Origin of the sequence: Methylopila jiangsuensis (genome assembly GCF_027922305.1) — a bacterium.
GTDB lineage: Bacteria > Pseudomonadota > Alphaproteobacteria > Rhizobiales > Methylopilaceae > Methylopila > Methylopila jiangsuensis.
Genome location: NZ_BSFK01000005.1, coordinates 1 through 55,711, shown reverse-complemented (window position 1 = coordinate 55,711; position 55,711 = coordinate 1). Strand labels below are relative to the sequence as shown.

The following is a 55,711-nucleotide window of genomic DNA, read 5'->3' as shown; positions in this document are numbered from 1 at the left end:
GCGGTGGGCTTCGTGGTCGACGACGCCATCGTCATGATCGAGAACGCCGCCCGCAACATGGAGAAGGGCCATCCGCCGCATGAGGCGGCGCTGATCGGCGCAAAGGAGATCGCCTTCACGGTGATCTCGATCTCGCTGTCGCTGATCGCGGCCTTCGCGCCGCTGCTGTTCCTGCAGGGGCTGGCGGGCCGGCTGTTCTACGAGTTCTCCATGACGCTGATCTTCGCGATCGCCGTCTCCACGCTGGTGTCGCTCACCGTCACGCCCATGATCTGCGCCCGCCTGCTGAAGCCGGAAAAGCGGCAGGAGAAGCCGGGAATCATGGCGCGGATCGCCGCGGCCTACGGCCGTTCGCTCAGCCTCGCCATGACGGCGCCATGGGCGATGGCGCTGCTGGTGGCGGGCGCGGTGGCGTGGTCGGCGCATCTCTACATGGTCACGCCCAAGGGCTTCTTCCCCCAGGACGACGTCGGCATGCTGCAGGCCATGACCCAGGCCTCGCCGGACATCTCGTTCGAGGCTCTGTCGGCGCTGCAGCTGAGGGCGGCCGACATCATCGCAGCCGATCCGGCGGTGGAATCGGTCGCGCCCTCCGTCGGCGGCGGCCGCGGCTCCTCCAACAGCGGCCGCATCCAGATCGCCCTGAAGCCGCTCGGAGAGCGTCCGCCCGCAGCTCAGGTGATCGAGCGGCTGCGCCGGCCGCTGAGCCAGATCCCCGGTCTCCGGGTGTTCCTGATGGCGCAGCAGGAGATCCGCGCCGGCGCCCGCGAGGGCCGCTCCCAGTTCCAGTTCACGCTGTGGAGCGCGGACCTCGCGCTGCTGCAGGAGACCGCGCCGCGGGTGGCGCAGCGCCTGCAGGCGATTCCCTCGTTACGCGACGTGGCGACCGACCGTGAGGCGAACGGCGTGGAGCTGGTGGTGGAGATCGACCGCGACGCCGCTTCGCGCCTCGGCGTCAGCATGGGCGCCATCGACGCGGCGCTGAACACCGCCTTCTCCCAGCGGCAGATTTCGGTGATCTACGGCCGGCGCAACCAGTACCGGGTGGTGATCGAGGCGACGCCCGACGCCGCCCGCGACGCCGGCGACGTGATGAAGATCTTCGTGCCCGGAAGCGACGGCGCGCAGGTTCCGCTGTCGGCGGTCGCCACCCTGACGCGCCGCACCGCGCCCCTCGCGGTCAACCATCAGGGCCAGTATCCCTCGATCACCATCACCTACGACGTGGCGCCGGGAACCGCACCCGGCGAGGCGAACGCGGCGGTGGCGCAGGCGGTGGCGGACATGCGCCTGCCGGATGGGATCAACGCCCAGTTCGCGGGCGACGCCGCCGAACTCGCCTCCTCCGGCTCCAGCCAGACGGTGGTGATCCTGACCGCGCTGCTCGCGATCTACATCGTGCTGGGCGTGCTCTACGAGAGTTACGTCCACCCGATCACCATCCTCTCCACCCTGCCGCCGGCGGGGCTCGGCGCCCTGCTGGCGCTGCAGGCGACCGGGGGCGACCTGAACGTGATCGCGCTGATCGGCGTGATCCTGCTGATCGGACTGGTGAAGAAGAACGGCATCATGCTGGTGGATTTCGCGCTCGACGCCGAACGCCATCGCGGGCTGTCTCCGCGCGACGCCATCATCGAGGCGGCGACGGTGCGCTTCCGTCCCATCCTGATGACCACCTTCGCCGCCCTGCTGGGCGCGCTGCCGCTGGCCTTCGGCGAGGGACCGGGCTCCGAGCTGCGCCGTCCGCTCGGCGTCACCATCGTCGGCGGGCTGATCGTCAGCCAGGCGCTGACGCTCTACACCACGCCGGCGATCTACCTGCTGCTCGACAGGCTCAGGCGGCGACGCCGGGCGCCCGAGCCGCAACCCGTTCCGGCGGAGTGACCCCGGACGGGAGCGAAGTCCATCCGGGATCGGTCAGGCCACAGTCGTGGCGTCAGTAGCCGGAGCGGCGACGGTCGCGGGCGTCCTCGCGCCGGTCGCGCTGCTCGTCACGCCACTCCCGGCGCTGCTCGCGACGATCCTCGCGGACGCGCTCGCGGCGCTCCGCCTCGCGCCATTCGGAGCGCTGGCGCCGGCGGTCCCACTCGCGACGGTCGCGACGGTCGCTGTCGATGATCACGGTCGAGGATCGCTCGTAACCGCCATGGCCGTAACCGTAGCCGGGTCCGCCGCGCGTCTCCGTGCAGCCCGCGAGAGCGGCTGCGCCGAGCGCGACGGCGATCAGGGACGTGAACTTCATGAACTGGCCTCCAAAAACCGCCCGGGAGGCCATATCGGGCGAAGCCTCGGCTTGGAAAGCCGCGTTCGACCTTTTTCCGCCGCTTTCTTGCGTTTTCAGCCGCGTGAAAGTCCCTGGCGCGCCAGCGCGGCCTCGTAAGCCGAGAACATCTCGGCGCCCTCGTCCCCGAACCGGCGCAGGGCGGACCATGTGTAAATCCCCGTGTCGTGCCCGTCGCTGAACACGAGCCTCACCGCGTAGGAGCCGACCTGCTGCACGTCGCGGATGGTCACGTTCCGCTTGCCGGGCACGGTGGTCTTCTGCTCCGGCGAATGGCCCTGCACCTCGGCGCTCGGGCTCTCGACCCGCAGCAACTCGGCGGAAAGCTCGTGGCGGGCGCCGTCGGCCCAGCCCACGGCGAGGCGGCGACCGTCCCGCGACAGCGTGATCTCCACCGGCCAGCCCGCATCGTCCGTCATCATCGTACCTCTTCTGGCGTGCCAGCCCTTTACGAGCGGCCCCGCAACTCCTAGCTTCTGTCAACGCGCAGAACCAGCGCCCGCGGCTTAAACAACAACAACCCCGCCGCTCCAGGACGAAACCGCCCGATGCTCGCTCCGCATGCCTCGACGACCGCGCCGCTGGTGGACCCGTTTCAGCGGGCCATCAGCTACCTGCGCGTCTCGGTGACCGACCGCTGCGACTTCCGCTGCGTCTACTGCATGTCCGAGCACATGACCTTCCTGCCGAAGCGGGACCTGCTGAGCCTCGAGGAGCTGGACCGGCTGTGCTCCGCCTTCGTGCGCCTCGGCGTGCGGCGTCTGAGGCTGACCGGCGGCGAGCCGCTGGTGCGCCGGGACGTGATGACGCTGATCCGCTCGCTCGGCCGCCATCTGGAGTCCGGCGCGCTGGACGAGCTGACGCTCACCACCAACGGCAGCCAGCTCGCCCGCTACGCCGCCGATCTGACGGCGGCGGGGGTGCGCCGCGTCAACGTCTCGCTCGACACCCTCGATCCCGCGAAGTTCAAGGCCGTGACGCGCTGGGGCGACCTCGCCCAGGTGCAGGGCGGGATCGACGCCGCGCTTGCGGCGGGCCTCGACGTGAAGATCAACGCCGTGGCGCTGCGCGGGGTCAACGAGGACGAAATCCCGGCCATGATCGACTGGGCGCACGCCCGCGGCATGGACCTGTCGCTGATCGAGACCATGCCGCTCGGCGACATCGACGGCGACCGCACCGACCAGTACCTGCCGCTCAGCCTCGTGCGCGCCCGGCTGGCGCAGCGCTTCACGCTGAACGACATTCCGTATCGCACCGGAGGCCCGGCCCGCTACGTGTCGGTGGCGGAGACCGGCGGCCGGATCGGCTTCATCACGCCGATGACCCACAACTTCTGCGAGAGCTGCAACCGGGTGCGCGTCACCTGCACCGGCACGCTCTACATGTGCCTCGGCCAGGACGACGCCGCCGACCTGCGCGCGCCGCTTCGGGGAAGCGACAGCGACGACCGGCTGGAGGAGGCGATCCGCGACGCGATCGCCCGCAAGCCCAAGGGCCACGACTTCATCATCGATCGCCGCAACGCCAAACCCGCAGTGGCGCGCCACATGTCGACCACCGGCGGCTGACGCAAGCGGCGACGCTTTCCGACGCCGCCGCGACGCCCGTCACCGGACCAGCGCCATCCGCCCCGTCGAGGGCGGAGCCTCGTCGTCCTTCTCCAGCGCCTCGAGGAAGCTCTCCCGCCACCAGGTGACGTCGTACTCCTTGATGCGACGGAACATGGAGGACCAGCGCTCGCGCCGTTCCTCCACCGCCATATCGAGCGCGCGGGCGAGCGCGCCGGCGGTGCCGTCGACGTCGTAGGGGTTCGTCATCAGCGCGCCGTCCAGTTCGGCCGCCGCGCCCGCGAAGCGCGACAGCAGCAGCGCGCCGGGATTCTCCGGATCCTGCGCCGCCACATACTCCTTGGCCACCAGATTCATGCCGTCGCGCAAAGGCGTGACCACGCCGACCGCGGCCTGCCGGTAGAGCCCCGCCAGCGCGTTGCGGCCGACGGTGCGGTTGACGTAGCGCAGCGGCGTCCAGTCCAGCTCGGAATAGGCGCCGTTCACCCGACCGGCGAGTTCGGCCACCTCCCGTTCCATGGCGGCGTATTCCGGCACCTCTTCACGGGATTTGGGCGTGATCTGCAGATAGACGCAGCGGCCGCGCCATTCCGGGTCCAGCAGCAGGAAGGTCTCGTAGGCCTGGATGCGCTGGGCGATGCCCTTGGAGTAGTCCAGCCGGTCGACGCCGATGATCAGCTTGCGGTCGCTCAGACTCTCCCGCACCCGCCGCACAAGCGCGTTGCGGTTGGAGGCGGCGGCGACCGCGGCGAAGGCGTCGGTCTCGATGCCGACGGGGAAGGCCTCCACCGTCACCGCCCGGCCATGGGCGACGAAGCGGCCGTCCGGCAGCCGCCGCCCCACCCGCTCCCGGCGGACATAGGTCTCGAAGTTCTCCACGTCGATCGGGGTCTGGAACCCGGCCACGTCATAGGCCGCGAGCGAGCGCACCACGTCGGCGTGGTTCGGCAGCGCGGTGAGCACGTCCGGCGGCGGGAACGGGATGTGCAGGAAAAAGCCCATCCGGTTTCGGAACCCCATGGCCCGCAGCTCCGCCGCCAGCGGAATGAGGTGGTAGTCGTGGACCCAGATGACGTCGTCCGGCTTCAGCATCGGCGCGAGCCGCTGGGCGAACAGGCGGTTGACCCGGTGGTAGCCTGACAGCGACACGCGCGTGAACTCGGTCAGCTCCATCCGGTAATGGAACAGAGGCCACAGCATGCGGTTGGAGAACCCGGCGTAATATTCGTCGAGATCGCGCTCGGAGAGGTCGATCACGGCGTAGGTCACGCCGTCCGCGGTGGTCACCTGAGGCTCGGACGGTTCGGTCTCGCCGGGGGGCAGCTTGGCGCCGCTCCAGCCGAACCACAGCCCGCCCCGCGCCTGCATCGCGCCCGACAGCGCCACCGCCAGCCCGCCCGCCGGCGGAACGCCCGGCGTCGGGACGGGAACGCGGTTCGATACGACGACCAGCCGGCTCACGGCGCGGACCTCCTCTGTTCAGCGCCGCGCGAGGCCGCGCCGGTTCGGATCGAGAGTGGTGCTTGATGGGTCATGACGCCCTCCCGAACGCCGGCCGATGGTCGCAGGTTCCGTGCGCGCCGCCGGCTCAGAACGCTTCCTCCCAGGGACGGGACAGCCGCATCGCGGCCTTCACCAGCCCCACCATGGAGTAGGTCTGCGGAAAATTGCCCCACAGCTCGCCGGTTCCCACATGCAGCCCTTCGGACAGCAGGCCGAGCCTGGTGCGATGGTCGAGCACGTCCTGGAACACCGCGCGGGCCTCGTCCTCGCGGCCGACCGCGGCGAGCGCGTTGATCAGCCAGAACGTGCACGCCGTGAACGCCGTCTCCGGCTCGCCGAAATCGTCGGGCACGCGATAGCGGTAGAGGTGGTTGCCGAACCGCAACGAACGCTCCACCTCGGCCAGGGTGCCAAGAAAGCGCGGGTCCTTGGGCGACACCAGCCCGATCTCCGGCAGCAGCAGCAGGCTCGCGTCCACCACGTCGCCGCCGAAGGTGCTGACGAAGCTGTTCATCTCCGCGTTCCAGGCGTTTGCGAACACGCCCTCGGCGATTTCGCCGGCGCGCTCGGTCCAGAACGCGGCGCGGTCCGTCAGGCCGAGCCGGGTCGCGATGCGCGCCAGCCGGTCGCAGGCGGCCCAGCACATGGCGGCGGAATGGGTGTGCACCGCCTCGCGGGTGCGGAACTCCCAGATGCCGGCGTCCGGCGTGTTCCAGCGCTCCACCGCCTGATGGCCGAGCTTCTCCAGCCGCTCGAACAGCGCCTCGTCGCCGGGTTTCGGCAGGCGCGCGTCGAAGAAGGCCTGGGCCGCGGCGAGGATGATCGAACCGTAGCCGTCGTTCTGGACCTGGGAATAGGCCGCGTTGCCCACGCGCACCGGGCCGTAGCCGCGATAGCCTTCGAGCGCCGGCGCCTCGCTCTCGTCGATCCGCGTCTCGAAGGAGAGCCCGAACAGCGGCTGCAGATAGCCGCTCGCGGAGCCTGCGACCAGATTGGTCACGTAGGCGAGGTAGCCCTCCATGGTCTTGGTGACGCCCAGCCGGTTCAGCGCCTCGACCGTGAAATAGGCGTCCCGCAGCCAGCACAGCCTGTAGTCCCAGGTGCGGCCGGAATCGGCGTATTCGGGAATCGAGGTGGTCAGCGCCGCCACGATGGCGCCGGTCTCCTCATAAGAGCAGAGCTTCAGCGTGATCGCGGCGCGGATCACCACCTCCTGCCACTCGAACGGCAGCGACAGGAAGCGCACCCAGTCGATCCAGTACTCCTGCGTGCGCTCGTAGAACTCACGGGCGACGCGGCCCGGCGCCGCCGGCAGGGTCTCGTCCGGACCAAGCAGGAAAGCGTAAGGGCGGTCGATCAGGAACGGCGTCTCCTGCGCGACGAAGGCCACAGGCGCGTCCGTGGTCAGGCGCATCACCGTGCCGTCCACCAGATAGCGGATGTGGTTGGAGCCGCGCGTGGTGTCGGGCTCCACCTCGCCATACTCCAGCGACAGCCGCAGCCGCACGGAGAGCCGCGGTGAGCCGCAGATCGGCTCCAGCCGCCGCACCACCGACTGCGGCCGGAACATGCGGCCGTGGTCCCGGAAGCGCGGCGCGAAATCGGTGACGCGCACCGCGGAGCCGTCGGCGCAGTACAGCCGCGTCTCAAGAATCGCAGTGTTGCGGTGATACTCCTGCTCGCAGCGCTCCAGCCCCTCGAGCTCGAAGTCCCAGAAGCCGCGCTCCGGATCGTCGCCGCCCAGCAGGGCGTTGAACATGGGATCGCCGTCGAACCGCGGGACGCACATCCAGACGATGCGCCCCCTCGCGTCGATCAGCGCGGCGGAGGCGGCGTTGCCGATGACGCCGAGTTCGAGCGATGGACCGCTCACGCCGCGGCGCCGAGCGCCACAAGCCAGCGGCGCACCGAATCCGGGCTCTCGAAACCGTAAGTGGCGACCGAGGGGCGCGCGACCCGCCCCACCAGCGCCGAGGCGCCGCCGAGCGCGTTGGCGGCCTCGAACGCGAACTCGTCGGTGAGGTCGTCGCCGATCATCAGCGGCGTGCGCCCGGCGAACGGCTTCTCGCTCATCATGCGGCGCAGCGCCGCCCCCTTGTCGCAGCCTCGGGGGCGCACCTCCACCACCATCTTGCCGGGCTGAAGCTCATGGGCGGGGGCGAGCTGCGCCACCAGATCGCCGATGCGCGCCCTGACCTCGCCCTCGCGCTCGGGCGCGGCGCGGTAATGCACCGCCACGCTGACACCCTTGTTCTCGAGCGCCAGCCCCGGCCGCGCGTCCACGAAGGCGCCGAGCGCCGCGGTCAGCCGGTCCGGCGGGGCGACGCCCGCATCCGCCACCCGGCCTCCGCCGCAGCGGCGCAGCTCCGCGCCGTGCAGCGCCGCGGCGGGCAGCCGAAGCGGCGACAGGATGCGGTCCACATCGCCGAGCGCCCGGCCGGTGACGATGGCGAGCGCGCCGTCCAGCCGCTGGGCGACGACCCCGATCGCGGCGAGCGCCTCAGGCGCGATCACGACCGCGTCCGGCGTCGGCGCCAGGTCGAGCACCGTGCCGTCGAGATCGAGAAACAGCGCCAGATCGTCCGGGAACCCCGCAGGGATGGCCGGAAGCGCCGGACGGTCGCGCGCCACGCGCGTGCTCTCGGGCTCCCATGCGGCCGCCGCCGCGGCGTCGAGGCTCATGCCGGTCTCCGGTGCTGAGGGAAGGGTCGTCGTGGAGGGGGCTTATCCCATGTTCAGATAGGCGAAAGCCCCGCGCGGACAACCCCGCGCGAGGCTCCGGCCGTCAGCGCTCGATCACGATGCGCGGCGGCGTGCGGCCCGGCGCCCCCTGGCTCAACCGCTTCCAGATCGCCTCGGCGATGCGGCCGTAAGCCCGGGCGTGCTCGGAGTCCGGGGCGCTCGCCACGATCGGCGCGCCGCTGTCGGAGGTGGCGCGGATCTCGGTCGCGAGCGGGATTTCGCCGAGGAAGGGCGCCCCCATCTTCGCCGCCTCGGCGCGGGCGCCGCCATGGCCGAACAGGCTCTCGCGGTGGCCGCAGTTGGGGCAGCAGAAGTAGCTCATGTTCTCGACCACGCCGAGGATCGGCACGTCCACCTTCTGGAACATGGCGACGCCGCGCCGAGCGTCGGCGAGCGCAAGGTCCTGCGGCGTGGAGACGATGACCGCGCCGGAGAGCCGCACCCGCTGGGCCATGGTGAGCTGGGCGTCGCCGGTGCCGGGGGGCATGTCCACCACCAGCACGTCGAGCTCGCCCCAGGACACCTCGTTCAGCATCTGGGTCAGCGCCGACATGACCATGGGCCCGCGCCAGATCATGGCGGTGCCTTCCTCCACGAGGAAGCCGATCGACATGATCTTGAGGCCGTGGGCCTCCAGCGGCTTCATCATCTTGTTCTCGACCTCGGGCCGCTCATGCAGCCCGAACAGGGTCGGGACGGAAGGGCCGTAGACGTCGGCGTCCATCAACCCGACGCGCAGGCCCTGCGCCACCAGCGCCAGCGCCACGTTGGCCGCCGTGGTGGACTTGCCGACGCCGCCCTTGCCGGACGCCACCGCCACGATGTGGCGGACGCCCGGCACGCCGACGCCGTTCCCCTGCCCCTGCGGCCGGGGCGGGGCCGAGGCGCCGGCCGGCGCGGGCCGTGCGCCGCGCGCCGCCATGGGGCTCGACGCGGCGGGATGGGAATGGCCGTGCGCATGGGAGTGAGAATGGGCGGACGGCGCGGGCGCGGAGCCCGCGGGGCGGCTCGCGGTGAGCGCCACCAGCACGTCGGACACGCCGGGGATGGTGCGCACCGCCGCTTCCGCCGCCTTGCGGATCGGCTCCAGCGCGGCGGCGCGGTCGGGCGAGGTCTCGATGGCGAAGATCACCCGCCCGCCGTTGATGGTGATGGCGGACAGGGCGGACGACCGCGCGAGGCTCGGCGCGCCATCGGGCGCCGGCGCCGACTCCAGCGCCCGTCGCACGTCCTCTTCCGTCACCGCCATGTTTCGTCTCCTCGAAGTTTCTGTTTGTGCGCGGGCTATGGACCTTGGCGCCGGTCGCGGTCAAATGCAGGCGATTTCTTGCCGGACCGCGCCATGACCAACGTTCCCGTGCCTACCCGCATAGCCGGCCTCGTGCTGATGGGCGGCGAGGCGCGCCGCATGGGCGGCGGCGACAAGGCCCTGCTGCTGCTCCACGGCCGCCCGATTCTCGGACACGCTTTGGACCGCCTGCGGCCGCAGGCGTTCGCGCTGGCGCTGTCCGCCAACGGCGACCCCGCGCGGCTTGGCGCGTTCGGCCTGCCGGTGCTGCCGGACGCGGCCGGAAGTCCCGGCGGGCCGCTGTCGGGGGTGGTCGCCGGCCTAACCTGGGCGGCGGCGCAAGGGGCGAGCCATCTGCTCACCGTCCCCGGCGACGCGCCGTTCCCGCCGCGCGACCTCGGCGCCCGGCTGTGGGCGGCGGGCGGCGGCGGCCCGGCCTGCGCCGCGAGCCCCGACGGCCCGGAGCCGCTGCACGCGCTGTGGCCGCTCGATCGCCGGGCGGAGCTCGACCGGCTGATCGCGGAGGGCGTCTCGTCCCCCCGCAGGGCGCTGGCGGCGCTCGGCGCGGCGCATGCGCCCTACCCCAGCCGCGACGGCTTCCGCGACGCCGACACGCCGGACGATCTCGCCGCGCTGCGGGGCGCCTGACGTCACGTTTGCGTGCGCTTGCGAACAGTGGAATGCTCGCGCTCTTGGCCGGCTCCGCCGGACGACCGCGAGCATGGAGACCGCCGCATGAGCCTCATCGCGCACGGACGCCTGCGCGCCCTGTCGCTTGCGGTCGCGGCCGCCGTCGCGCTGCTCTGCGGCCCCGCTTCGGCGCGGGACTGGACCACGCTGCGCATCGGCTCGGAAGGCGCCTATCCGCCCTTCAACGCCATCGGGCCGGACGGCCAGCTTCAGGGTTTCGACATCGACATCGCCAAAGCCGTCTGCGACCGGATCAAGGCGCAGTGCGCCTTCGTCACGCAGGACTGGGACGGCCTGATCCCGGCGCTGAAAGCCGGCAAGATCGACGCCATCTTCGCCTCCCTGTCGATCACGGCGGAGCGCTCGAAGCAGATCGCCTTCTCGAAGAAGTACTACGAGACCCCCGCCCTGTTCGTGGCCGACAAGGCGAACGGCGGCTGGGGCTCGTCGCCCGAAGCGCTCGCCGGCAAGACGCTCGGCGCCCAGACCGGCACCGTCAGCGCCAACTACCTGGAAGAGGTCTACGCCAAGGCGGGGGCCGAGGTCCGGCTCTACCCCACCCAGACCGAGGCCAATCTGGACCTCGCCTCCGGCCGGCTCGACGCCGTGCTCGCGGACAAGACCGTGCTGCTGCCCTGGCTCGACGCCTCCGACGAGGGCAGGTGCTGCCAGATCATCGGACAGGACATCCGCAATCCCGAGTTCTTCGGCGCCGGCGTGGGCGCGGGCCTGCGCAAGGAAGACGCGGAGCTGAAGGCGCTGATCGACGGCGCCATCGACGCCATCCGCGCCGACGGGACCTACGACCGCATCAACGCCAAGTATTTCGCCTTTAGCCTGTACTGACCGGCAGCCGCGGCGTTGGAGAACCTGCTGCGCCTGCTGAGTTTCGGTCCCGGCGGCTGAGGCGACGAGCTGCTGGCCGGCCTTGGCGTCACCCTGGCGCTGGCGCTGGCCACCCTGCCCTTCGGGCTCGCGCTCGGTCTTGGCGCGGCTGTCATGCAGCGGTCGCGTCTCATGGCGCTGCGCGGGCTCGCCCAGGCCTATTCGAGCCTGTTCCGGGGCCTGCCGGAACTGCTCACGCTGTTCATCGTCTATTACGGCGGCCAGATGCTGCTGAACCGGCTGCTCGCCCTCGTCGCGCCCGGCGTGGCGGTGGAGATCGGCCCGTTCGCCGCCGGCGTCACGGCGCTGGCGCTGGTGTTCGGCGCCTACGCCGCCGAAGTCTTCGCCGGGGCGATGGGCGCCCTGCCCCGCGGCCAGCGGGAGGCGGCGCTGGCGCTCGGGCTTTCGCCCGGCCTCGCCTTCCGGCTGGTGGAGCTGCCGCAGCTCTGGCGGCTGGCGCTGCCCGGTCTCGCCAACGGCTGGGCCGTGCTGCTGAAGGACACCGCGCTGGTCTCCACCATCGCGCTCGCCGACCTGATGCGCGAGACCCAGATCGCGGTCGGCGCCACGCGGCAGCCCTTCACCTTCTACCTCGTCGCCTGCCTGATCTATGTGGCGCTGGCGCTCGTCTCCAGCGCCGTCGCCGACCGGCTGCAGGCCCGCGCCGAGCGCGGCGTCCGGTTCGCCGGCCGATGACGGCGGAGCTTGGCCACGGCGTCCTCGCGCTCTGGGGCGCGCTCGGCTTCGACGCGGAGCTGATGGCGCGCTACGGCCCTCGGGTGCTCGCCGGGCTCGGAGCCACGCTGGCGCTGACGGCGCTGTCGTTCCCGCTCGGGTTCCTGCTGGCGGTCCCGCTGGCCATGGCCCGGCGCGAGGGCGGACGCCTGGCGGCGGGGTTCGCGCGGGGCTTCTCCGCCTTCTTCAGCGGCGCGCCGCTGCTGGCGCAATTGTTCCTTGTCTATTACGGCGCCGGGCAGTTCCGGCATGAGCTGGAGGCGGCGGGGCTGTGGTGGCTGCTGCGCGATCCGTTCTGGTGCGCGGCGCTCGCCTTCACCCTCAACACCGCCGCCTACCAGTCGGAGATCGTCCACGGCGCGCTCGCCGCCTTGCCTCAAGGCCAGCGGGAGGCGGCGGAGGCGCTCGGGCTCGGCCGCTTCGCGCTCTACGCCCGCGTGCTGCTGCCGCAGGCGCTGGGCCTGTCCCTGCGCCCGCTCGGCAACGAGCTGATCCTGCTGATCAAGGGCAGCGCGGTGGCGGGCGTCGTCACCGTGTCGGAGATCTTCAGCGCCACCCGCTACGCCTTCGGCCGCTCAGCGGATTTCGAGGTCTATCTCTGGGCGGCGATCCTGTACCTGATCCTGGTGGAGATCGTGCGCCGCGCGGTGGACCTGGCCGACCGCCGCAGGCTGCGGAAACTCCGCCCGGCGGGGTGAGCCTCTCTCACGCCTCCGGCGCCGGCTCCCTGTCGGCGACCGCGGCCTCGGCGAAGGTCGCCATGCCGGTGTGGCAGGCGACCGCCGCCTTGAGCATGGACACCGCGAGCGCGCCGCCCGAGCCCTCGCCGAGCCGAAGACCCAGATCCAGCAGCGGCTTCATCTCGAGCTTGGCGAGCAGGCGAGCGTGGGCGGTCTCGGCGGAGAGATGGCCCGCGACGCAATGGTCGAGCGCGCTGGCGTCGAGCGCGTGCAGAACGCTGGCGGCGGCCGTCGCCACATAGCCGTCGAGCACCACCGGCACCCGCTGCAGCCGCGCCGCCAGAATGGCGCCGGCCATGGCCGCAAGCTCGCGCCCGCCGACCCGGCGCAGCGCCTCCAGCGGATCGTCCAGATGATCGCGATGCCGCTCCAGCGCCGCGCGCGCGGCCGACGCCTTGCGGGCGAGGCCCTCGTCGTCGACGCCGGTCCCGCGGCCGACCCAGTCCTCGGGCTGGCCGCCATACAGCGCGCAGGCGAGCGTCGCCGCGACCGTGGTGTTGCCGATGCCCATCTCGCCCACCACCAGCAGGTCGATCCCGCCGTGGATCGCCTCCATGCCGTAAGCCATGGTCGCGGCGCATTCGGCCTCGCTCATGGCGGCGTCCTCGGTGATGTCCGGCGTCGGCCGGTCGGCCGCCAGATCGAACACCTTCAGGCCGATGTCGAAGGCCGCGCAGATCTGGTTGATGGCGGCGTGGCCCTTGCCGAAGGCGTCGAGCATCTGCCGCGTCACCTCCGCCGGATAGGCCGAGACGCCCCGCGCCGCCACGCCGTGGGCGCCGGCGAAGATCGCCACCATGGGGCGGGCGACGGTGGGCGGGCTGCGGTCCTGCCAGGCGGCGAGCCATTCGGACAGGCTTTCCAGCCGGCCAAGCGCGCCCGTGGGCTTCACCAGTTGGGCTTCGCGGGCGCGAACCTCGTCCGCCCGCGCCGAAGCCGGCCCCGGCATGCGCGCCAGCAGCGCCCGGATGTCGTCGAAGGGCAGGCCCCTCTCGACCGGCGGGACGCGCGACTCGGTGGTCAGCGCCATGGGGAACCTCATGCGGCATGCGATATCACGGACCTGTCGCATAGCCGATCGGTCATGAGCCGCCAAGCGCGCCTTCGCTGCGGCGCCATGCTAGGAACGCCGGACGCCCGTCCTGTTTTCGCATGTGCGATAGCCGATGCCTGATCTGATCACCCGCGGGGCCGACGCCCTCGCCGACGCGCTGCGCTTCTTCACCCGCCTGCCCGCCCCCGCCCGCTTCGGCGCGCAGGAGACCGGACCGCTGTTCGACGGCGTGGCCGCGGCCGCGCCCGTCGCAGGCGTCGTGGTCGGGGCTGTATCCGGCGCAACTCTGGCGCTGGCGCTCGGCGTGGGCCTGACGCCGCTCGCGGGCTCAGCCTTCGCGACGGCGGCGGCGGTGGCGCTGTGCGGCGCGCTGCACGAGGACGCCATCGCGGATGTGGCGGACGGGTTCGGCGGCGGCCGCACGCGGGAGCAGAAGCTCGCCATCATGCGCGACAGCGCGGTGGGCAGCTACGGCGCCGCGGCGCTGGCGCTGGCGCTGATCCTGCGGGTGGCGCTGATCGCGGGGCTGGCGGAGGCGCAGGGTCCGAGCGCGGGACTTGCGCTCGTCGCCGCGGCCGCGCTCGCCCGGCCGCTGGCGCTGGCGCCGACCCGGCTGCTGCCGCCCGCGCGCACGGACGGCGCCGGCCATGCGGCCCGCCCGAGCCTCGCCGCCGTGCTCGCCGGATGCGGGCTGGGAGCCGCCGCGGCGCTGCTCGCGGGCGGGCTCGCCGGCGGCCTCGTCGCGATCCTGCTCGCGGGCCTTGCGGTGCTCGGGCTGTCCGCCTTGAGCCGGCGGCAGATCGGCGGCGTCACCGGCGACGTCTGCGGCGCGGCGGCGCAGGTGGCGGAGATCGCCGCGCTGGCCGGCCTGCTCATGGCCGCCTCCTGACCATCGGATGACGCGAACGTCTCTTGCGCGCGCGGCCGCTTCGCGCCAAGCATCGCCCCATGCTGAGCCGACGCCCGATCAAGAGCCCCTGCGTCTCCGTCTGCGTGATGGACCCCGCCACCGGCTGGTGCGAGGGCTGCTTCCGCACGCTGGCCGAGATCGGCGCCTGGGCGCGCATGTCCGACGCCGAGCGCGACGCCGCCATGCGCAAGCTGCCCGACCGCCGCAAAATCGCCCGCGACGCCGGCCGGAGCTACGCGTCGTGAGGGGCGTGGCGGGCGCGCTGGTGGTCGTCATCCTCGCCACCATGGTGGTGTTCGTGGTGGCGGACCTCGCCGGCGGGCTGGGCGACTTCCCCAACGAGCGCTGGGCCGGCGCCATCGCCTCGATCTGCCTCGCGGCCTGGATCGGCCCCCGCGTGTTCGCCAACGCCATGACCGACGGCTCGCGCACGCTCAAGGCCGTGGCGCTGTGGCTCGCGGTCGCGGTCGGCCTCGCGCTGCTCTTCATCTACGGGCAGGACACGCTGGCCTCGCTCGGCGTCAACGTCTGACGGCTCAGGTGGCGAGGTCGTAGAAGAACCGCGCCGACACCAGCGTCAGGAACAGGCCGAAGGCGATGGTGAGCGTGCGCCGCGACAGGCCGTGGGCGATGCGCACGCCGAGCGGCGCCGAGAGCACCGACACCGGCGCAAGAATGGCCACGCCCACCAGCGACACGAAGCCCAGCGACAGCGGCGGCAGCTCCGCCATGTGCGGCCAGCCGGCGATCACATAGCCCAGCGCGGCCGGGATCGAGATCAGCGCGCCGAGCCCGGACGAGGTGCCGATCGCGGTGTGGATCGGCCGGCCGTGAAGCTGCAGGAACAGCGTGCCCAGCGTGCCGCCGCCGATGCCGATCAGCGCCGACAGCACCGCGATCACGAAGCCCCAGACGCCGGTGACGACGCGGCTCGGCAGATCGCTCGACAGCCGCCAGCTCTCGCGGCCGAACAGCAGGTTGGCGGACATGGCCAGCGCGAACACGGCGAACACCGCCTTCAGCGCGTCCGAGGTCACGAAGGCCGCGATGGCCGCGCCCGCTGCGGCGCCCAGCGCCACCGGCAGGATCCACGCCTTCAGCGCCGCCTCGTCGATGGTGCCCCGCGCCCGGTGCGCCCGGAACGAGCGCAGCGAGGTCGGCACGATCACCGCGAGCGAGGTGCCGACCGCGAGCTGCATCTCCACGCTGTCGGCGACGCCGATGTGATCGAACAGCTCCGCCAGCACCGGCACGATGATCGCCCCGCCGCCGACGCCGAACAGGCCCGCGAGCACGCCGGTGATCACGCCCGCCGCCAGCAGGCCGAGGCCGAGTTCGACAAGCTCCCGAAGCGGGATGGCGGAGACGAGGTCCATGGGCGGGCTCCCGGGTTTCAACCCTTGCGCCCGCCGCTCGTGGCCGTGGTCAGGCCGCGTCGGCCTCGGCGCGTTCGCTCAAGGAGCCGTGATCGCGCACCAGGTCAAGCGCCGCGCGCAGCACGTCGAGGCCCGCGCCCGCCTTCGGCCCGTCCTCGCTCAGCAGGCGGCGGAAGGCCCGCGCGCCGGGCTTGCCCGGAAACAGCCCCATCATGTGGCGGGTGAAGTTGGACAGCCGCCCGCCGCGTTTCAGATGCGCCTCTATCGCCGGGAACAGGCTTTCCACCGCCGCGCGGGCGGTGGCGTGGGGCGGCGCCTCGCCGAACAGGGCGGCGTCCACGCCCAACAGGATCTCGGGGTTCTGGTAGGCGGCGCGGCCGAGCATCACCCCGTCCAGGGCGACGCCCGCGCGGGGCGCGAGCAGCGCTTCGGCCGCGGCGAGATCGGCGATTCCGCCGTTGATGGAGATGGAGACCTGCGGCAGCCGCGCCTTCAGCCGGAACACCCGATCGTAGTCGAGCGGCGGCACGTCGCGGTTCTCTTTTGGGCTCAGGCCCTGCAGCCACGCCTTTCTGGCATGCACGATCAGCGCATCGCAGCCGGCGGCCACCACAGCGTCGGCCATGGCGTCGAGCGCGGCTTCGATGTCCTGCTCGTCCACGCCGAGTCGGCATTTCACGGTGACCGGGATCGCCACCGCGGCCTTCATGGCGGCGACGCCCTCCGCCACCCGGTCCGGCTCCCGCATCAGGCAGGCGCCGAAGCGGCCGTCCTGCACCCGGTCGGACGGACAGCCCACGTTCAGATTGATCTCGGCGTAGCCGAAATCCGCGCAGATCTTCGCGGCTTCGGCGAGCTCCGCCGGCTCCGAGCCGCCGAGCTGGACCGCCACCGGCTGCTCCTCGGCCGAAAAGCCGAGCAGCCGCTCGCGCGGACCGAACCGCACGGCCCCCGTGGTCACCATTTCGGTGTAGAGCAGCGCGTTCCGGCTCAGCGCCCGATGGAACAGCCGGCAGTTCCGGTCCGTCCAGTCCATCATGGGCGCCACCGAAAACCGGCGCGCCCTGGAAAGCTCGATGCTGCTCACTCGTCCGACCGTCCGTGGCTTCGCGTCCCGTCGCCGGCCGCGGCGGAACGCTTCAAGCCCGCCTGTCTACAGCACGAAGTCGCTGGCGGCGAGGCTCGCCACGTTCAGCACCTGGATCGAGAAGTCGCCGACCTTGTCGCCGTTGATGTCGCCGTAGACCATCAGGTAGCCATCGAACGCCCGGTAGTTCAGCTGTCCCTGAACGCCGGACGAAAACGCGGTCGTCCCGATGAAGCTGAAGGCCTGGTTGCCGCCGGCCGAGATCGAGGCGTCGATGCCGGACAGGTCGATCCTGTCGCCCTCCGAGCGCTTGAAATCGTAGATCACGTCGCGGCCCGAGGACGAGCGGCTGTCGGCCACGTCGGTGAAGATGAACCGGTCGGCGCCGGTTCCGCCGTAAAGGCTGTCGCCGGCGCCGCCGCCGGTGAGCCGGTCCGCGCCGTAGCCGCCGAACAGCCGGTTCACGCCGGCGTCGCCGGTGAGCCGGTCGGCGTAGCCGCTGCCCTCGAGGCTCTCGAAGCCCTGGAACTGGTCGCCCTCGGCGTGTCCGCCGCTCGCCTCGCCGGTGGCGAGGTTGACGGTGACGGCGGCGTCGGAGCGGCTGTAGTCGAGCCGGTCGACGCCTAAGCCGCCATCGAGGTTGTCGCCGCCCGCGCCGCCGGAAATGACGTCGTTTCCAGCTCCGCCGAAGATGTAGTTGTAGTCGCCGTTGCCCCGGATGTTGTCGTTGTAGTTCGTGCCGATCACGTTCTCGACCCGGAACCAGCTGTCGCCCGCCGCGGCGCCGCCGCCGGCGTTGCGCAGCAGATCGACCGTCACCGCCGAGATCGAATTGCTGTAGCTGACGGTGTCGTCACCGGCTTCGCCGTAGAAAATATCGGTTCCGGCCGACGCCGTGAGCGTGTCGTCCCCCGCTCCGCCGTAAAAGGTGACGGACTTTCCCGCAGCGTTGTACGTCGTCACGCTGTCATCGCCAGTCCCACCGTAGAACGTTCCGGATGAGTTCGCGAAAGTCGCAATGTCGTCGCCGACTTCGCCATAGGCGTTGAAGGATGTGATGTCACCGAAATCAAACACGTCGGCGCCGGATCCGCCATAGGCGGTCGCCGTCCCGTTTCTAAGAAAGATCAGATCGTCCCCGGCTTCACCGTTGGCGTATGTGTATCCGGATGAATCATAGATGTAATCTCCCCCATCAGAACCATAAATTACATCGTTTCCAGCTTCGCCGTAGAGTGAATCACTAAAATATCCGCCCTGAAGATAGTCATTTCCTCCTTTTCCATAATAGGAATTTCTTAAAAATTCATCATTATAGGCATGGGCTGAAATGGTGTCGTTGCCGTCGGTTCCGGTACGGGTGGGCATGGTAGGCGTCCTTCAACGTCGTGCTGGCCAGGCCGGAAGGATACCAGATAGATACCGAAATTCATATGAACTTTGGGCTGGGACCGCAGGGCGCGCCAACGCCGGAACGCATCGGCGCGAGCGTCCTCACGCCCCTGGTCGGGCCCTTGCCGCTGAAGGTCGAAGCCTGACGGACGCGGGCGAACCGCTCGTCGGACACCTCGTCCGTCCACACCCGGAAGCTTTTCAGCATGTTGGGCCGAAGGCGGGGGTGGACGGGGCGTCGGCGAGACGCGGGGCGTCGGTCGGGCGTCGTTCCATAAACGCCGGCGCCGTGGCATGGTCGCGGCGCTTCACGACGTCCCCATCCCGCTCCGCACGCCCGCGCGCGTCCCCCCTCCAACCTTCGAGCGGCGTCATCTCCCGCGACGCGGCGAACGCAGAGAACAAGCGCAAGCGAAAATGTACTTCGACACGCAAGTCATCGTCGCCCGCTGGCCGCGCACCGGGCCGGTCAGTTCGAACTGGGGCGACAAGCTGAATCCTCCGCTGATCAACAGGCTCGCGCAGAAGCCTGTGGCCCATGTGGATGACGTCCTTGAGTGGGGCGACAGGCCGGTTTTTCGGGTCGTCGGCAGCGGCGTGAGCGGCGTACATCCCAATGAGATCGTCTGGGGCCAGGGGTTTCTCAACCGCCGCGCGTTTCCAGCCGCCCCTCCCGCCCGCATCTGCGCCGTGCGTGGGCCCAAGACGCGCGCGCGGCTGCTGGCGAAGGGCGTCGCGTGCCCCGAGATCTATGGCGATCCCGCGATCTTCTGCCCGCTCTTCATTTCCGGCGCGCCTGCGGCGTCGCGCCGGTATGGCGTCATCCAGCACTTCAGGGAAAAGGACGTCATCCCTCTCCCAAAAATCCGCGGCTGCGACGATCCTCTGGTGATCGACGTGCAGGGCGAGATCGAGGAGTTCGTCCGGAACGTCACGTCGTGCGAAATGATCGTTTCCAGCTCGCTTCATGGGGTGATCTGCGCCCATGCCTACGGCGTTCCCGCTTACTGGCTGAAGGCGAGCGACCTGCCCAAAGGCGACGACTTCAAGTTCCACGACTATTACGCCTCCATCGGCTGGGACGACGTCGCGCCGGCGGTCGTCGACGAGGAAGGTTACTTCGACCCCCGGTCGTGCCCCGCGACGCCGGGCCGGCTGCGGATCAATACCGCCGCCCTTCTGGACAGCTGCCCGTTCATGTCGCCGGAGCGTCGTTCCCAGCTTCTGCGTCACGTCATGCGCAGCGCGCGCGTCGGGCGGAAGGGCGTCATCTTCGCAGGGCTCGGAGGCTGAACGCGGCAGGCGGCTCCCTCAGGATTCCGCGCCATGCCGTTCCCGGCGCTCAGTCGAACTGCTCGTCCGTCCAGACCCGGAAGCTCTTCAGCGTGTTGGCGCCGAAGGCGGTGGTGAGCGCCGCGTCGGCGGCGTCGCGCCCCCTGGCCATGACGATGCGGCCGATGCGGGGCTTGTTGTGGCGGGCGTCGAAGGTGCGCCAGCGGCCGCCGACATAGACCTCGAACCACGCGCTGAAATCCATCGGCGCCGGGTCGCGCGGCACGCCGATGTCGCCCAGATAGCCGGTGGCGTAGCGCGCGGGAATGTTCATGCAGCGGCAGAGCGTTATGGCGAGATGGGCGAAGTCCCGGCACACGCCGCGCCCTTCCGCGAACGCCTCCGAGGCCGACCGCGTGGAGCTGGCGTGGGCGTAGCCGAAGCGGATGTGGCCGTGGACGAAGTCCACGATGGTCTGGACCATCGCCCAGCCGGGAGGCGCGGCGCCGAACAGCGACCACGCCTGCGCCACCAGCTTGTCGGCGTCGCAGTAGCGGCTCGGCAGCAGATAGACCAGAACGTCGTCGGGAAGGTCCTCGACCCGATGCTGGATCGCCCCCCAGTCGGCCACGTCCGGCTCGCCGCTGTCGGCCACCAGCGCGTCGGTCATGAGGGTGAAGTCGCCCGCGGGCGCGAGCGTCCGGCTGCAGACGTTGCCGAAGCCGTCCAGATAGGCTGCGATCGGCGCGTAAGGGTAGGATTCGATGCGGTCCGGCCGTATCAGGTCCTTCTCGCGGCTCGGATGCACGTTCAGCATCATCAGGAGCGGCGTGGGCTGCGGAAAATGATGAACGATCTCGAACCCGACCCTGATCTTCAAGACCGATTTCCTCCCCGGCTGCAGACCTTCGCGAGACGTCCCGCGCTGGCCGTCGTGACACGAGCAAGCCCCGTGCCGCGCCGCACACACTGTGAACGCCCGCAAAACGCTCCAAGCCGGCTTTCCGTTGCATATCAGAGGCTTTAGCGCCCATGACGCGACGTCGCGCCCTGTTCGCCTGCGATCTGGACAGCCAGGTGTTCGGCGCCCTGCCGCTCGCCCGCGCCTTCGAGGCCCGCGGCTGGGACGTCGCCTTCGCCCTGCACGCGCCGCACGAGCTTCCCGCCGCCCTGCGCGCCCGCGTGACGGAACGGTTCGAAACCTTCGAAGCCTGGCTCGGAGAGCTTGCGGTGTCGGAGCGCGTCCTCGGCTATGACTCGGTCGGCGTGTTCGCCACCGGCAGCCGCATCGCCCGCTTCCGCCACGACGCCGATCTCGCCGACCGCGCCCGCGGGCGCCGCGGGCCGGCGCTGTTCAGCGGCTTCAACGGGCTGGTGTTCGAACGGTTCGAGGAGGGCGCCGCCTGGCGGCTCGGGTGCGACGTGGTGGCGCTCAACGGCCCGCGCGACCGGGACGCCTTCCTCGAGTTCACGCGCGGCACGGCGTTCGAGACCCAGCCGCTCGCGATCACCGGCCTCCGCCGCGCCACCGACCGCCCCCAGCGTCCTCTGAAGCCGCCGCCCGGGCCTGAGGCGCGCCCCGTCTTCGTGTTCGCGGAACAGGTGGCGGCGCCGTCCGACCCGCGCCATCGGGCGGAGCTTGCGGCGACGCTGGCGCGGCTGGCGCGGGCGACCCCGCGCTGGCGGGTGGTGGTGAAGCTGCGGGTGCGGGCGAACGAACGCACGTTTCATGAGCAGGCGGCGCCTATGGAACGGCTGATCGCCGCCATGCCCGACCGCCCGTCCAACCTGGAGCTGTCGCACGCCCCGCTGGAGGAGGAGCTTGAAACGGCGGACCTGTTCGCCACCATCTCGTCCACCGCTCTGTTCGACGCGCTGGACCATGGCGTGCCGGCCTGCATCGCGCTCGATTTCGGCGTGCGCAACGCCTACGGAACCCACGCGCTGTTCGCGAGCGGGCTCGGCGTCGACCTGTCCGCCTGCGCGACCCTCGACGATCTGCCCCGCCGCCAGCCCCACGCCGGCTGGCTGGAGCGGGTCGGTTACGACCCGCGCTTCTCCCCCGCGGCGCTGATCGAGACGCTGGAGCGTCTCCCCACGGACGCCCCGCGCCCGCCGCAGTTGCAGAGCTTCGAGCGCTCGGCCGCGGGCGAGGCGGAACGGGCCGGCGGCGTGGGCACGCAGGCCATCTCCGCCGCGCGAGCCGGTGTGGAGATAGCCGTCAGAACCGGCGACTTTGCGGAAGCGCAGGCCGCGCTCGCCCGTCTCGGCGACATCCTCGCCCGCTCGGACGCGCGCCACAACGCGGACGCGGCGCGGCGCCGCCGCGAGGGCGCGCTCGCCGCCTTCGCCCGCCGCCGCAGGATGTACTGGCTCTATCGCGGGACGCGGAACCTGCTCACCGGCGAGACGTTCCGGCGCCCCTGAGGGGGCTGACCAAATGCCCATCCGCGTTCGCTCAACTTGGACTTGTTCCAGGTCAAAGACGGCGATAGGCCTCGGAGTCAGAAGGATCGCGACGAGCCGCCGCGAGACTCAATGACTCACACGCCGCCCACGACCGACGCTTCGCCTGAGCCCGGACGCTCCCGTCCGAGGGCGTCGCTCGCCCTGTGGCTGCAGGCGGCCGCGGCGCTCATGTGGCTGCCGCAGGCCGCGGCGCTCGCCCTCGGCGTCGGCCGCATCGCCGAAGGCGGCGGCGCGACGGCCATGCTGGCGCCTGCGGCGGCGCTGATTGGCTTCGGCGCCCTGCGCGCGGGCCTCGACGCGGCGGGCCAGCGCCTCGCCTTCCGGGACGCGCGCGCCGAGCTTTCCCGCCTGCGCTTCAACGCGACCCGCGCCCTCGCGGCCCGTTCGCCGCTCGACGCCGGCCGCGCGCCCTCGGGCCTCGCCGCAAGCGTCCTCGCCGAACAGGCGGAGGCGGTGACGGCTTACGTGGCGCGCTTCCAGCCCGCCCGGTTCAAGGCGACGGCGGTCCCGCTCGTCATCCTCGCCTGCGTGGCGCCCCTCTCGTGGCTCGCTGCGCTGATCCTCATGGCGGCCGCGCCGCTCATTCCCCTGTTCATGGCGCTGGTGGGCTGGCGCGCCAAGGCGGCGAGCGAGCGCCAGTTCGTGGCCATGGGCGAGATGAACGGCTTCCTGCTCGACCGGCTGCGGGGCCTCGACGCCATCCGCTCGGCCGGCGCGGTGGAGGCCACGGCGCAGCGGGTGCGCGCGGAGGCGGACGGCTTGCGCCGCCGCGCCATGGCGGTGCTGCGCATCGCCTTCCTGTCGTCCGCGGTGCTGGAGCTGTTCTCGGCGCTCGGCGTGGCGCTGGTCGCGGTCTATGTGGGCTTCAACCTGCTCGGCCAGATCCCCTTCGGCGCCTGGGGCGGCCGTCTGTCGCTGCCCGAAGGGCTGTTCGTGCTGCTGCTGGCGCCGGCCTTCTTCGAGCCGCTCCGGGAGCTGTCCGCCGCGTGGCACGACCGGGCGTCGGGACAGGCCGCGCTCGAGGCGCTGGAGCGGCTGGCGGCTCCGGGCCGCATGGCCCTGCCCGGAGCCGTGGACGAGCCCGCCTTCGCGCCGCCGTTCGGCCCGGCCCCGGTGGTGCGGCTCAAGGGTTTGCGCTTCGCCCATGACGGCGCGGAACGACCGGCGCTCGACGGCTTCAGCCTCGTAGTCGCGCCGGGCGAGCGCGTCGCCGTGCTGGGCCCGAGCGGCACCGGCAAGTCCACCCTGCTCGCGCTGATCGCCGGCCTCGCCCCGGCGGCGGGCGGCCGCATCCTGATCGGCGGCGCGGAGATGACGCCGGACACGGCGGCGGCCTTGCGCGCCCGCATGGTCTGGATCGGGCAGACGCCCCACGTCTTCTCCGGCAGCCTCAGCCGCAACGTGCGTCTCGGCCGGCCGGACATCGGCCGCGTTCAGGCGGAGCGCGCCCTGCGCGCGACCGCTCTTGGGCCGCTGCTCGACCGTCGCGGCGACGCCGCCGTGGGCGAGAACGGCCTTGGCCTCTCCGGCGGCGAGACGCTGCGGCTGGCGCTGGCGCGTCTGGCTGTTGCGCCCGGCGCCACGCTGGTGCTGGCCGACGAGCCCACCGCCCATCTCGACCGGGAGACGGCGCGCCAGATCATGGACGCGCTGATCGCGCTGTCGGCGGGGCGCACCCTTATCGTCGCGACCCATGATCCGGAGCTTGCGGCCCGCATGGACCGCATCGTCCGCTTCGACGACGCGCGTCTGGAGGACGCAGCGTGAGCGGCGACCTCAACGCCCTTCGTCCCGTGGTCCGCGCGCTGGCGCGGGAGGGCGGCCTGCGGCTCCACGCCGGCATGGGCCTCGCCGTCGTGACGGCGCTCGCAGGCCTCGGCCTGCTGGCGCTGTCGGGCTGGTTCATCACCGCCACCGCGCTTGCGGGGCTGACCGCGGCCGCAGCCCTCGCCTTCGATGTGTTCGTGCCCGGCGCCGGCGTGCGCGGCTTCGCGCTGCTGCGCACCGCGGCCCGCTACGGCGAGCGCGTGACGACCCACGACGCCACGCTGAAGGCGCTCGCCGCTTTCCGGGAGCGTCTGTTCCGCGGCTGGGCGCGGCCTCAGGCCGCCCGCACGCTGCTCGCCCGCCCGGCGCGGCTGCTGTTCCGCCTGACCTCGGACGTGGACGCGCTGGACGCGCTTTATCTGCGCGGGATCATCCCGCTCGTCGCCTGCGCCGCGACCGCGGCGGTGGCGGCGATCCTGCTCTCGTTCCTCGACTTCCGGCTCGGCCTCGCGGCCGGCGGCGCGCTGCTCGTTGGCGGCCTCGGCGTCGCCGTGCTCGCGGCGCGGGCGGCGCGCCGTCCGACGCGGCGGCGCGCCTACGCGGGAGAGGCGCTGCGCGCCCGCGTGGTCGACATGGTGCGGGGCCAGACCGAGCTCGTCATGGCCGGACGCCTCGCCCCCCAGACCGACGCGGTCATGGCCGCCGACGCCCGGCAGGCGCAGGCCGACGACGCGCTCAACCGCATCGAGGTCCGCGCCGGCGCCGCGCTGACGCTGCTGACGGGCGCGCTTCTGGCCGGCGTGCTGGCGGCGGCGGCCCATCTGGCGGAAGGTGGAACCATCGGCGCGCCGATCGCGGCCATGGCGCTGCTCGCGGTGTTCGCAGCGGTGGAGCCGTTCGGCGCGCTCCGGCGCGGGGCGCTGGAGATCGGCCGCGCGGCGCTGGCGGCGAAGCGGCTCGCGCCGCGCCTGTCCGACACAGATTCCAGCGCGGAGGACGCCCCGGTCGCGCCGAGCCCCGAGCCCGGCGTCGCGCTGCGGCTCGCGGAGGCCGCCGCGCGCCATGCCGGCGACCGCGGCTTCGCGCTGGCGCCGGTCACGCTCACGCTGCGCGCCGGCGAGCGGGTCGCGATTGTGGGGCCGAGCGGCGCCGGCAAATCCACCCTCATGGCGCTGATGGCCGGGGAGATCGCGCCTGCCGCAGGCTCCGTCACGGCCGCGCCCGCCGCGTGGCTGAGCCAGCGCACCACGCTGTTCCGCGACTCCTTGCGCGACAACCTTCGCCTCGCCGCGCCGGACGCGGACGACGCGCGCCTGCGCGACGCGCTGTCGGGCGCCGGCCTCGGCGCCTTCGCCGGCCGGCTGGACGCGCCGCTCGGCGAAGGCGGCATGGGCCTGTCCGGCGGACAGTCCCGCCGGCTGGCGCTGGCGCGGCTGCTGCTGAGCGACGCGCCGCTCTGGCTGCTGGACGAGCCCACCGACGGGCTTGATGGCCCCACCGCCCGCGACGTGCTGCGCCGTCTCGTTGCGAAGACCCGCGGACGGACGCTCGTGGTCGCCACGCATCTGAGGCGCGAGGCCGACGTCTGCGACCGCGTGATCGTGCTGGAGGGCGGGCGCGTCGTCGCCGATCTCGCCCGCGGCGCGCCCGACTTTCGATCCGCGCTCGACCGGCTCCGGCCGGACTGAGCGCGAGCCGAACCGTTTCCCGCTCCCCGCCCGCGCCCTGCGCGGCGGGACGCGCATCAGGAGGCCGGCGATCCCGCCGGGAGGCATGAGATGGAACTCGACGTCGTCGCCCTGTCGCGATTGCAATTCGCGCTGACCGCTCTCTACCACTTTCTGTTCGTGCCGCTCACCCTCGGCCTCTCGATCCTGCTCGCGATCATGGAGACCGTGTACGTGATGACCGGCCGGGCCATCTGGCGACAGATGACCAAGTTCTGGGGCACGCTGTTCGGCATCAACTTCGTGCTGGGCGTCTCCACCGGCCTCGTGATGGAGTTCCAGTTCGGCATGAACTGGAGCTACTACAGCCACTACGTGGGCGACATCTTCGGCGCGCCGCTGGCGATCGAGGGCCTGATGGCCTTCTTCCTGGAGGCGACCTTCGTCGGCCTGTTCTTCTTCGGCTGGGACAAGCTGTCCAAGATCGGGCATCTGGCCGCCACCTGGGCGGTGGCGCTGGGCTCGAACTTCTCGGCGCTGTGGATCCTGATCGCCAACGGCTGGATGCAGAACCCGGTGGGCGCCGCCTTCAACCCGCAGACCATGCGCATGGAGGTGAACGACTTCTTCGCCGTGCTGTTCAACCCGGTGGCGCAGGCGAAGTTCGTGCACACGGTTTCTGCCGGTTACGTCACCGCCTCCATCTTCGTGCTCGGCGTCTCGGCCTGGTATCTGCTGAAGGGCCGGCATCTGGAGCTCGCCAAGCGCTCCATGACGGTGGCCGCCTCCTTCGGCCTCGCGGCCTCGCTGTCGGTGGTCGTGCTGGGCGACGAGAGCGGCTACCTCTCCACCGAGCACCAGAAGATGAAGCTCGCCTCGATCGAGGCCATGTGGAAGACGGAGCCGGCGCCCGCCGCCTTCACCGCCTTCGGCTTCCCCGACCAGAAAGCCCGCGAGACCCATTACGCCGTCCACATCCCGTGGGTGATGGGCCTGATCGGCACGCGCTCGCTGACGACGGAAATCCCCGGCATCGAGGATCTGGTGAAGAGCGCCGAGGCCCGCATCCGCAACGGCGTCGAGGCCTATGACGCGCTGCAGACCATCCGCGCCTCGGCTGCGCCCGGCGCCATTCCGGCGGAGGCCCAGGCGGCCTTCGAGGCCGGCGGCCACGATCTCGGCTACGCCCTGCTGCTGAAGCGTTACGTGGACGATCCGCGCCAGGCCACCGACGAGCAGATCGCCAGGGCCGCGTCGGACACCATCCCCCATGTGCCGACGCTGTTCTGGACCTTCCGCATCATGGTCGGCCTCGGCATCTTCTTCATCGTCCTGACGGCGACGTTCTTCTACCTCTCCGCCCGCCACCGGCTGGACCGCTATCCGCTGCTGCTGAAGCTCGCGGTGGCGGCGATCCCGCTGCCCTGGATCGCGGCGGAATGCGGCTGGATCGTCGCGGAGGTGGGCCGCCAGCCCTGGATCATCGAGGGCGTGCTGCCCACCGCGGCGGCCGTGTCCGACCTCGGCGCCTTCACGGTGCTGCTGACCATCCTCGGCTTCACGGCGATCTACACCGTGCTGTTCATCGTGGAGATGGGCCTCATGCTCCACGCCATCAAAAAGGGCCCCGCGCCCGATCCCGAGCCCCAGGCCGAGCTCGCCCCCCACGCTCTCGCGCCCGCGGAGTAAGGCGTCATGATCCTGCACACGCTTCTCGACTACGAAACCCTGCGCGTCATCTGGTGGGTGCTGCTCGGCGTTCTGCTGATCGGCTTCGCCGTCATGGACGGCTTCGACCTCGGAACCGCCATGCTGCTGCCCTTCGTGGCGGAGACCGACCTGGAGCGCCGGGTGGTCATCAACTCCGTCGGCCCCGTGTGGGAAGGCAACCAGGTGTGGCTCATCCTCGGCGGCGGCGCGGTGTTCGCCGCCTGGCCGCCGCTCTACGCGGTGTCGTTCTCGGGCTTCTATCTGGCGATGTTCGCGATCCTGTTCGCGCTCATCCTGCGGCCCGTGGGCTTCAAGTACCGCTCCAAGCGGGAAGACCCGCGCTGGCGCGCAAGCTGGGACTGGGCGCTGTTCGTGGGCGGCCTCGTGCCGGCGCTCGTCACCGGCGTCGCGGTGGGCAACGTGCTGCAGGGCGCGAACTTCCACTTCGGGCCGGACCTGCGCATTTTCTACGATGGCACCACGCTGTTCGAGCTGCTGAACCCGTTCGGCCTGCTCTGCGGCCTGCTGTCGGTGGCCATGCTGGTCATGCACGGCGCCAACTGGCTGCTGCTGAAGACGGACGGCGTGGTGTCCGAGCGGGCGCGGACCTTCGGCGGCCTCGCCGCGGTCGCGGTCATCGCGCTGTTCGCCCTCGGCGGCCTGTGGCTGTGGCTCGGCGTGGACGGCTATCGCTTCGTGAGCGCGGTGGTCGCCGACGGCCCGTCCAACCCGCTCGCCAAGACGGTGGAGCGCGCGTCCGGCGTCTGGTTCGAGAACTACGGAACCATGAGCTGGACGCTGATCGCCCCGGCGCTGGGCTTCCTCGGCGCGCTGGCGAGCCTGGGCTTCTCGCAGGGACGCAAGGCCGTGCCGGCGCTGCTGTCGAGCGCTCTGTCGATCTTCGGCGTGATCTCGACGGTGGGCGTGTCCATGTTCCCCTTCATCCTGCCGTCCTGGACCGACCCGAAGTCGAGCCTGACGGTGTGGGACGCCTCGTCGAGCCACCTCACGCTGTTCATCATGCTGGTGGCGACGGTGATCTTCCTGCCGCTGATCCTCGCCTACACCACCTGGGTCTACCGGGTGCTGTGGGGCAAGGTGGACGAACGCGCCATCGCCCGCGGCGACGGCCACGCCTACTGACCGCCGAAGACAAAGGAGACACGCATCATGTGGTACTTCGCCTGGATCCTCGGCCTGCCGCTGGCCGCCGCCTTCGCCGTGCTCAACGCCATGTGGTACGAGCTGGTGGACGACAGGGTGAAGCAGGGCGCGCAGGCCGCCGAACGGGGCGTTCTGCCCCGCTGACATCAGAATTCGTCATGCCCGGCGCATGCCGGGCATCCACGACTGCGACCGTCAAGCGCGATGCGATCTCAAGTCGTGGATGCCCGAGACAAGCTCGGGCATGACGGAATGAGAGCTTCAATTCGCATCGAGCATCCGAACGCGCCGGCTTGTCCGGCGCGTTCGCCGTTTCCGGGGGTCAGGCCGGCACGCGCACCACGGCGCGCAGGCCGCCGAGCGGGCTCTGCTCCAGCGTGACGTCGCCGCCATGGCTGCGGGCGATGTCGCGGGTGATGGCGAGGCCAAGTCCCGAGCCGCCGTGGTCCTGGTTGCGCGCCGCGTCGAGGCGCAGGAACGGCCGGAACACCTCCTCCCGCTTCTCCAGCGGCACGCCGGGCCCGTCGTCGTCGATGCGGACCTCCAGCGTGCGCCCGTCATGGATCGCGGTCACCTGGATGCGGCGGGCGTAGCGGGCGGCGTTCGACACCAGATTGCCGAGGCAGCGCCGGAACGCGTCCGGCCGCACCACCGCGATCGGGTCGCCGTGGCTCTCCACGCTGACCCTGGCCCCGGAGGTTTCGGCGGCGCGCTTCAGGTCGTCCAGCAGCGCGGGCACGTCGGTGGGCTGGGGCGGCTCGCCCGCGTCGCCGCGCACGAAGGCGAGATAGGCCTCCAGCATGCGGGTCATCTCGTCCACGTCCCGGTTGAGGTCGTCGATCTCCGGGCTTTCGTCCAGCAGGGCCAGTTGCAGACGGAAGCGGGTCAGCATGGTGCGCAGGTCGTGGCTCACGCCTGCGAGCATGGCGGTGCGCTGCTCGATCTGGCGCTCGATGCGGTCGCGCATGTCCACGAAGGCGCGGCTCGCCTCCCGCACCTCCCGCGCGCCACGGATGCGCAGCGCCGGCGCCGCGCGGCCCTTGCCGAAGCTCTCCGCCGCCCCGGCCAGCTCCACGATCGGCTTGATCTGGTTGCGCAGGAACAGGATGGCGACGCCGATCAGCACCAGCGAGGCGCACACCATCCAGACCAGGAAGATGTGGCTGTTGGAGGCGTAGGTCTGGCTGCGGCGGGCGATGGCCTTCATCACCCCGTCGTCCAGCAGCACCCGGATCTCCACGAAGTTGGAGCGGCCCACGGTGTCGATCCAGAACGGGCGCTTCAGCTCCTCCTTGAGCTGCTTCGACAGCGCCTCGTCGAGGATGGAGAAGAACGGCCGCGGCCGGGGCGGCGGCAGCGCCCGGTCGGTGGTGAACTCCACCTGCAGCGACAGCCGCTCCCGGGCGACGCGGATCAGGGTGGCGTCGCTCTCCGGCGCGGGGCTTGCGGCGTGAAGCGCGGCGAGCGCGGCCACGTTCTGCGCCACGGCGTTCGACAGCCGCTCGGTGACGACCTCGTAGTGCCGCTCCATGAACACGAAGGCCAGCACGCCCTGCAGCAGCACCATGGGCGCGACGATGATCAGCAGCGAGCGGGTGTAGAGCCCCTTCGGCAGCAGACGCCGCGCCCACCCCACCGCCGGCTGGGTCGCGCTCATGCGTCCGCGAGCAGACGGTAGCCGAGGCCCCGCACGGTCTGCAGCAGCAGCGGCTGGGCGGGATCGTCCTCGATCTTGCGCCTGAGCCGCGTCACCACCACGTCCACCGCCCGGTCGCCGGGGGCCACGTCGTCGCCCGCGAGCGCGGAGCGCGGAACGGTCTGCCCCGGCCGCTCCGCCAGCGCCGCCAGCAGGTCGCGCTCCCGGTCGGTGAGCCGCACCACCTCGTCGCCGCGCTTCAGCTCGCCCCGGCCGCGATGGAAGGCGAAACCGCCGAAGCGCACCTCCGGCTCCGAGGTCATGGCCGCCGCGCCCGCCCGGCGCAGGATGCCGCTGATCCGGAGCAGCAGCTCGCGCGGATCGAAGGGCTTCGGCAGATAGTCGTCGGCGCCGGTCTCAAGCCCTTCGATGCGGTCCTCCGCGTCGGAACGGGCGGTGAGCATCAGGATCGGCACGGCGGAGCGGGCGCGGATGGCGCGGGCGAGGTCCAGCCCGCTCTCCCCCGGCATCATCACGTCCAGCACCAGCAGATCGAAGGCCAGAGCGTCGAGCTTGGCGCGCGCCTCCGCCGCGTCGGCCGCCACGGTGACGCGGTAGCCCTTGCCGGCCAGGAACTTCTGCAGCAGCGCCCGGATGCGGGCGTCGTCGTCCACGATCAGGAGATGCGCCGCGGCGTCGGTGGGCGCCGGCTGGGAGGCCCCGGCCACGCTCACGCCCCGCCGCCGCGGGGCCGGCCGAGCGCCGTCAGCTTCTCCACCTTGCCGCGCTCGTCCCGGTCCACCATGGCGTAGAGGAAGCGGCGGGCGGCGTCCCCCGCCTCCGGGCCGGCGAGCTCGATCGCCCGGCCGATGCGCGCGCTCTGCAGCCGGGCGAGCTCCAGCGCGAGCTCGTCGCCGCGCGTCGTGACGTAGAGCCGCCGCTGACGACGGTCGGACGCGCCCTCGCGCTGGACGATGAAACCCTGATCCACCAGCTCGCGCAGCACCCGGCCGAGGCTCTGCTTGGTGATCTTCAGAATGTCGAGCAGGTCCGTCACCGTCAGACCAGGGTTGCGGTCCACGAAGTGCAGCACCCGATGGTGCGCGCGGCCGAAGCCGTAGGCCGCAAGCGCCTCGTCCACGTCGCGGACGAAATCGCGATAGGCGAAAAACAGCAGCTCGATCAGGTCGTAAGGCGGTTCACGGCCCGGCGCGTCATCCGCGCCCGCGGCGGTCAGCGCGCCCACGCCGCGTTCGGGCGCCATTACGTCAGCCATATTGACTTATCCAGACCATTTCAGTACATCACCACCCCTACGCACGAAACGAACTTGCCGCAACGCAGGTCAGGATCGCAGAACATTGCGTGGGAGCGCCGTCACACAGCGCTTGGAACGGAAGATTATCCGCTCCGGCCCGGCGACGCAAAACGGCACCCGCCGTTGGTCCGCTTGACCCTCGCCGCTTTCGGGCGCACGAGCCTTGCGACGGATCGACGACGACTTATGACGACCGGGGCAACCGGCGCCGCACTGTCCCTGAAGGAGCTTCATCATGGCCGACGCCCAACCTTTCGATCAACGTGACGGCGTCATCTGGTTCGACGGCGCGTTCGTGCCCTGGGCGGACGCCAAGGTGCATGTGCTGACCCACGCCCTGCACTACGCCAGCGCCGTGTTCGAGGGCGAGCGGGCCTATGGCGGCCGCATCTTCAAGCTGGACGAGCATTCCCGCCGTCTGGTGGAGAGCGGCAAGCTGCTCGGCTTCGACGTTCCGTACTCGGTCGCCGAGATCAACCGCGCCTGCGAGGAGACGCTGGCCCGCCAGGGCTTCCAGGACGCCTATGTGCGCCCGATCGCCTGGCGCGGCAGCGAGATGATGGGCGTCTCCGCCCAGGGCAACCGCATCCATCTCGCCATCGCGATCTGGCAGTGGCCGAGCTACTTCGACCCGGCCCAGCGCCTGAAGGGCATCCGCGTCGACCTCGCGGAATGGCGCCGGCCCGACCCCAAGACCGCCCCGTCCAAGGCCAAGGCCACCGGCCTCTACATGATCTGCACGCTGTCCAAGCACGCCGCCGAGCGCAAGGGCTACGCCGACGCGCTCATGCTGGACTGGCGCGGCCAGGTGGCGGAATGCACCGGCGCCAACATCTTCTTCGTGAAGGACGGCGCCCTGCACACCCCGACGCCGGACTGCTTCCTGGACGGCATCACCCGCCGCACCGTGATCGACCTCGCCCGCCGGCGCGGCGTCGAGGTGATCGAGCGCGCGATCCAGCCGGAGGAGCTGGCGAGCTTCGAGCAGTGCTTCATCTGCGGCACGGCGGCGGAGGTCACCCCCGTCTCCGAGATCGCCGACTGGCGCTTCACCGTCGGCGATCTGACCAAGACGCTGATGGAGGACTATCAGGCCGAGGTGCAGCCCAAGGCCAGCGTCGCCGCGGCCTGATCGAACGCATCTTCCACACGATCTCAAACGGCGGACCGCGAAAGCGCTCCGCCGTTTTCAGTTTTCGGGAGGCGCGGCCCGTCGGCGGGCGGCGAGCACGCGGGCGACGCGGGCGTCCAGGCTGTCCTCGCCCCGCTTCGCTTCGGTGGCGGCCACGTAGGCCTGCGCCTTCTCCCGCTCCCGCTCGAACGCCAGCGCGACCAGCGCCCCGAGATCGTGGGCGATCATGGCGCCGATGCGGGCGAGGATCGCCGCGCTCGGGATCATGGTGGCGAACCACAGCGCGGGCACGGCGTTCAGGCCGCCGCGGGGCAGCGGCACATGCAGCCGCGACGTCAGCAGCGTGAGGAAGGTGGAAAAGGCGTAGAGCCCGACCAGCAGCGTGGCGTAGCTGATCATCTTGTCGAGGCCGAGCACGGTCTCGCCCTTGTTCGCGAGCCCCCAGCCGAAGCCGCCGGCGGCGAGCGCCGCGATCAGGCCCCAGGACAGCGAGATCACCAGAGCATAGAGCGCCGCGACGTCCGCCCGCCCCGCCCCGCGCAGCGCCGCGACGCGGGCCGCGGTGGTCTCGGGCGACAGCCACGTCACCTGCGGCGCGTAGGTGGCGATCGGCTTCGTGAGGTCCACGCCGAGGCCCACGACCAGCACGCTGACGAGCAGCGCGTAGGCCCCGACGATCATGGCGGTGGAGACTCGAAACGACATGGCCGGATCGTAGGGCCGGCCGCCGCCCGGAACGAGGTCATATTTTATTAAAGTTAAAAGTAGTTAACGGCCATTTTTCAGGCGGCGCGGAGGCCGGCTCAACCCTCGTCCCACCGCCGGGCCGCGTCGTCGTCGACCGCCTTGGCGGCGACCCAGGACGTCCCCTCCTCCGTCTCCTCCTGCTTCCAGAACGGCGCGGAGGTCTTGAGGTAGTCCATCAGGAACTGGGCCGCCTCGAAGGCCGCCGCGCGGTGGGCGGAGAGCGTCGCCACGAACACGATCGGCTCGCCGGGCCGGATGCGGCCGTGGCGGTGGATCACCAGCGCGTCCGCGAGCGGCCAGCGCGCCCGCGCCTCCGCCTCGATGCGGGCGAGCTCCTGCTCGGCCATCTCGGGGTAGCATTCCAGCGTCAGCGCGGTGAGCGGCGCGCCGCTGTCGGCGCCCCGGCGGCAGAGCCCGGTGAAGGTGACGACGGCGCCCACCTCTTCCCGACCTTGCGTGAGGCGCGCGGCCTCGGCCCCCGCGTCGAACGGCTCGCGCTGCAGCCGGACGGCCATCGCCTCAGCCGCCCGTCATGGGCGGGAAGAACGCCACCTCGCGCGCCCCGGCGATGGAGGCCTCGGGCTTGGCGTGGCGCTTGTCCACCGCCGCCCGGATCGCGGCGCCGGGAGCGAAGGCGTAGGCGTATTCCGGCCCGCGGGCCCGCAGCCAGTCCACCAGATCGGCGACCGTCTCCACCCCGGCGGGCGGCGTCGCCTCTTCCTCGGGATGGCCCACGCGCTCGCGCACCCAGGCGAAATACAGCAGTTTCACGGCTCCGGATCCTCCAGCACGTGGCGCAGGCCCGCCCGGAAATAGTCATAGCCCGTGTAAAGCGTAAGGATGGCGGAGAACCACAGCAGGCCGAGCCCGACCGCTGTGACGCCGGGAATCAGTTCGTCGCCCGCGGGTCCCGCCAGCAGGAAGCCCACCGCCACCAGCTGCGCCGTGGTCTTGTACTTGGCGAGCTTGGTCACCGGCACGCTGACCCTGAGCTCCGCCAGGAACTCGCGCAGGCCCGACACCAGCACCTCGCGGCACAGGATCACCACCGCCGCCCACAGCGACAGGCCGGAGATGACGCCGGTGGAGGCCAGCATCAGCAGGCAGGCGGACACCAGAAGCTTGTCGGCGATGGGATCGAGCATGCGGCCGAGCGGCGACTGCTGCTGCCAGGCGCGGGCGAGATAGCCGTCGAAGAAGTCGGTGATGGCCGCCACCACGAACAGGCCGACCGCCGTCCACAGCCAGACATGGCCGCCCGCGTAAAGGCACGCCACCACCACCGGCACAGCAAGGATGCGGCCATAGGTCAGCAGGTTCGGCAGGCTCAGCGCATGCTTGCGGGACGCGTTGGTCCGCTGGGTCGCGGAAGCGGCCGGGATCGGCTCGATGTGGGTGTCGGAAGTCATGGTCACGTCGCCGGCTGCGCGAGGGGTCTGCCCGGCGCGACACGATCACGCGAAGGCCGCGCGCGTCAACCAAGCGCGGGGCCGACGGGCCATTTTCGCGCCGCCCGCTCAGCCCTTGTCATGGAAGTGGTCGTAGACCGCCCGCGCCACCGTCTTGCTCACGCCCGGCGCCTTCTCCAGATCGGCGAGGCCGGCGCGGGCCACCGCCTTGGCGGTGCCGAAATGGCGCAGCAGCGCGCGCTTGCGGGTGGGCCCCACGCCCGCGATCTCGTCCAGCGGGTTCGCCACGAACTCCTTGGAGCGGCGGGCCCGGTGGGTGCCGATGGCGAAGCGGTGCGCCTCGTCCCTCAGGCGCTGGATGTAATACAGCACCGGGTCGCGCGGCGGCATGCGGAACGGCGTCCGCCCCTCCATGAAGAAGGTCTCGCGTCCGGCCTCCCGGTCCATGCCCTTGGCGACGCCCACGAGCCGGACGTCGGTCAGGCCCAGTTCGGCCAGCGTCTCCCGCGCGGCGGTGAGCTGCCCCTGCCCGCCGTCCAGCAGCACCAGGTCGGGCCAGGGCGGCGCGTCCTCGGGCGTCCTGCCGTCCGCGTCCCGTGGCGATTCCTTCTGCAGCCGGGAGAAGCGGCGGCGCAGCACCTGCCGCATCATGCCGGTGTCGTCGCCGGGGGTGAGGTCCTCGGGGCGGATGTTGAACTTGCGGTACTGGTTCTTCTGGAAGCCTTCCGGCCCGGCCACGATCATGCCGCCGACCGCGGCCGTCCCCATGATGTGGCTGTTGTCGTAGACCTCGATCCGCTGCGGCGCCGCCTCGAGCCCGAAGGCCTCGGCCACGCCCGCGAGCAGCCTGCCCTGCGTCGCGGTTTCCGCCAGCCGACGCCCCAGCGCCTCGCGGGCGTTGGTCAGCGCCCGCTCCACCAGCTCCTTCTTCTCCCCGCGGGCGGGGACCGCCACCTCCACCTTGCGGCCCGAGCGCACCGACAGCGCCTCGGACAGCAGCGCGCCGTCCTCGATCTCCTCGCTCAGCAGCACGAGGCGGGGCGACTCCTCGGCGTCGTAGAACTGGGCCACGAACGAGCCCAGCACCTCGCGCGGCTCCAGGCTGCGGTCCGCCTTGGGGAAGAAGGCGCGCGCGCCCCAGTTCTGATAGGCGCGGTAGAAGAAGGCCTCGACGCAGGTCTGGCCGCCCTCGGCGTGGATGGCGAACACGTCCGCCTCCTCCACCGTGCGGGGATTGACGCCCTGATTGGACTGGATGGCGGCCAGCGCCGCGAGCCGGTCGCGATAGACCGCGGCGCGCTCGAAATCGAGCGCCTCCGCCGCCTGGTCCATGGCCGAGGCGAGCTCCGTCTTCACCGCGTCCGAGCGCCCCTGCAGGAAGCGGCGCGCCTCGGTGACGAGCCCGGCGTAATCTTCGAGCGAAATCTCGCCGGTGCAGGGGCCGGAGCAGCGCTTGATCTGGAACTGCAGGCAGGGCCGCGTCCGGCGCTCGTAATAGCTGTCGGCGCAGGAGCGCAGCAGGAAGGCGCGCTCCAGCGCGTCGATGGTGCGCCCCACCGCGCCGGCGGAGGCGAAGGGACCGAAATAGTCGCCCTTGCGGGTGCGGGCGCCCCGGTGCTTGGCGATCTGGGGCGCGGGATGGTCGGTGGCGATCAGGATGTAGGGGAACGACTTGTCGTCCCGCATCAGCACGTTGTAGCGCGGCCGCAAGCGCTTGATGAGGTTGGCCTCGAGCAGCAGCGCCTCGGTCTCGGTCTCGGTGGAGACGAACTCCATCGCCGAGGTCTCGGCGATCATGCGGGCGATCCGGTTGTTGTGGCCGACGCCGCGGGCGTAGCTCGCCACGCGTTTCTTCAGGCTGCGCGCCTTGCCCACGTAGAGCACGTCGCCGCGGGCGTCGAACATGCGGTAGACGCCCGGCCCGTTGGGCAGGTGCTTCAGGTGGCCGCGGATGACCTCCACGCCCCGACGCACGCTTTCCGGCGCGGCGTCGTCTTCGGCGTCGCGGGTTTCGAGCGTCTCGACGACATCCTCTTCGGCGTCGTCCGGCTCCTCGGCGGGGCGGTCCTGCTCGGTCACGGACGCTCCATGTAGGCGCGGACGGGCGATTCCGCGAGGGCCCGCCTCAGCCGTCGGACTCGTCCGCGAGCGTCCAGGCGAGGTGCTGGCCCCCGTCCACCGGCAGCATGACGCCGGTGACGCTGTCCGCCCCCACCAGATAGGCGACCGCGGCCGCGATCTCCTCCGGCGTCGGCCCGCGCCCGAGCGGGGTGGCGGCGCTCTGGCGGGCGAAGGCCTCCGGGCTCTGGCGCGCGTTGGCGCAGGTGGGGCCGGGGCCGACGCCCACCACGCGCACCCGCGGCGCCAGCGACAGCGCCAGCGCATGGGTCGCGGCCAGCAGCGCGGACTTCGCCAGCGTGTAGGACAGGAAGCCCGGCGAGGGTTTCAGCACGCGCTGGTCGATGACGTTGACCACCACGCCCCGCGCGGCGGGGGCGAGCGTTGCGGCGAAGGCCTCGGTCAGGAACACCGGGGCGCGCAGATTGATCGCCATCTGGCGGTCCCACGCGGAAACATCCAGCGCGCCGGGGCCGTCCGGCTCGAAGGACGAGGCGTTGTTCACCAGCACGCCCAGCGGCCCCACCGCCTCGGTGGCGCGGCCGACCAGCGCGGCCACGCCTGCGGCGTCGGCGAGGTCGGCGGTCACCACCTCGGCCCGACCGCCGCCGGCCACGATCTCCGCCGCGAGTCGCGCGGCGTCGTCGCGCGACGACCGGCAATGCAGCGCGACAGGATGTCCCAGACGCGCCAGTTCCCGCGCGATCGCGGCGCCGATGCGGCGCGCGGCACCCGTCACAAGAGCGCCGGGGTTCACCGGATCATACCCGTTCATCGCGCCTCTCGCGTCCAAGCGGAACAGGGCGCGATCTAGCGCGTCCGGCGCGTTTCAGCCAGCGATCCAGGCCGCCTAGAAATGCGGCGCCCTTGCAGCTTCGTGATCGAGTGACATATTGCTGTCAGAGGGGCGCCACAATCGCGCGCCCAAAGCGCCTCAATGGGTCGGCATCAAAGATTTTGGCGCTAGGCGGGGAACCGATCCTGATCCTGCGCGTTTAGATGCCATCGACCAAGGGGGCCTGACTCATTTTTGAGCAGGCAGTCGAGGAGTTTGACGTGATGCGAGCGACGCTTTTCGGGGGGGCTGTCGCGCTGGTCCTTTCGGCCGGCGCCGCCATCGCCGCCGACATTCCCTCCTACGACGCCGCCCCCGCGGCCGCCGCTCCCGTGCCGTCGTTCTCCTGGACCGGGCCTTACATCGGCCTGCAGGCGGGCTACGGCTGGCTCGACGCCGACAACCGCGCCAATGGCCGCGGGTTCGGAACGTCGCCCGACGGCTTCGCGATCGGCGGCTACGCCGGCTACAATTTTCAGTTCGACAACTCTCCGCTCGTGATCGGCATCGAAGGCGACATCGCCAATGTGGACGGCGCGGACAGCCGGACCAGCCGCGCCTTCACCGGATTCGCCAACACCCGCGTCACCAACGACATCGGCTACGCCGGCGCCGTCAGGGCCCGCGTCGGCTACGCCTTCGACCGCTTCCTGGTCTATGGCGCCGGCGGCCTCGCCTTCGCCGATCATGACGTCAAGGCGCGCCCCACGGCGGCCGGCGGCATTTCCGGTTCGGACGACACGGTCGCCGTCGGCTGGACGGTGGGCGGCGGCGTGGAGGCGGCGGTCACGGACAACGTCACCGCGCGCGTGGAGTACCGCTATTCGGACTTCGGCGCGGACAGCTTCAGCGTCTCCGGTGCCCGGCTGAAATCCGATCTCACTGAAAATCGCGTGATGTTCGGGGTGGGCTACAAGTTCTCGTCGGGCTGGTGAGATTTCGTTCATCATTGGGAAGACAAACCATTCTTCCCAATGCCGACATCGCCGAAGGCATATCGCCCTAAGGCGATTAAGTCGAAATGTGTCGATATCCTGATATCGCCATATTTCAAACAAAGATTCCAGAGCGGGCGTGTTGCTTTTCGGCGACAGACTTTTTCGGGGATCTGATTTAGTAATGCTGGAATGTGCTCTGAGGCATCAGGGCAATCCGATCGACTTCGAGGTGGAAACATGATCCGTCGTATCGCTCTGGGCGCCGTCTCTGCGCTCGCCATCACCGCCATGGTTCCCGCCGCGATGGCGGCGGATCTCCCGGCTTACGAGCCGCCGGCTCCGGTCATCGCGGTCCCGTCCTTCACCTGGACCGGCCCGTACATCGGCGTGCAGGCCGGCTACTCCTGGGGCAGCGCGGCCCGCGCCAACAAGGACGGCTTCCTGGTCGGCGGCTACGCCGGCTACAACGTCCAGCTGGACAACTCCCCGGTCGTGCTCGGCATCGAGACCGACTTCAACTACGCGGACATCGACGGCCGTCACGGCCGCGCCCGCGTGGACAGCGACTGGAACGGCGCGACCCGCGCCCGCGTCGGCTACGCCTTTGATCGCTTCCTCGCTTACGCCGCGGGCGGCGTGGCCTATGCGGACCGCAACCTGCGCATCCGCGGCAGCGGCAGCGACAGCAAGACGGCCCTGGGCTGGACCGTCGGCGGCGGCGTCGAGTACGCCGCGACCGACGACGTCGCGGTGCGCGCCGAGTATCGCTACAACGACTACGGCAAGGACCGCTTCAAGGTTGGCGGTCGCTCCGAGTACACGGACCACAGCGTCCGCGTCGGCGTGGCCTACAAGTTCACCTCGCCGTTCTGATCTGACCTGAGCTTGGGGAGCGGCGGTTTCGCCCGCCCTCCCCGGTTCTGAAAAGCCCCGCGACCATCATGGCCGCGGGGCTTTTTTAATGTCTCGCTTCACGCGAAGATTATGCGTTAACCATATGATGCGTCATATTTTTCCTTCCCGCTTCATCACTCGATAACCTTCACGTCTCGCTAAGAATTGGACGCTTAAGGTCACGTCATCGCCCGTTCGGAGCCGACCTGTCGGCGCTCCGGGCGCGCAGCGTTTGAGCATCCTGTAGCGTACCGGCCGGCCGCCCTCGCCCGCCCGGAAAAGGTTTCGAGGCCTGATCCCATGATCCGTTCCGCCATCGTCGCCGTGGCCGTCGTCGCCGCGCCCGCCGCTTTCGCCGCCGATCTGCCCTATGAGGCCCCCGCGGCCGAGTACGCGGCTCCGGCCGCTCCCTCCACCTGGACCGGCGCCTATGTGGGCGCGCAGGCCGGCTACGGCTGGGCCAAGGCCAAGAATCACGGCCTGCCGGGCACCAAGCCGAGCGGCGCGATCGTGGGCGGCTACGCCGGCTACAACCACCAGTTCGACGGCTCGCCGGTCGTGATCGGCGCCGAGACCGACGTCAACTATCACGACGGCTCCGACCGTAAGAACTTCGGCGGCCGCATCCGCAACGAGCAGCAGTGGAGCGGCGCGACCCGCGCCCGCGTCGGCTACGCCTTCGACAACATCATGCCCTACGCCGCCGCGGGCGTGGCCTACAGCGGCCAGCGCGTGAACGGCTCCTTCAACGGCTCGGGCGGCCACGACAGCAAGACCGCCGTGGGCTACACGGTCGGCGCCGGCGTCGAGGGCCAGGTGGCCGAGAACATCGCCGCCCGCGTCGAGTACCGCTACACGGACTACGGCTCGGACCGCTACAAGGTCGGCGCGAACCGCGTGAAGACCGACGTCACCGAGAACCGCGTGATGGGCGGCGTGGCCTACAAGTTCAACTCCTTCGGCTTCTGATCTTTCCCGCGCCCGTCAGGGCGCGGACAGCCGGAAACGGAAAAGCCCCGCGGCCTGCGCCGCGGGGCTTTTTTCATGTGGTCCTCCCCTCGCCCGCAGGCGGGAGCGGCCGGATCACTTCTCGAACGCGCCGACGATCTTCAGGTCGACCTCGTCGGCGACCGCCGGCACGAAGGCGCCGAGGCCGAACTCGCTGCGCTTCACCTTGGCGGTGGCGGTGAAGCCGATGGTCTCGGCCTTGCTCATGGGGTTCTGGCCCGCGCCGAAGAAGCTCGCCTCGAGCGTCACCGGCTTGGTCACGCCGTGCACGGTCAGGTCGCCGGTGATCCAGGCGGTTTCGCCCGAAGCCTCGACCTTGGTGGAGACGAAGGTCGCCTTGGGGAACTTGGCGGCGTCGAAGAACTCGTCGCCCTTGAGATGGGCGGAGAACTTGTCGGAGGTCACCGTCAGGCCGCTGATCGGGAACTCCACCGAGAGCTTGGCCTCGGACGGCGCCTTGGGATCGAAGGTGAGGCTGCCGGTCGGCTGGCCGAAGGCGCCGTAGAGCGGGGTGAAGCCCATGTGGTCCACGCTCCAGACCACCTGGGTGTGGTTGGGGTCGACCTTGTAGGTCCCGGCGGTGACGCGGGCCGCCTCCTTGGCGCCGGGCAGGCCCTCGGCGGCGTAGGACGCCGCGGGGGCGGCGACCAGAAGGGCGGCGGCGAGGGCGAGGGAGAGACGCTTCATCAGGGACGATCCTTCGTTGCGGTGACGCGACAGACATGGCCAAGCGCGCGCCGGAGGGAAAGACGCGCCGGCTCAAAGCCTCGTGTGCGCAGATGCAGGGATCGGCGCCCCCAAACGCCTGGCGCAACAAAAAAGCCCGGCGCAAGGCCGGGCTTTTTCGCAGGCTCCGCGAACCGCGGGCTCAGTTGTCGAGGAAGCTGCGCAGCTTGCGCGAGCGGCTCGGGTGCTTGAGCTTGCGCAGCGCCTTGGCCTCGATCTGGCGGATGCGCTCGCGCGTCACCGAGAACTGCTGGCCGACCTCTTCGAGCGTGTGGTCGGTGTTCATGCCGATGCCGAAACGCATACGCAGCACGCGCTCCTCGCGCGGCGTCAGCGAGGCGAGCACGCGTGTCGTGGTCTCGCGCAGGTTCGACTGGATCGCGGCGTCAATCGGCAGGATCGCGTTCTTGTCCTCGATGAAGTCGCCGAGGTGGCTGTCCTCCTCGTCGCCGATCGGGGTTTCGAGCGAGATCGGCTCCTTGGCGATCTTGAGGACCTTGCGCACCTTCTCCAGCGGCATGGCCAGCTTCTCGGCCAGTTCCTCCGGGGTCGGCTCGCGGCCGATCTCGTGCAGCATCTGGCGCGAGGTGCGGACGATCTTGTTGATCGTCTCGATCATGTGCACCGGAATGCGGATGGTGCGGGCCTGATCGGCGATCGAGCGGGTGATCGCCTGCCGGATCCACCACGTGGCGTAGGTCGAGAACTTGTAGCCGCGGCGGTACTCGAACTTGTCCACCGCCTTCATCAGGCCGATGTTGCCCTCCTGGATCAGGTCCAGGAACTGCAGGCCGCGATTGGTGTACTTCTTGGCGATGGAGATCACGAGGCGCAGGTTCGCCTCCACCATCTCCTTCTTGGCCTGCCGGGCCTCGCGCTCGCCCTTCTGCACCATCTGGACGATGCGGCGGAACTCCTGAATCTCAAGGCCGGTCTCGGTCGCGAGATTGTGGATGTCGCCGCGCAGATCCTTCACCAGGTCCTTTTCAGCCGCGACGAAGTTCTTCCAGCCCTTGGTGCCCAGATTGGCGACGCGGCGGATCCAGTTGGGATCGAGCTCGTAGCCCTGGTACTGGCGCAGGAAATCGACGCGATCGACACCGAAGCTCTCGGCGAGGCGCATGAGGCGGCCTTCAAGCGCCACGAGGCGCTTGTTGATGTCGTAGAGCTGCTCGACCAGGTTGTCGATGCGGTTCTGGTTCAGCGACAACGACTTCACGTTGACGATGATGTCGTCCTTGAGCTTCTTGTACTTCCGGTCCTGCGCCGGCGAGAGCGTCTTGTTCTGCAGACGGTTCTCGACGTTCTGGTCCTGCAGGCGGCGAAGCTTCTTGTAGTCCTCGGCGACGGCGTCGAACGTCTCCAGCACACGCGGCTTGAGCTCGGCCTCCATGGCGGAGAGCGAGACGTTGTTCTCCATGTCGTCTTCGTCGAGATCGCCTTCCGGGGCGGCTGGCTCCTCGCCGTCCGCGTCCTCGGACTCAGGCTCCTCGGCCGCCGCGGCGCCCTTGTCGGGACCGGCGTAGGTGGCCTCGAGGTCGATGACCTCGCGCAGCAAAATCTTGCCCTCGTTGAGCTCGTCCCGCCAGATGATGATGGCCTGGAACGTCAGCGGGCTTTCGCACAGGCCCGCGATCATGGCCTCCCGGCCGGCCTCGATGCGCTTGGCGATGGCGATTTCGCCCTCGCGCGACAGCAGCTCCACCGAGCCCATCTCGCGCAGATACATGCGCACGGGGTCGTCGGTTCGGTCGGCGGGCTCGGCCTTCTGGACCACGGCCACCGGCGACGGGCGCGGGGCCTCGACCAGATCGCCGCCCTCCACCTCGTCCTCCTCGGCGGCGTTCTCCTCGCGGTCGTCGGCCTCCTCGGAATCGATCACGTTGATGCCCATCTCGTTGAGCATCGCGTGGATGTCTTCGATCTGGTCGGACGTGTTCTGGTCGGAGGGCAGGACCTCGTTCAGCTCGTCGTTGGTCACGTAGCCGCGCTTCTTCGCGGCCTTGATCATGCGCCGGATGGCCTGATCGCTGAGATCGAGCAGAGGGCCGGCTTCGGTTTCCGGCGCGCTCGTCTCGGTCTCGTCCTTCGCCTGCAGCTTGGTCGCCATATTTTCCCAGTCTCCGAGCCGGCGCGTCCGCCGGCCTCGCGATCGATTTCGTCCCGCATCGCGCGCCGTCAACCCCGACGCCCGCCGCGAATCGCCTGCCGCTACGCTAGGCGACGACGTTTTACGCTCGCATTAACCCTGCCCATTGGGCGCATGTGGTGTCCGGGCGAGGCCCGAACCACCGTCACATCGCCTTCACGACCCGTCCGGAGGCGCCGCCGAAGTTTTCGATCGCGGCCTCCGAACCTTCAACGGCGGACAGTTGGCGCTGAATTTCGACGATCCTGCGGAAATTGTCGTCCGTAAAATCACGACCAAAATCCTGCTCCGCCGAACGGAGCTCCTTATGTAGCGCCCGGACCTTGACGTGCAAGGCGCTCGCATGCCTCCAAGCCACGTCCACGTCAACAAGATTCGCACCCTCGCCCACCCACCAGTCGCCCGGAAGCAGCGCGGACGCCGCCTGCTCCAGCGCCGGACCGCAGCCCGCGGCGGCAAGCGCGGCGGCCATTCCCGCCGCGTCGGACGCGCCGTGGGCGTAGGCGTCGAGCGCCGCGCGCCGCAGCCGGTCGAGCTCGCGGGTGGTCAGGTCGAGCTCGGCGAAGGCCTCCGCCAGCTCGTCCAGCAGCGCGGGATGGTTCACCACCGCCAGCACCAGCGCCGCCTCGCGGGTCGGCGGCCGTCCGGCGCCCGCCCCCACGAGCGCGCTGCGCCTCAGCAGCGCCGAGGCCGCCAGCGCCGATCCGTCCATGGGCGAGACCGGCGCGCCGCCGCGGCGGGCGCCGTTCCCGCGCAGGCCGCGGCCTGCCCCCGCCCGGGCGTACCCGCCCCGGCCGGAGCCTGCGCCCTGCGGCCGGCCGAAGGCCTGCAGCCGCGCCTGCACCGCCGACTGATAATGCCGCTTCACCGTCTCGTCCCGGATGGCGGCGACCTGGGCCCGCAGCCGGTGCTCGAAGGCGGCCGCGCGCTCGGGCGTGTCGGTCGGGCCGGCCTCCAGCTCCTTCGCCCACAGCACGTCGATCATGGGCGCGGCCTGCGCCAGCGCCGCCTCCACCGCGCCGCGGCCTTCGGAGCGCACCAGATCGTCCGGGTCCTTGCCCTCGGGCAGGAAGGCGAAGCGCAGCGAGCGCCCCGGCGCGATCAGCGGCAGCGCCACGTCCACGGCGCGGAAGCCGGCGCGGCGGCCCGCCTTGTCGCCGTCGAAGCAGAGGATCGGCTCGGGCGCCATCTTCCAGAGCAGTTCGAGCTGCTCCGGCGTCAGCGCGGTGCCGAGCGGCGCCACCACATGGGCGACGCCGGCGGCGGCAAGCGCGATCACGTCCACATAGCCCTCCACCGCCACCACGGTTCCCGCGGCGTGCGCGGCCGCGCGGGCGCGGTGGTGGTTGAACAGGGTCGCGCCCTTGTGGAACAGCGGCGTCTCGGGCGAATTCAGATATTTGGCCGGCACGTCCGCCTGCAACGCGCGGCCGCCGAAGGCGATCACCCGGCCGCGGCTGTCGTGGATCGGGAACATCACCCGGTCCCGGAACCGGTCGAACGGCTCGGCCACGTCCTCGCCGGAGACCAGCAGCCCGGCCTCCACCATGTCCGCCACCGGCACGCCGGCCTTGCGCAGATGGTTCTTCAGCGCGTGGCGGTCGTTCGGGGCGTAGCCGATGCGGAACGCGCCCTGGGTGTGCGGCGACAGCCCGCGCCCGGCGAGATAGCCCCGCGCCGCCGCGCCGCCGCGGGCCTGAAGCTCGGCCTCGAAGAAGGCCGCCGCCATGTCCATGACGTCGATCAGGCTGGCGCGGACCTGCTCCCGGCGCTGCTCCTCCGGGCTCTCCTTCGGCATGGGCACGCCGGCGAGCTCGGCGACCCGCTCCACCGCCTCGGGGAAGGAGACGCCCTCGGTCTCCATCAGGAACTTGAACACGTCGCCGTGCCGGCCCGAGGAGAAGCAGTGGTAAAAGCCCTTCTGGTCGTTGACGAAGAAGGACGGCGTCTTCTCGGAGTTGAACGGCGACAGCCCGGCGTACTCGCGGCCCTGCCGCTTCAGCTTCACCCGCTGGCCGACCACCTCCGAGACCGGAATCCGGTCGCGCAGTTCGTCCAGAAAGGAGGGGGTGAAGCGCATGGGCGCGGCGGACCTGCGGGTAAGGGTTCAGGCGAGGATAGGCGATCGTTCGTTATGTAAGTTCGCGGCCGGCGATTGCGCCCCTCCGACCCGCCATCCCCAGTTTGCACGCTGTTATCCACGGCCGTGAGGCCGATCCGGGCGCGCTCCCGCGCATCGCCGCCGCCGTCATGCCCGGCGAAGCCCGGTATCCACGACGTCCCTTGAGACGACGACTCGCTCGGCCAAGTCGTGGATGCCCGAGACAGGCTCGGGCATGACGGCGAGGGTGACATCCTCGGGCTCGCGCCTCGGGCAGCGCGTCCAGCGTGGGCGAGGCAGCGCCAGAGCCAGAGCGCGGGTGGCGCCACTCTATATGCAATCGCCGCCGTCCGCGATTGCGGCGTCGCGTGGGGGCCGGGCGGAACCCGCGGCCTGTTTGACTTTGCGGACCTCTTTCTCTAGAGAGCGCACCACGTCACGCGGGGCCGAAAGCCCCGCGTCGTCGTTCATGCGCACCCGCGGCCCGGCGTTCTCGCGACGATCGGGCCTGTCGGCTCCCGATAAGGAGCAGCAGGAGGGCGCGTTCCTCAACCTGCCTACAGGAGGACGCGATGTCGAAGCGACACGCCTCTAAGTACAAGATCGACCGCCGTCTCGGCGAAAACATCTGGGGCCGCCCGAAGTCCCCGGTCAACCGCCGCGAGTACGGCCCCGGCCAGCACGGCCAGCGCCGCAAGGGCAAGCTGTCCGACTTCGGCGTGCAGCTTCGCGCCAAGCAGAAGCTCAAGGGCTACTACGGCTCGATCTCCGAGAAGCAGTTCCGCCGCGTCTACGCGGAAGCCACCCGCCTCAAGGGCGACACCTCCGCGAACCTGATCGGCCTGCTGGAGCGCCGCCTCGACGCGGTGGTCTACCGCGCCAAGTTCGTGCCGACCGTGTTCGCCGCCCGCCAGTTCGTGAACCATGGCCATGTGCTGGTGAACGGCCGCCGCGTGAACATCCCGTCCTACCTGGTGAAGGTCGGCGACGTGATCGAGGTGAAGCCCGCCTCCAAGCAGCTCGCCATCGTGCTCGAGGCCGCCCAGTCGGGCGAGCGCGACGTGCCGGACTACATCGAGGTCGACCACAACAAGATGGTCGCGTCCTATGTGCGCGTTCCGGCCCTGACCGAGGTGCCCTACCCGGTCCACATGGAGCCGAATCTGGTGGTCGAGTTCTACTCCCGCTGATCCTCCCGTCCGCCTCAGGACGACGATTTCGAAGGCCGCCCTCCGGGGCGGCCTTTTTCGTTCGCGGCCGGCCGCCCGCAAAACACACACCGCGGCCGATTAATATATAAAATCCAGAGAATGATGTACTTCCGTGTTGCGCTGGTCTTTCGCCCGCGCTATTGAGCATCCCAACGAGCGCTCGTAAGCTGCTCACCAGACGATTTTGGGATGATCCATGACGGAAGACGTCCGGTCCGGACGCGCGGCGGGCAGCCGCGCCACGCTGCACGACATGGCCCTGAAGGGCGATCAGGCCTACGACCTGATCCGCCGTGAAATCCTGTCCTGCCGCATCCTGCCGGGCGCGCGGGTGACGGAGCCGGAGCTGGGCGAGCGCTTCGGCCTCGGCAAGGCGAGCCTTCGGATCGCGCTGCAGCGCCTGACGCAGGCGGGGCTGATCGCCTCCATCCCCCGGCACGGCTATCGGGTGACGCCGGTCACCGCCAAGGACGTGGACGAGATCTTCACCCTGCGTCTCGCGCTGGAGCCGCTGGCCGCCCGCGCCGCCACCGGCCGGGTGAACCGCGGTCAGCTCGAGCGGCTGGAGCGGGCCTGCCGCGGGCAGATGCCGGTGGAGGTCGGCAACCAGATCGACTTCTTCATGGAGGCCAACCGCAGCTTCCACATGGCCATCGCCGCCTCGTCGGGCAACGAGCGGCTGAGCCGCACGCTCTCCGGCCTGATGGACGAGATGACCCGGCTGGTGGCGCTGGGCTTCGGCGTGCAGGGCGTGCGTCCCAACATAGAGAACGACCACGAGCTGCTGATCGAGCATCTGTCCGCCGGCGACGCCGACGCGGCCGAGCGGGTGGCGCGCCGTCATGTGGAGACCTTCCGGGACATGACCATGGAGAAGGTGGTCGCCAGTCTGAAGCTCGCCGACGCGCCGCTCGCGCCCGCCGACGCGCAGTTCCGGGCCTGACGCCCATGGCCGCCGCGGTTCGGGCGCAGTCCGTGAGCAAATGGTTTCCGCTGCGCGACGGCGAGAGCCTGCATGTGCTGCAGGGGGTGGACATCGAGGTGGAGGAGCGCTCGGTGGCGGCGATCGTCGGCGCCTCGGGCTGCGGCAAGAGCACCCTGCTCAACATCATCGCCGGCCTGATTCCGCCGGATCGGGGCGAGGTGTTCCTGAACGGCGTTCCCTCGAAAAGCTTCACGGAGTGGCGCAGCCTCACCTACATGTTCCAGGACGACCGGCTGCTGCCGTGGCGCACCGCCGCGCAGAACGTGGCCTTCGGACTGGAGGCCGCCGGAGCGCCCCGCGCGGAGCGGCGCGAGCGGGTGGCGGAGACGCTGGCGCTGGTCGGCCTCGCCGATTTCGCGGAGGCCTATCCGCACGAGCTGTCCGGCGGCATGCGCAGCCGCGTGGCGCTCGCCCGCAGCCTCGTCACCCGGCCGTCGATCCTGCTGATGGACGAGCCGTTCTCCAAGCTCGACCCCTCGATCCGCTCCCAGATGCACGACGAGGTGCTGCGCGTCGCAGGCCTCATGGGCATGACCATCGTGTTCGTCACCCACGACGTGGAGGAGGCGGTGGTGCTGGCCGACACGGTGGTGACGCTGAAGCCCCGGCCCGGCCGGGTGCAGGAGACGCACGTCATCAACCTGCCGCACCCGCGCGATCCGCTGTCGGCCGAGGTGGCCGAACGCGCCCGCCTCCTGCGCCGGAGCCTGCAGTCGTGACCGCCGCCCCCTCCTCCGTTCCCGCCGTCGCGGGCGGCGCGCCGAAACCGGCGCACAAGCCGGCGCGCGGCCCGTGGCTGAAGATCGTCGCCATGCGGCTCGGCCTGCTGGTCCTGTTTCTGGGGCTGTGGCAGGTCGCGTCCCTCGGTGCCCCCGCCTTCGTGCTGCCGGGGCCGGCGCGGGTGTGGGAGGCGTGGAGCGCGCTGGTGGCCTCTCCCGGCTTCTGGCGCGATCTCGGCCTCACCTTCCAGCGCGTGCTGGCGGGCTTCGCGCTCGCGACCGTGGTGGGCGTGGCCTTCGGCCTGCTGCTCGGCGCGAGCGAAACGCTCGGCCGGTTCTTCGAGCCGCTGCTGACCGTGATCAACACGGTCTCGTCCAGCATCTGGGCGATCTTCGCGCTGATCTGGTTCGGCCTGTCGGACTGGACCACCATCTTCGTGGTGTTCATGACGGCGATGCCGCTGATCCTGACCACGGTCTGGCAGGGCTCCAAGACCGTCAACGCCGACTATGTGGAGCTCGCCCGCGCCTTCCGCATGTCTCGGGCGCAGATCCTCGCCAAGATCTACCTGCCCACCATCCTGCCGCTGTTCTTCGCCTCCGCCCGTCTCGCCTTCGGCTTCGGCGCGCGGGTGAGCCTCGTGGCGGAGACGCTCGGCGCCTCCAGCGGAGTCGGCTACCGGCTGCGGCAGGCCGCCGACCTCGTGCAGACCGACCAGGTGTTCGCCTGGACGCTGACGCTGGTGGCACTGATGCTCGCGCTCGAATTCCTCGTCCTCAAGCCGCTCGAAACGCGCCTCTTCCGCTGGAAGAAGCGCGCCGAGATCGACTGACCCCGCACGCCGCTCAAGGGAGCAATGTCGTGAAGCGCCTCGCCGTCCTCGCCGCCGCCTTCGTCGCGGCGCTCGTCACAGCCCCCGCCGCGCAGGCGGAGAAGATCCGCGTCGGCTACTGGAGTTCGGGCGTCAGCCTCGGCTTCGGCGCCGTGCTCCAGAGCGGAAAGTTCCTCGAGGCCCAGGGCCTGGAGCCGGAGTTCGTCACCTTCCCGGACGTGAACGCGCCCACCAAGGCGCTGGCCGCCGGCGCCATCGACTTCGCCATCGGCGCGCCCGCCGCCGCCTCCTTCAGCGTGGCGGTGGACGGCCTGCCGCTGTCGATCGTGCTCGCGACCCAGGCCGCCGAGCTTGATTTCGTCGTGCCGGAAGACAGCCCGATCCAGAGCCTCGGCGACCTGAAGGGCAAGAAGGTGGGCGGCTCGCCGGCCGGCAGCGCCACCGCCGCCATCACCTCGGCCATCCTCGCCGCCAACTACGGCATCAAGCCCGGCGAGTACGAGGCGGTGCCGGGCGCGGACCCGCGGCTCGCCCAGTTCCTGGTTCAGAAGGACATCGACGCCGCCGCCCTGCGCACCGTCACCATCGCCCTGCTGAAGGACGCGAAGCTGCGCAAGATCGGCTCGTTCCGTGAGGAGTGGGCCAAGATCACCAAGCAGGACGCGCCCCCCGTGCTCGGCGTCGGCCTGATGCGCAACGACTGGCTGAAGGCGAACCCCGACGCCGCGGCCCGGGTCGTGGCCGCCATGCGCAAGGCCTACGAGTTCGGCAAGGCCGACAAGGAGGCGGTCGCCAAGGCCTTGGTCGCCGCCGCCAACATGAAGGAGGACGACGCCCGGGCCTATGCGGCGCTGTGGGACGGCATCTACGCCGTGCGCCTGGAGCCCGCCGACATCGCGTCGCTCAAGACCGAGTTCGAGGTGTTCAAGTCCGTCGGCGCCGTGAAGGGCGAACTGCCGGACTCGGCCCTCGTCACCGCGCCCTACGAGGCGTCCAAGTCCATCAAGTGACGAACGGCGCCGCCGACGGCGGCGCCTCCCCGTCCAACGACAAGCGCCAAAGCGCCGAAACGAGAAAGCGCCCAATGCCCAAGACGATGAAAGCCCTGCTGCTGAAGGCCCATGGCGACGTGAGCGATCTCGTCGTCGTGGACGATCATCCGATCCCGACCGCCGACGCCGGCCACGTGGTCATCCGCGTCGGCGCGTCCTCGTTCAACTACCACGACGTGTTCACCGTGAAGGGCATGCCCGGCATCAAGGTGCCGATGCCGGTGGTGATCGGCCTCGACATGGCGGGCGAGATCACCGAGGTCGGCGACGGCGTCGAGGGCTGGAGCGTCGGCGACCGGGTGCTGGTCAACCCGCTCTATCCCAACAAGGGCCTGATGGGCGAGATGCTGGACGGCGGCATGGCGCAGTATTGCCGCGTCTCCGCCGGCCAGCTCATCCGCATGCCCGACAAGGTAAGCTTCGTGGACGCCGCCTCGCTGCCCGTGGCCTACGGCACGGCGCACCGCATGCTGGTCACCCACAAGACGGTCAAGGCCGGCGACAAGGTGCTGGTTCTGGGCGCCAGCGGCGGCGTCGGCACCGGCTGCGTCATGCTGCTGAAGCAGCTCGGCTGCGAGGTCATCGCCTGCGCCGGCAGCCAGGACAAGCTGGACCGCCTGAAGGAGCTCGGCGCCGACCACGTGGTGAACTACCGCGAGACCGACTTCTCCAAATGGGCGATCGAGAAATACGGCAAGCCCCAGCGCCGCACCTATGACGGCGGCGTGGACGTGGTGATCAACTTCACCGGCGGCGACACCTGGGCGCCCTCGCTGAAATGCGTGAAGCGCGGCGGCTCCATCCTCACCTGCGGCGCCACCGCCGGCCACGATCCCAAGGAAGACCTGCGCTACATCTGGAGCTTCGAGCTCAAGATCATCGGCTCAAACTCGTTCTACGACGACGATCTGGCGGCGCTCATGGACATGATCCAGGAGGGGACGCTGAAGCCGGTGGTGGACAAGGTGCTGCCGCTGGAGAAGGCCTCCGAGGGCCTGCGGCTGATCCGCGACCGCGAGGTCATGGGCAAGATCGTGGTGACGCCATGAGCGAGAGCGTCACTCTCACCGCGGCCGAGGTCGAGGCGAAGCTGCTCAAGGGCCCGTTCCACCAGTGGCTCGGCCTCAAGGTGGTCTCGGTCGGCGACGGCGAGATCGAGCTGAAGGCGACCTGGCGGCCCGAATGGGTGGTGAACGCCGAGCGCGGCTACGTGCATGGCGGCATCCTCGCCACGCTGATCGACCTCACCGCCGACTGGGCGCTGGTGTCGAAGACCGGGCGGGGCGTGCCGACCGTGGACCTGCGCGTCGACTACCACCGCGCCGCCATGGAGGGCGACCTGACCGCGAAGGGCAAGGTGGTGAAGTTCGGCGGCACGCTGTCGGTGGCGGAAGCCCAGGTGCTGGACGGCGAGGGCCGGCTGCTGGCGAGCGGCCGCGGCGTCTACATGACCGCGACGCCGAAGTGAGGGCCTGACGGGAATGGCGGCCGCGCTGGACCATGTTGTGATCAACGTGCTGCGTCGCATGGACGAGGCGGCGGCGCTGTTCGCCGCGCTCGGCTTCACGCTCACGCCCCGTGGCCGCCATTCGCTGGGCTCCGTCAACCATCTGATGATGGCGGACGGGGCCTATCTGGAGCTGGTGGGCGTGCCCGCCGAGGGCCTCCAGCGCCAGGACGTGCTCGACAGCCCCTTCGGTCTGAACGGCCTGGTGCTGAACGCCGACGACGCCGACCAGACCTTCGCCCGGCTGGCGCGCAACGGGCTCGCGCCGTCCGAGCCGGTCGCGTTCTCGCGCCCGGTGGAGATCGACGGCGCGCGCCATGAGGCGCGGTTCCGCACCGTGCGCCTCGCCCCGGAGCGGTTTCCGGCGGGGCGGGTCTATTTCTGCCAGCACCTGACGCCGGAGCTGGTGTGGCGGCCGGAATGGCTCGTCCACCCCAACCGCTTCCTCGGCCTCTCCCGCATCGAGGTCGCCTCCCGATCCCCCGCGACCGACGCCGCCGCCTATGCGGTCGCCGCCAACGCCGCGGCGGAGCAGACCTGCGGCGACCCTCGGGTGACGCTGCCCGATTTCGTGATCGACGTCGTTCCGGGCGACCGGGCGCGCTTCGCCGTGCTCGAACTCGTCTTCGACGGGCTCGAGGCGATTGAAGCCCGCGCCCGCGCCACGCCGGGCGCCGTGTGGACCAGGGACCGATCGACGGCGGGGGCGACGCTCGCCCTTCCCGGTTTCGATCTCGTCCTCGCCTGCCGGAGCGCCCGATGAGCGACGTCTCGAACCTCGGAGCCGTCCTGGCCCTGTCTCCCGACGCCGCCGCCCCAGCGGCTGTGGGAGTGGGTCTGGACGGCTCCGGGACCCCCTTGTCGCGCGCCGACCTCGCCGCCCGCGCCGCCGCCTTCGCCCGCGGGCTCGGGCGCCACGGCGTCGCCCGCGGCGACCGGATCGCGATCCTCGCCGCCAACGGGACCGACTATCTGGCGATCCTGCTGGGCGCCATGCAGGCCGGGGTGGTCCCGGTTCCCGTGAACTGGCGGTTTCCGGCCGCCACCATCGCCCGGATCGTCGCCGACAGCGGCGCCAAGACGGTGTTCCACGATTCCGAGCGCCGGGCGCTGGCGCCCGACGCCGTTCCCACGGTTGAGATCGAGACCGAGCTTGGCCTCTGGCTCGACCCCGGACCGTTCGAGCCCATAAGCCCAGAACCGGACGAGGCGGCGCTGATGCTGTTCACCTCCGGCTCCACCGGGCGCCCCAAGGGGGTGCGGCTCAGCCACGCCAGCCACCTCTGGGTCGCGCGCACGCGCATGGCCGACGACGCGCTCGAAGGGGAGCGCCTGCTGATCGCGGCGCCGCTCTATCACATGAACGCGCTCGCGCTGGCGCTGCTTGCGCTCGCGAGCGGCGCCACCGCGCTGCTGCTGCCCCAGTTCCAGGCCCGCGCCTACATCCTCGCGATCGACCGGCAGCGGGCCACATGGCTCACCGCCGTGCCGCCGATGATCGCCATGATGCTGCGGGAGAAGGAGGCGCTTGCGACCGCCGACCTCTCCAGCGTCAAGGTGGTGCGCATGGGCTCGGCGCCGGTGAACGACGCGCTTGGCGCCCAGATCCGCCGGCTGCTTCCGAACGCGCGCATCATCAACGCCTACGGCACCACCGAGGGCGGCCCGCTGGCCTTCGTCGATCCCGACGGCGCGGCGCCGACCGGCTCCGTCGGCCGCCCCCATCCGGGCGTCACGGTCCGGCTCGCGGGCGAGGGCGCGCCGGACCTCGGCGTGCTGCAGGTGAAAAGCCCCGCGCTCATGCTCGGCTATCACGAGCGCCCCGACGTGCGCTCGCCCATCACCGCCGACGGCTTCTACGACACCGGCGACGTGTTCCGCCGCGACGGCGACGGGTTCTACGCGTTCGTCGGGCGGACCGACGACATGTTCGTCTCCGGCGGCGAGAACATCTTTCCCGGCGACGTGGAAGCCATGCTTGAGACCCATCCGGACGTGGCGCAGGCGGTGGTGGTGCCGGTGGACGACGACATCAAGGGCCAGAAGCCGGTCGCCTTCGTGGTGAAGCGGCCGGGCTCCGCCCTGGACGAGGCGGCGCTCAAGGCCTACGCGCTCGCCCACGCGCCCGCCTACCAGCACCCGCGCCGGGTCTGGTTCGTGGACCAGATTCCGCTCGCCTCCACCAACAAGATCGACCGCGCGGCCCTGACGGCCCGCGCGCGAACCGACCTGAGCCCGGCCTGAAAAGACCGCAGGCCACGCAGGGAGACACGCCATGACGCCTTTCGACTGGACCGCCGGCTATCCGTCCCGACGCGTGCCCGTGTTCGGGCGCAACGTGGTCTCCACCTCGCACCCGCTCGGCGCGCAGGCGGGCCTCGCCGTGATCCGGGACGGCGGCAACGCCGTGGACGCCGCGATCGCGGCGGCCGCCGTGATGACGCTGGCGGAGCCCTGCTCCAACGGCCTCGGCTCCGACGCCTACTGCATCCTGTGGGACGGCGAGCGGCTGCACGGCCTGAACGCCTCCGGCGGCGCGCCGCGCGCCTGGACGCCGGACTATTTCGCGGCGAAACACGGCGAAGGCCGCGCCCGGCCGCCCATGCGCGGCTGGGACAGCGTCACCGTGCCGGGCGCGGTGGCGGCCTGGGTCGCGCTCAGCGAGCGCTTCGGCTCCCTGCCGCTGGAGGACGTTCTGCTTCCGGCGATCGAAGTCGCCGAACGGGGCTACCTCGCCCCGACGGTGGTGCAGCAGAAATGGGCGGCGGCCGCCGCCACGCCGGACCTCGCCCGTCAGCCCGGCTTCGCCGACCTGTTCCTGCCCCGTGGCCGGGCGCCGGAGGTGGGGGAGCATGTGGCCTTCCCCGGCGCGGCGCGGACGCTGAAGGCCATAGCGGCCACCGGCGGCGACGCCTTCTACCGGGGCGAGATCGCCCAGGCGATGGCGGCCCACGCCGCAGCCCATGGCGGCGCCATGACGGTCGCCGACCTCGACGCCTTCCGGGTGGAGTGGGTGGACACGATCTCCACCCGCTACCGCGGCTACGACGTGCATGAGATCCCGCCGAACGGCCAGGGCGTCGCCGCCCTGATCGCGCTCGGAATCCTGAAGAACTTCGAGCTGACGGGGCTCGATCCCGACGGCGTCGAGGCCAACCATCTGCAGATCGAGGCGATGAAGCTCGCCTTCGCCGACACCTACGCCCATGTGGCGGACCTCGCCCATATGCGGGTGACGTCGGCGCAGCTGCTCGACGACGGCTATCTGGCCGAAGCCGCGAAGCTGATCGACCCGCGCCGCGCCCAGCGCTTCGCGGCGCGCAACCCCGTGCGCGGCGGCACCATCTACCTCACCGCCGCCGACGAGAACGGCATGATGGTGAGCTTCATCCAGTCCAACTTCATGGGCTTCGGCTCCGGCGTCTGCCTGCCGGAATGGGGCCTGTCGCTGCAGAACCGCGGCCACGGCTTCGTGCTCGATCCCGCAAGCCCCAACGTGGTCGCGCCGGGCAAGCGCCCGTTCCAGACCATCATCCCCGGCTTCCTCACCAGGGACGGCCAGCCGGTGATGAGCTTCGGCGTGATGGGCGGCAACATGCAGCCGCAGGGCCATGTGCAGACGCTGTCGCGCATGATCGACCACGCCCAGAACCCGCAGGCCGCCTGCGACGCGCCCCGCTGGCGCTTCAACGCCGGGCTCGACATCAACGTGGAGGCCGCCATGCGGCCGGACACGGTGGCGGGCCTGCTGGCGCTCGGTCACGAGACCAGCGTGATCAACGACAGCTATCAGGACTTCGGGGCCGGCCAGTTCATCTGGCGCATGGGCGATCCTTCCGTCGAAGGCTACGCCGCCGCCAGCGACCCGCGCCGGGACGGCTACGCCGCGGCGTGGTGAAGGCGGGCTCTCAGAGCCCATTTGGAAACGACCGCAGCCCGCGATTAGAACTCACGTCATGCCCGCCGAAGGCGGGTATCCACGACTTTTTCCGGAACAAAAGCTGCGACGTTCAAGTCGTGGATTGCATGTTTGCGTTGTCCGTCCCTGGTGTTGGGATGGGGACGCCGGCGGGACCTCGAGACGTGGATG

At 70.7% G+C, this 55,711-nt stretch carries 53 protein-coding genes (1 of these 53 cut by a window edge); 30 read left to right on the top strand and 23 right to left on the bottom strand.

Annotated elements, in window-relative coordinates; translation table 11 throughout:
* Positions 1-1,884, top strand: partial view of an efflux RND transporter permease subunit gene (locus tag PKE85_RS01840; RefSeq protein ID WP_271203088.1) — the 3' portion only. 1,215 nt of this gene lie to the left of the window's left edge; 1,884 of the gene's 3,099 nt are visible here — the last part of the coding sequence; the start codon falls outside the window, past its left edge; its stop codon occupies positions 1,882-1,884.
* A gap of 52 nt (positions 1,885-1,936) precedes the next feature.
* Here the strand turns inward: PKE85_RS01840 and PKE85_RS01835 are convergent, their stop codons facing one another.
* Together PKE85_RS01835 and PKE85_RS01830 are read right to left on the bottom strand one after the other, a co-directional pair.
* Positions 1,937-2,242 carry a hypothetical protein gene (locus tag PKE85_RS01835; RefSeq protein WP_271203087.1) on the bottom strand — a complete coding sequence of 102 codons (306 nt, stop codon included), beginning with the start codon at positions 2,240-2,242 and terminating at the stop codon, positions 1,937-1,939.
* Positions 2,243-2,337: 95 nt separating this feature from the next.
* Positions 2,338-2,700 carry a gamma-butyrobetaine hydroxylase family protein gene (locus tag PKE85_RS01830; RefSeq protein WP_271204053.1) on the bottom strand — a complete coding sequence of 121 codons (363 nt, stop codon included), beginning with the start codon at positions 2,698-2,700 and terminating at the stop codon, positions 2,338-2,340.
* A gap of 129 nt (positions 2,701-2,829) precedes the next feature.
* Between PKE85_RS01830 and moaA the strand changes: the two genes are divergently transcribed.
* Complete coding sequence (moaA, locus tag PKE85_RS01825; protein ID WP_271203086.1) at positions 2,830-3,852, top strand: GTP 3',8-cyclase MoaA; 1,023 nt, start codon at positions 2,830-2,832, stop codon at positions 3,850-3,852.
* Between the two features lie 39 nt (positions 3,853-3,891).
* Here the strand turns inward: moaA and otsA are convergent, their stop codons facing one another.
* The 4 genes from otsA to PKE85_RS01805 form a co-directional block, all read right to left on the bottom strand.
* Entirely contained in the window at positions 3,892-5,313 is a 1,422-nt protein-coding gene (gene otsA, locus PKE85_RS01820) for an alpha,alpha-trehalose-phosphate synthase (UDP-forming) (RefSeq protein WP_271203085.1), read from the bottom strand.
* A gap of 127 nt (positions 5,314-5,440) precedes the next feature.
* Positions 5,441-7,228: a glycoside hydrolase family 15 protein gene (locus PKE85_RS01815; RefSeq protein ID WP_271203084.1), complete on the bottom strand. Its 1,788-nt coding sequence runs from the start codon at positions 7,226-7,228 to the stop codon at positions 5,441-5,443.
* On the bottom strand, positions 7,225-8,037 hold the full coding sequence (gene otsB / locus PKE85_RS01810) for a trehalose-phosphatase (protein WP_271203083.1): 813 nt from the start codon (positions 8,035-8,037) through the stop codon (positions 7,225-7,227). The genes PKE85_RS01815 and otsB overlap by 4 nt, the downstream gene beginning before the upstream one ends.
* Before the next feature lie 103 nt (positions 8,038-8,140).
* Positions 8,141-9,346 carry an Mrp/NBP35 family ATP-binding protein gene (locus PKE85_RS01805; protein WP_271203082.1) on the bottom strand — a complete coding sequence of 402 codons (1,206 nt, stop codon included), beginning with the start codon at positions 9,344-9,346 and terminating at the stop codon, positions 8,141-8,143.
* A 93-nt stretch (positions 9,347-9,439) separates the two neighbouring features.
* On the opposite strand from PKE85_RS01805, the gene PKE85_RS01800 reads away from it, so the two are divergent.
* The 4 genes from PKE85_RS01800 (at position 9,440) to PKE85_RS01785 (ending at position 12,393) form a co-directional block, all read left to right on the top strand.
* The gene (locus PKE85_RS01800) at positions 9,440-10,033 is read left to right on the top strand and encodes an NTP transferase domain-containing protein (protein ID WP_271203081.1); all 594 of its coding nucleotides are present in this window, start codon (positions 9,440-9,442) and stop codon (positions 10,031-10,033) included.
* An 87-nt stretch (positions 10,034-10,120) separates the two neighbouring features.
* Positions 10,121-10,921: a lysine/arginine/ornithine ABC transporter substrate-binding protein gene (locus tag PKE85_RS01795; RefSeq protein WP_271203080.1), complete on the top strand. Its 801-nt coding sequence runs from the start codon at positions 10,121-10,123 to the stop codon at positions 10,919-10,921.
* Between the two features lie 69 nt (positions 10,922-10,990).
* A complete protein-coding gene (locus PKE85_RS01790) occupies positions 10,991-11,656 on the top strand; it encodes an ABC transporter permease (RefSeq protein WP_271204052.1) in 666 nt (221 codons plus the stop codon).
* Positions 11,653-12,393: an ABC transporter permease gene (locus tag PKE85_RS01785; protein ID WP_271203079.1), complete on the top strand. Its 741-nt coding sequence runs from the start codon at positions 11,653-11,655 to the stop codon at positions 12,391-12,393. Before PKE85_RS01790 ends, PKE85_RS01785 begins: the two co-directional genes overlap by 4 nt.
* A gap of 7 nt (positions 12,394-12,400) precedes the next feature.
* Here PKE85_RS01785 and cobT read toward each other — a convergent pair whose 3' ends face one another.
* Positions 12,401-13,465, bottom strand: a complete 1,065-nt coding sequence (gene cobT / locus PKE85_RS01780) for a nicotinate-nucleotide--dimethylbenzimidazole phosphoribosyltransferase (protein ID WP_271203078.1) — start codon at positions 13,463-13,465, stop codon at positions 12,401-12,403.
* Between the two features lie 136 nt (positions 13,466-13,601).
* Between cobT and PKE85_RS01775 the strand changes: the two genes are divergently transcribed.
* Genes PKE85_RS01775 through PKE85_RS01765 form a run of 3 tightly spaced genes read left to right on the top strand, consistent with a single transcriptional unit; the run spans position 13,602 to position 14,931 of the window.
* Positions 13,602-14,378, top strand: a complete 777-nt coding sequence (locus PKE85_RS01775; protein WP_271203077.1) for an adenosylcobinamide-GDP ribazoletransferase — start codon at positions 13,602-13,604, stop codon at positions 14,376-14,378.
* Positions 14,379-14,437: 59 nt separating this feature from the next.
* Entirely contained in the window at positions 14,438-14,644 is a 207-nt protein-coding gene (locus PKE85_RS01770) for a DUF1289 domain-containing protein (RefSeq protein WP_271203076.1), read from the top strand.
* Positions 14,641-14,931, top strand: coding sequence for a hypothetical protein (locus tag PKE85_RS01765; protein ID WP_271203075.1), 291 nt, complete (start codon positions 14,641-14,643; stop codon positions 14,929-14,931). The genes PKE85_RS01770 and PKE85_RS01765 overlap by 4 nt, the downstream gene beginning before the upstream one ends.
* 4 nt (positions 14,932-14,935) lie before the next feature.
* Here PKE85_RS01765 and PKE85_RS01760 read toward each other — a convergent pair whose 3' ends face one another.
* From PKE85_RS01760 to PKE85_RS01750, 3 genes are all read right to left on the bottom strand, one after another.
* A complete protein-coding gene (locus PKE85_RS01760) occupies positions 14,936-15,775 on the bottom strand; it encodes a sulfite exporter TauE/SafE family protein (RefSeq protein ID WP_271203074.1) in 840 nt (279 codons plus the stop codon).
* A gap of 49 nt (positions 15,776-15,824) precedes the next feature.
* Entirely contained in the window at positions 15,825-16,862 is a 1,038-nt protein-coding gene (gene dusA / locus PKE85_RS01755; protein ID WP_271203073.1) for a tRNA dihydrouridine(20/20a) synthase DusA, read from the bottom strand.
* A 66-nt stretch (positions 16,863-16,928) separates the two neighbouring features.
* Entirely contained in the window at positions 16,929-18,230 is a 1,302-nt protein-coding gene (locus tag PKE85_RS01750; RefSeq protein WP_271203072.1) for a calcium-binding protein, read from the bottom strand.
* Between the two features lie 441 nt (positions 18,231-18,671).
* Here PKE85_RS01750 and PKE85_RS01745 point away from each other — a divergent pair, with 441 nt between their 5' ends.
* Positions 18,672-19,547 (top strand): polysaccharide pyruvyl transferase family protein, encoded by an 876-nt coding sequence (locus PKE85_RS01745; RefSeq protein ID WP_271203071.1) that lies wholly within the window; start codon positions 18,672-18,674, stop codon positions 19,545-19,547.
* A 49-nt stretch (positions 19,548-19,596) separates the two neighbouring features.
* Here the strand turns inward: PKE85_RS01745 and PKE85_RS01740 are convergent, their stop codons facing one another.
* Positions 19,597-20,406: a transglutaminase-like domain-containing protein gene (locus PKE85_RS01740; RefSeq protein WP_271203070.1), complete on the bottom strand. Its 810-nt coding sequence runs from the start codon at positions 20,404-20,406 to the stop codon at positions 19,597-19,599.
* A gap of 152 nt (positions 20,407-20,558) precedes the next feature.
* On the opposite strand from PKE85_RS01740, the gene PKE85_RS01735 reads away from it, so the two are divergent.
* The 6 genes from PKE85_RS01735 (at position 20,559) to cydX (ending at position 28,447) form a co-directional block, all read left to right on the top strand.
* Complete coding sequence (locus PKE85_RS01735) at positions 20,559-21,953, top strand: DUF6716 putative glycosyltransferase (RefSeq protein WP_271203069.1); 1,395 nt, start codon at positions 20,559-20,561, stop codon at positions 21,951-21,953.
* A 111-nt stretch (positions 21,954-22,064) separates the two neighbouring features.
* Entirely contained in the window at positions 22,065-23,762 is a 1,698-nt protein-coding gene (cydD, locus tag PKE85_RS01730) for a thiol reductant ABC exporter subunit CydD (RefSeq protein WP_271203068.1), read from the top strand.
* Positions 23,759-25,450 (top strand): ATP-binding cassette domain-containing protein, encoded by a 1,692-nt coding sequence (locus tag PKE85_RS01725; RefSeq protein WP_271203067.1) that lies wholly within the window; start codon positions 23,759-23,761, stop codon positions 25,448-25,450. The genes cydD and PKE85_RS01725 overlap by 4 nt, the downstream gene beginning before the upstream one ends.
* A 90-nt stretch (positions 25,451-25,540) precedes the next feature.
* Positions 25,541-27,118: a cytochrome ubiquinol oxidase subunit I gene (locus PKE85_RS01720; RefSeq protein ID WP_271203066.1), complete on the top strand. Its 1,578-nt coding sequence runs from the start codon at positions 25,541-25,543 to the stop codon at positions 27,116-27,118.
* 6 nt (positions 27,119-27,124) lie between these two features.
* Positions 27,125-28,282, top strand: coding sequence for a cytochrome d ubiquinol oxidase subunit II (gene cydB, locus PKE85_RS01715; RefSeq protein WP_271203065.1), 1,158 nt, complete (start codon positions 27,125-27,127; stop codon positions 28,280-28,282).
* A 27-nt stretch (positions 28,283-28,309) separates the two neighbouring features.
* On the top strand, positions 28,310-28,447 hold the full coding sequence (gene cydX / locus PKE85_RS01710; protein ID WP_271203064.1) for a cytochrome bd-I oxidase subunit CydX: 138 nt from the start codon (positions 28,310-28,312) through the stop codon (positions 28,445-28,447).
* Positions 28,448-28,625: 178 nt separating this feature from the next.
* Here the strand turns inward: cydX and PKE85_RS01705 are convergent, their stop codons facing one another.
* The 3 genes from PKE85_RS01705 to PKE85_RS01695 are packed head-to-tail and all read right to left on the bottom strand — an operon-like array spanning position 28,626 to position 31,215.
* On the bottom strand, positions 28,626-29,960 hold the full coding sequence (locus PKE85_RS01705; RefSeq protein ID WP_271203063.1) for an ATP-binding protein: 1,335 nt from the start codon (positions 29,958-29,960) through the stop codon (positions 28,626-28,628).
* Positions 29,957-30,673: a response regulator gene (locus PKE85_RS01700; RefSeq protein ID WP_428981301.1), complete on the bottom strand. Its 717-nt coding sequence runs from the start codon at positions 30,671-30,673 to the stop codon at positions 29,957-29,959. Before PKE85_RS01700 ends, PKE85_RS01705 begins: the two co-directional genes overlap by 4 nt.
* On the bottom strand, positions 30,670-31,215 hold the full coding sequence (locus PKE85_RS01695; RefSeq protein WP_271203062.1) for a MarR family winged helix-turn-helix transcriptional regulator: 546 nt from the start codon (positions 31,213-31,215) through the stop codon (positions 30,670-30,672). The genes PKE85_RS01700 and PKE85_RS01695 overlap by 4 nt, the downstream gene beginning before the upstream one ends.
* A gap of 277 nt (positions 31,216-31,492) precedes the next feature.
* Between PKE85_RS01695 and PKE85_RS01690 the strand changes: the two genes are divergently transcribed.
* Positions 31,493-32,389, top strand: a complete 897-nt coding sequence (locus PKE85_RS01690; RefSeq protein ID WP_271203061.1) for a branched-chain amino acid aminotransferase — start codon at positions 31,493-31,495, stop codon at positions 32,387-32,389.
* Between the two features lie 57 nt (positions 32,390-32,446).
* On the opposite strand, the gene PKE85_RS01685 is transcribed toward PKE85_RS01690, so the two are convergent.
* The 6 genes from PKE85_RS01685 to PKE85_RS01660 all read right to left on the bottom strand — a co-directional run bounded on the left by PKE85_RS01685 (position 32,447) and on the right by PKE85_RS01660 (position 37,438).
* The gene (locus tag PKE85_RS01685) at positions 32,447-33,094 is read right to left on the bottom strand and encodes a hypothetical protein (RefSeq protein WP_271203060.1); all 648 of its coding nucleotides are present in this window, start codon (positions 33,092-33,094) and stop codon (positions 32,447-32,449) included.
* A 98-nt stretch (positions 33,095-33,192) separates the two neighbouring features.
* Positions 33,193-33,651, bottom strand: a complete 459-nt coding sequence (locus tag PKE85_RS01680; protein ID WP_271203059.1) for a molybdenum cofactor biosynthesis protein MoaE — start codon at positions 33,649-33,651, stop codon at positions 33,193-33,195.
* A 4-nt stretch (positions 33,652-33,655) separates the two neighbouring features.
* Complete coding sequence (gene moaD, locus PKE85_RS01675) at positions 33,656-33,907, bottom strand: molybdopterin converting factor subunit 1 (protein ID WP_271203058.1); 252 nt, start codon at positions 33,905-33,907, stop codon at positions 33,656-33,658.
* Complete coding sequence (pgsA, locus tag PKE85_RS01670) at positions 33,904-34,545, bottom strand: CDP-diacylglycerol--glycerol-3-phosphate 3-phosphatidyltransferase (RefSeq protein WP_271203057.1); 642 nt, start codon at positions 34,543-34,545, stop codon at positions 33,904-33,906. The genes moaD and pgsA overlap by 4 nt, the downstream gene beginning before the upstream one ends.
* A 108-nt stretch (positions 34,546-34,653) precedes the next feature.
* On the bottom strand, positions 34,654-36,486 hold the full coding sequence (gene uvrC / locus PKE85_RS01665) for an excinuclease ABC subunit UvrC (RefSeq protein ID WP_428981321.1): 1,833 nt from the start codon (positions 36,484-36,486) through the stop codon (positions 34,654-34,656).
* Positions 36,487-36,670: 184 nt separating this feature from the next.
* On the bottom strand, positions 36,671-37,438 hold the full coding sequence (locus PKE85_RS01660) for an SDR family oxidoreductase (protein ID WP_271203056.1): 768 nt from the start codon (positions 37,436-37,438) through the stop codon (positions 36,671-36,673).
* A 284-nt stretch (positions 37,439-37,722) separates the two neighbouring features.
* On the opposite strand from PKE85_RS01660, the gene PKE85_RS01655 reads away from it, so the two are divergent.
* The 3 genes from PKE85_RS01655 to PKE85_RS01645 all read left to right on the top strand — a co-directional run bounded on the left by PKE85_RS01655 (position 37,723) and on the right by PKE85_RS01645 (position 40,299).
* Positions 37,723-38,433, top strand: coding sequence for an outer membrane protein (locus PKE85_RS01655; protein ID WP_271203055.1), 711 nt, complete (start codon positions 37,723-37,725; stop codon positions 38,431-38,433).
* A 240-nt stretch (positions 38,434-38,673) separates the two neighbouring features.
* Positions 38,674-39,309, top strand: coding sequence for an outer membrane protein (locus PKE85_RS01650; protein ID WP_271203054.1), 636 nt, complete (start codon positions 38,674-38,676; stop codon positions 39,307-39,309).
* 321 nt (positions 39,310-39,630) lie between these two features.
* The gene (locus tag PKE85_RS01645; protein WP_271203053.1) at positions 39,631-40,299 is read left to right on the top strand and encodes an outer membrane protein; all 669 of its coding nucleotides are present in this window, start codon (positions 39,631-39,633) and stop codon (positions 40,297-40,299) included.
* A 114-nt stretch (positions 40,300-40,413) separates the two neighbouring features.
* Here PKE85_RS01645 and PKE85_RS01640 read toward each other — a convergent pair whose 3' ends face one another.
* From PKE85_RS01640 to dnaG, 3 genes are all read right to left on the bottom strand, one after another.
* A complete protein-coding gene (locus tag PKE85_RS01640) occupies positions 40,414-41,025 on the bottom strand; it encodes a YceI family protein (RefSeq protein WP_271203052.1) in 612 nt (203 codons plus the stop codon).
* Between the two features lie 181 nt (positions 41,026-41,206).
* A complete protein-coding gene (gene rpoD, locus PKE85_RS01635; protein WP_271203051.1) occupies positions 41,207-43,174 on the bottom strand; it encodes an RNA polymerase sigma factor RpoD in 1,968 nt (655 codons plus the stop codon).
* A 184-nt stretch (positions 43,175-43,358) separates the two neighbouring features.
* Complete coding sequence (gene dnaG, locus PKE85_RS01630) at positions 43,359-45,293, bottom strand: DNA primase (RefSeq protein WP_271203050.1); 1,935 nt, start codon at positions 45,291-45,293, stop codon at positions 43,359-43,361.
* 593 nt (positions 45,294-45,886) lie between these two features.
* Between dnaG and rpsD the strand changes: the two genes are divergently transcribed.
* The 10 genes from rpsD to PKE85_RS01580 all read left to right on the top strand — a co-directional run bounded on the left by rpsD (position 45,887) and on the right by PKE85_RS01580 (position 55,519).
* Positions 45,887-46,504 carry a 30S ribosomal protein S4 gene (rpsD, locus tag PKE85_RS01625; protein ID WP_271203049.1) on the top strand — a complete coding sequence of 206 codons (618 nt, stop codon included), beginning with the start codon at positions 45,887-45,889 and terminating at the stop codon, positions 46,502-46,504.
* 217 nt (positions 46,505-46,721) lie between these two features.
* Positions 46,722-47,468, top strand: coding sequence for a GntR family transcriptional regulator (locus tag PKE85_RS01620; RefSeq protein ID WP_271203048.1), 747 nt, complete (start codon positions 46,722-46,724; stop codon positions 47,466-47,468).
* Positions 47,469-47,500: 32 nt separating this feature from the next.
* On the top strand, positions 47,501-48,229 hold the full coding sequence (locus PKE85_RS01615) for an ABC transporter ATP-binding protein (RefSeq protein WP_271203047.1): 729 nt from the start codon (positions 47,501-47,503) through the stop codon (positions 48,227-48,229).
* Positions 48,226-49,062, top strand: a complete 837-nt coding sequence (locus PKE85_RS01610; protein ID WP_271203046.1) for an ABC transporter permease — start codon at positions 48,226-48,228, stop codon at positions 49,060-49,062. The genes PKE85_RS01615 and PKE85_RS01610 overlap by 4 nt, the downstream gene beginning before the upstream one ends.
* Before the next feature lie 29 nt (positions 49,063-49,091).
* The gene (locus PKE85_RS01605) at positions 49,092-50,072 is read left to right on the top strand and encodes an ABC transporter substrate-binding protein (protein WP_271203045.1); all 981 of its coding nucleotides are present in this window, start codon (positions 49,092-49,094) and stop codon (positions 50,070-50,072) included.
* Positions 50,073-50,146: 74 nt separating this feature from the next.
* Positions 50,147-51,163, top strand: coding sequence for an SDR family NAD(P)-dependent oxidoreductase (locus PKE85_RS01600; protein ID WP_271203044.1), 1,017 nt, complete (start codon positions 50,147-50,149; stop codon positions 51,161-51,163).
* Positions 51,160-51,582 carry a PaaI family thioesterase gene (locus tag PKE85_RS01595; RefSeq protein WP_271203043.1) on the top strand — a complete coding sequence of 141 codons (423 nt, stop codon included), beginning with the start codon at positions 51,160-51,162 and terminating at the stop codon, positions 51,580-51,582. Before PKE85_RS01600 ends, PKE85_RS01595 begins: the two co-directional genes overlap by 4 nt.
* A gap of 13 nt (positions 51,583-51,595) precedes the next feature.
* Positions 51,596-52,384 carry a VOC family protein gene (locus tag PKE85_RS01590; protein WP_271203042.1) on the top strand — a complete coding sequence of 263 codons (789 nt, stop codon included), beginning with the start codon at positions 51,596-51,598 and terminating at the stop codon, positions 52,382-52,384.
* Positions 52,381-53,865, top strand: a complete 1,485-nt coding sequence (locus tag PKE85_RS01585) for a class I adenylate-forming enzyme family protein (RefSeq protein ID WP_271203041.1) — start codon at positions 52,381-52,383, stop codon at positions 53,863-53,865. Before PKE85_RS01590 ends, PKE85_RS01585 begins: the two co-directional genes overlap by 4 nt.
* 31 nt (positions 53,866-53,896) lie before the next feature.
* Positions 53,897-55,519, top strand: coding sequence for a gamma-glutamyltransferase family protein (locus PKE85_RS01580; RefSeq protein ID WP_271203040.1), 1,623 nt, complete (start codon positions 53,897-53,899; stop codon positions 55,517-55,519).
* Positions 55,520-55,711: the final 192 nt, after the last annotated feature.

Excerpts from the sequence above, each read along its gene's own strand:
- PKE85_RS01835 (WP_271203087.1), bottom strand. The coding sequence starts at position 2,242 with ATGAAGTTCACGTCCCTGATCGCCGTCGCGCTCGGCGCAGCCGCTCTC.
- PKE85_RS01830 (WP_271204053.1), bottom strand. The coding sequence starts at position 2,700 with ATGACGGACGATGCGGGCTGGCCGGTGGAGATCACGCTGTCGCGGGAC.
- moaA (WP_271203086.1), top strand. The coding sequence starts at position 2,830 with ATGCTCGCTCCGCATGCCTCGACGACCGCGCCGCTGGTGGACCCGTTT.
- otsB (WP_271203083.1), bottom strand. The coding sequence starts at position 8,037 with ATGAGCCTCGACGCCGCGGCGGCGGCCGCATGGGAGCCCGAGAGCACG.
- PKE85_RS01805 (WP_271203082.1), bottom strand. The coding sequence starts at position 9,346 with ATGGCGGTGACGGAAGAGGACGTGCGACGGGCGCTGGAGTCGGCGCCG.
- PKE85_RS01800 (WP_271203081.1), top strand. The coding sequence starts at position 9,440 with ATGACCAACGTTCCCGTGCCTACCCGCATAGCCGGCCTCGTGCTGATG.
- PKE85_RS01795 (WP_271203080.1), top strand. The coding sequence starts at position 10,121 with ATGAGCCTCATCGCGCACGGACGCCTGCGCGCCCTGTCGCTTGCGGTC.
- PKE85_RS01785 (WP_271203079.1), top strand. The coding sequence starts at position 11,653 with ATGACGGCGGAGCTTGGCCACGGCGTCCTCGCGCTCTGGGGCGCGCTC.
- cobT (WP_271203078.1), bottom strand. The coding sequence starts at position 13,465 with ATGGCGCTGACCACCGAGTCGCGCGTCCCGCCGGTCGAGAGGGGCCTG.
- PKE85_RS01775 (WP_271203077.1), top strand. The coding sequence starts at position 13,602 with ATGCCTGATCTGATCACCCGCGGGGCCGACGCCCTCGCCGACGCGCTG.
- PKE85_RS01770 (WP_271203076.1), top strand. The coding sequence starts at position 14,438 with ATGCTGAGCCGACGCCCGATCAAGAGCCCCTGCGTCTCCGTCTGCGTG.
- PKE85_RS01760 (WP_271203074.1), bottom strand. The coding sequence starts at position 15,775 with ATGGACCTCGTCTCCGCCATCCCGCTTCGGGAGCTTGTCGAACTCGGC.
- PKE85_RS01750 (WP_271203072.1), bottom strand. The coding sequence starts at position 18,230 with ATGCCCACCCGTACCGGAACCGACGGCAACGACACCATTTCAGCCCAT.
- PKE85_RS01745 (WP_271203071.1), top strand. The coding sequence starts at position 18,672 with ATGTACTTCGACACGCAAGTCATCGTCGCCCGCTGGCCGCGCACCGGG.
- PKE85_RS01735 (WP_271203069.1), top strand. The coding sequence starts at position 20,559 with ATGACGCGACGTCGCGCCCTGTTCGCCTGCGATCTGGACAGCCAGGTG.
- cydD (WP_271203068.1), top strand. The coding sequence starts at position 22,065 with ATGACTCACACGCCGCCCACGACCGACGCTTCGCCTGAGCCCGGACGC.
- PKE85_RS01720 (WP_271203066.1), top strand. The coding sequence starts at position 25,541 with ATGGAACTCGACGTCGTCGCCCTGTCGCGATTGCAATTCGCGCTGACC.
- cydB (WP_271203065.1), top strand. The coding sequence starts at position 27,125 with ATGATCCTGCACACGCTTCTCGACTACGAAACCCTGCGCGTCATCTGG.
- cydX (WP_271203064.1), top strand. The coding sequence starts at position 28,310 with ATGTGGTACTTCGCCTGGATCCTCGGCCTGCCGCTGGCCGCCGCCTTC.
- PKE85_RS01705 (WP_271203063.1), bottom strand. The coding sequence starts at position 29,960 with ATGAGCGCGACCCAGCCGGCGGTGGGGTGGGCGCGGCGTCTGCTGCCG.
- PKE85_RS01695 (WP_271203062.1), bottom strand. The coding sequence starts at position 31,215 with ATGGCTGACGTAATGGCGCCCGAACGCGGCGTGGGCGCGCTGACCGCC.
- PKE85_RS01690 (WP_271203061.1), top strand. The coding sequence starts at position 31,493 with ATGGCCGACGCCCAACCTTTCGATCAACGTGACGGCGTCATCTGGTTC.
- PKE85_RS01685 (WP_271203060.1), bottom strand. The coding sequence starts at position 33,094 with ATGTCGTTTCGAGTCTCCACCGCCATGATCGTCGGGGCCTACGCGCTG.
- PKE85_RS01680 (WP_271203059.1), bottom strand. The coding sequence starts at position 33,651 with ATGGCCGTCCGGCTGCAGCGCGAGCCGTTCGACGCGGGGGCCGAGGCC.
- pgsA (WP_271203057.1), bottom strand. The coding sequence starts at position 34,545 with ATGACTTCCGACACCCACATCGAGCCGATCCCGGCCGCTTCCGCGACC.
- PKE85_RS01660 (WP_271203056.1), bottom strand. The coding sequence starts at position 37,438 with ATGAACGGGTATGATCCGGTGAACCCCGGCGCTCTTGTGACGGGTGCC.
- PKE85_RS01655 (WP_271203055.1), top strand. The coding sequence starts at position 37,723 with ATGCGAGCGACGCTTTTCGGGGGGGCTGTCGCGCTGGTCCTTTCGGCC.
- PKE85_RS01650 (WP_271203054.1), top strand. The coding sequence starts at position 38,674 with ATGATCCGTCGTATCGCTCTGGGCGCCGTCTCTGCGCTCGCCATCACC.
- PKE85_RS01645 (WP_271203053.1), top strand. The coding sequence starts at position 39,631 with ATGATCCGTTCCGCCATCGTCGCCGTGGCCGTCGTCGCCGCGCCCGCC.
- PKE85_RS01640 (WP_271203052.1), bottom strand. The coding sequence starts at position 41,025 with ATGAAGCGTCTCTCCCTCGCCCTCGCCGCCGCCCTTCTGGTCGCCGCC.
- rpoD (WP_271203051.1), bottom strand. The coding sequence starts at position 43,174 with ATGGCGACCAAGCTGCAGGCGAAGGACGAGACCGAGACGAGCGCGCCG.
- dnaG (WP_271203050.1), bottom strand. The coding sequence starts at position 45,293 with ATGCGCTTCACCCCCTCCTTTCTGGACGAACTGCGCGACCGGATTCCG.
- rpsD (WP_271203049.1), top strand. The coding sequence starts at position 45,887 with ATGTCGAAGCGACACGCCTCTAAGTACAAGATCGACCGCCGTCTCGGC.
- PKE85_RS01620 (WP_271203048.1), top strand. The coding sequence starts at position 46,722 with ATGACGGAAGACGTCCGGTCCGGACGCGCGGCGGGCAGCCGCGCCACG.
- PKE85_RS01600 (WP_271203044.1), top strand. The coding sequence starts at position 50,147 with ATGCCCAAGACGATGAAAGCCCTGCTGCTGAAGGCCCATGGCGACGTG.
- PKE85_RS01595 (WP_271203043.1), top strand. The coding sequence starts at position 51,160 with ATGAGCGAGAGCGTCACTCTCACCGCGGCCGAGGTCGAGGCGAAGCTG.
- PKE85_RS01590 (WP_271203042.1), top strand. The coding sequence starts at position 51,596 with ATGGCGGCCGCGCTGGACCATGTTGTGATCAACGTGCTGCGTCGCATG.
- PKE85_RS01585 (WP_271203041.1), top strand. The coding sequence starts at position 52,381 with ATGAGCGACGTCTCGAACCTCGGAGCCGTCCTGGCCCTGTCTCCCGAC.
- PKE85_RS01580 (WP_271203040.1), top strand. The coding sequence starts at position 53,897 with ATGACGCCTTTCGACTGGACCGCCGGCTATCCGTCCCGACGCGTGCCC.